Annotated in this window: 49 protein-coding genes, 1 tRNA gene and 6 pseudogenes (1 of these 56 only partly in view); 23 read left to right on the top strand and 33 right to left on the bottom strand. The window is 64.4% G+C overall.

Translation table 11 applies throughout. From position 1 onward, the window contains the following. Window positions 1–105, bottom strand: partial view of a hypothetical protein gene (locus tag AB3L03_RS37445; RefSeq protein ID WP_198957648.1) — the 5' portion only. Its footprint begins 60 nt before the window's first position; the window shows 105 of its 165 coding nt (coding positions 1–105); its start codon is at window positions 103–105; its stop codon lies off the left edge, out of view. Window positions 106–434: 329 nt separating this feature from the next. Beyond that, complete coding sequence (locus tag AB3L03_RS37440) at window positions 435–770, bottom strand: hypothetical protein (protein WP_018457874.1); 336 nt, start codon at window positions 768–770, stop codon at window positions 435–437. A gap of 629 nt (window positions 771–1,399) precedes the next feature. On the opposite strand from AB3L03_RS37440, the gene AB3L03_RS37435 reads away from it, so the two are divergent. Then, the gene (locus tag AB3L03_RS37435) at window positions 1,400–1,936 is read left to right on the top strand and encodes a hypothetical protein (protein WP_247390698.1); all 537 of its coding nucleotides are present in this window, start codon (window positions 1,400–1,402) and stop codon (window positions 1,934–1,936) included. A 740-nt stretch (window positions 1,937–2,676) separates the two neighbouring features. Here AB3L03_RS37435 and AB3L03_RS37430 read toward each other — a convergent pair. From AB3L03_RS37430 to pncA, 9 genes and pseudogenes are all read right to left on the bottom strand, one after another. Next, window positions 2,677–2,766, bottom strand: a tRNA-Ser gene (locus AB3L03_RS37430). A 237-nt stretch (window positions 2,767–3,003) separates the two neighbouring features. Further along, entirely contained in the window at window positions 3,004–3,327 is a 324-nt protein-coding gene (locus AB3L03_RS37425) for a hypothetical protein (protein WP_085385228.1), read from the bottom strand. A 238-nt stretch (window positions 3,328–3,565) separates the two neighbouring features. Next, complete coding sequence (ilvD, locus tag AB3L03_RS37420; protein ID WP_204511243.1) at window positions 3,566–5,416, bottom strand: dihydroxy-acid dehydratase; 1,851 nt, start codon at window positions 5,414–5,416, stop codon at window positions 3,566–3,568. Between the two features lie 696 nt (window positions 5,417–6,112). Continuing rightward, entirely contained in the window at window positions 6,113–6,241 is a 129-nt protein-coding gene (locus AB3L03_RS37415) for a hypothetical protein (RefSeq protein ID WP_368508024.1), read from the bottom strand. A 2-nt stretch (window positions 6,242–6,243) separates the two neighbouring features. Continuing rightward, a complete protein-coding gene (locus tag AB3L03_RS37410; protein ID WP_368508023.1) occupies window positions 6,244–7,365 on the bottom strand; it encodes a DUF1236 domain-containing protein in 1,122 nt (373 codons plus the stop codon). 92 nt (window positions 7,366–7,457) lie between these two features. Beyond that, window positions 7,458–7,844 (bottom strand): GrlR family regulatory protein, encoded by a 387-nt coding sequence (locus AB3L03_RS37405; RefSeq protein ID WP_204511245.1) that lies wholly within the window; start codon window positions 7,842–7,844, stop codon window positions 7,458–7,460. A 14-nt stretch (window positions 7,845–7,858) separates the two neighbouring features. After that, the gene (locus AB3L03_RS37400; protein ID WP_368508022.1) at window positions 7,859–9,892 is read right to left on the bottom strand and encodes an NAD(+) synthase; all 2,034 of its coding nucleotides are present in this window, start codon (window positions 9,890–9,892) and stop codon (window positions 7,859–7,861) included. Window positions 9,893–10,034: 142 nt separating this feature from the next. Beyond that, window positions 10,035–11,149: pseudogene (locus AB3L03_RS37395) on the bottom strand (alpha/beta fold hydrolase). 16 nt (window positions 11,150–11,165) lie between these two features. Then, on the bottom strand, window positions 11,166–11,804 hold the full coding sequence (gene pncA / locus AB3L03_RS37390; RefSeq protein ID WP_018457894.1) for a bifunctional nicotinamidase/pyrazinamidase: 639 nt from the start codon (window positions 11,802–11,804) through the stop codon (window positions 11,166–11,168). 254 nt (window positions 11,805–12,058) lie between these two features. Between pncA and glk the strand changes: the two genes are divergently transcribed. The 3 genes from glk (at window position 12,059) to AB3L03_RS37375 (ending at window position 13,684) form a co-directional block, all read left to right on the top strand. Next, complete coding sequence (glk, locus tag AB3L03_RS37385) at window positions 12,059–13,030, top strand: glucokinase (RefSeq protein WP_204511248.1); 972 nt, start codon at window positions 12,059–12,061, stop codon at window positions 13,028–13,030. A 143-nt stretch (window positions 13,031–13,173) separates the two neighbouring features. Beyond that, a complete protein-coding gene (locus tag AB3L03_RS37380; protein ID WP_018457896.1) occupies window positions 13,174–13,377 on the top strand; it encodes a hypothetical protein in 204 nt (67 codons plus the stop codon). 142 nt (window positions 13,378–13,519) lie between these two features. Then, window positions 13,520–13,684 (top strand): hypothetical protein, encoded by a 165-nt coding sequence (locus tag AB3L03_RS37375; RefSeq protein ID WP_162847220.1) that lies wholly within the window; start codon window positions 13,520–13,522, stop codon window positions 13,682–13,684. Window positions 13,685–13,746: 62 nt separating this feature from the next. On the opposite strand, the gene AB3L03_RS37370 is transcribed toward AB3L03_RS37375, so the two are convergent. Continuing rightward, a complete protein-coding gene (locus AB3L03_RS37370) occupies window positions 13,747–14,124 on the bottom strand; it encodes a response regulator (RefSeq protein ID WP_026233459.1) in 378 nt (125 codons plus the stop codon). Window positions 14,125–14,235: 111 nt separating this feature from the next. Beyond that, window positions 14,236–15,027 carry a Spy/CpxP family protein refolding chaperone gene (locus AB3L03_RS37365; protein WP_018457899.1) on the bottom strand — a complete coding sequence of 264 codons (792 nt, stop codon included), beginning with the start codon at window positions 15,025–15,027 and terminating at the stop codon, window positions 14,236–14,238. A 484-nt stretch (window positions 15,028–15,511) separates the two neighbouring features. Between AB3L03_RS37365 and AB3L03_RS37360 the strand changes: the two genes are divergently transcribed. The 6 genes from AB3L03_RS37360 to AB3L03_RS37335 all read left to right on the top strand — a co-directional run bounded on the left by AB3L03_RS37360 (window position 15,512) and on the right by AB3L03_RS37335 (window position 21,662). Next, on the top strand, window positions 15,512–16,852 hold the full coding sequence (locus AB3L03_RS37360) for an ABC transporter substrate-binding protein (protein WP_026233460.1): 1,341 nt from the start codon (window positions 15,512–15,514) through the stop codon (window positions 16,850–16,852). A 147-nt stretch (window positions 16,853–16,999) separates the two neighbouring features. Next, a complete protein-coding gene (locus AB3L03_RS37355) occupies window positions 17,000–17,938 on the top strand; it encodes a carbohydrate ABC transporter permease (protein WP_007590928.1) in 939 nt (312 codons plus the stop codon). Next, window positions 17,938–18,849 carry a carbohydrate ABC transporter permease gene (locus tag AB3L03_RS37350; protein WP_018457902.1) on the top strand — a complete coding sequence of 304 codons (912 nt, stop codon included), beginning with the start codon at window positions 17,938–17,940 and terminating at the stop codon, window positions 18,847–18,849. Before AB3L03_RS37355 ends, AB3L03_RS37350 begins: the two co-directional genes overlap by 1 nt. Window positions 18,850–18,855: 6 nt before the next feature. Next, on the top strand, window positions 18,856–19,956 hold the full coding sequence (locus AB3L03_RS37345) for an ABC transporter ATP-binding protein (RefSeq protein WP_247336700.1): 1,101 nt from the start codon (window positions 18,856–18,858) through the stop codon (window positions 19,954–19,956). Window positions 19,957–19,989: 33 nt separating this feature from the next. Further along, window positions 19,990–20,979: a hydroxyacid dehydrogenase gene (locus AB3L03_RS37340; protein WP_368508021.1), complete on the top strand. Its 990-nt coding sequence runs from the start codon at window positions 19,990–19,992 to the stop codon at window positions 20,977–20,979. Window positions 20,980–21,164: 185 nt separating this feature from the next. Further along, window positions 21,165–21,662, top strand: coding sequence for a hypothetical protein (locus AB3L03_RS37335; protein WP_085385225.1), 498 nt, complete (start codon window positions 21,165–21,167; stop codon window positions 21,660–21,662). A 33-nt stretch (window positions 21,663–21,695) separates the two neighbouring features. Here AB3L03_RS37335 and AB3L03_RS37330 read toward each other — a convergent pair whose 3' ends face one another. Beyond that, window positions 21,696–22,193, bottom strand: a complete 498-nt coding sequence (locus AB3L03_RS37330; protein WP_018457906.1) for a DUF1993 family protein — start codon at window positions 22,191–22,193, stop codon at window positions 21,696–21,698. Window positions 22,194–22,331: 138 nt separating this feature from the next. Between AB3L03_RS37330 and AB3L03_RS37325 the strand changes: the two genes are divergently transcribed. The 3 genes from AB3L03_RS37325 to AB3L03_RS37315 all read left to right on the top strand — a co-directional run bounded on the left by AB3L03_RS37325 (window position 22,332) and on the right by AB3L03_RS37315 (window position 24,678). Then, the gene (locus tag AB3L03_RS37325) at window positions 22,332–23,114 is read left to right on the top strand and encodes a transporter substrate-binding domain-containing protein (protein ID WP_018457907.1); all 783 of its coding nucleotides are present in this window, start codon (window positions 22,332–22,334) and stop codon (window positions 23,112–23,114) included. Window positions 23,115–23,286: 172 nt separating this feature from the next. Beyond that, window positions 23,287–24,150: a DUF2147 domain-containing protein gene (locus AB3L03_RS37320; RefSeq protein WP_368508020.1), complete on the top strand. Its 864-nt coding sequence runs from the start codon at window positions 23,287–23,289 to the stop codon at window positions 24,148–24,150. A gap of 177 nt (window positions 24,151–24,327) precedes the next feature. After that, entirely contained in the window at window positions 24,328–24,678 is a 351-nt protein-coding gene (locus AB3L03_RS37315) for a hypothetical protein (protein ID WP_007590916.1), read from the top strand. Window positions 24,679–24,821: 143 nt separating this feature from the next. Here the strand turns inward: AB3L03_RS37315 and AB3L03_RS37310 are convergent, their stop codons facing one another. Both AB3L03_RS37310 and AB3L03_RS37305 read right to left on the bottom strand, forming a co-directional pair. Next, the gene (locus AB3L03_RS37310) at window positions 24,822–25,226 is read right to left on the bottom strand and encodes a cupin domain-containing protein (RefSeq protein ID WP_018457909.1); all 405 of its coding nucleotides are present in this window, start codon (window positions 25,224–25,226) and stop codon (window positions 24,822–24,824) included. Between the two features lie 25 nt (window positions 25,227–25,251). After that, complete coding sequence (locus AB3L03_RS37305) at window positions 25,252–25,950, bottom strand: ribonuclease activity regulator RraA (RefSeq protein WP_018457910.1); 699 nt, start codon at window positions 25,948–25,950, stop codon at window positions 25,252–25,254. 247 nt (window positions 25,951–26,197) lie between these two features. Between AB3L03_RS37305 and pxpB the strand changes: the two genes are divergently transcribed. From pxpB to AB3L03_RS37290, 3 genes are read left to right on the top strand one after another with little or no spacing between them, the layout of a single operon-like run. After that, complete coding sequence (gene pxpB / locus AB3L03_RS37300) at window positions 26,198–26,929, top strand: 5-oxoprolinase subunit PxpB (protein ID WP_085353084.1); 732 nt, start codon at window positions 26,198–26,200, stop codon at window positions 26,927–26,929. Next, complete coding sequence (locus tag AB3L03_RS37295) at window positions 26,926–27,963, top strand: biotin-dependent carboxyltransferase family protein (protein WP_368508019.1); 1,038 nt, start codon at window positions 26,926–26,928, stop codon at window positions 27,961–27,963. Before pxpB ends, AB3L03_RS37295 begins: the two co-directional genes overlap by 4 nt. A gap of 32 nt (window positions 27,964–27,995) precedes the next feature. After that, window positions 27,996–28,766, top strand: a complete 771-nt coding sequence (locus tag AB3L03_RS37290; RefSeq protein ID WP_018457913.1) for a LamB/YcsF family protein — start codon at window positions 27,996–27,998, stop codon at window positions 28,764–28,766. Here AB3L03_RS37290 and AB3L03_RS37285 read toward each other — a convergent pair whose 3' ends face one another. The 5 genes from AB3L03_RS37285 to AB3L03_RS37265 all read right to left on the bottom strand — a co-directional run bounded on the left by AB3L03_RS37285 (window position 28,767) and on the right by AB3L03_RS37265 (window position 34,587). Continuing rightward, window positions 28,767–28,919 (bottom strand): hypothetical protein, encoded by a 153-nt coding sequence (locus AB3L03_RS37285; protein ID WP_007590908.1) that lies wholly within the window; start codon window positions 28,917–28,919, stop codon window positions 28,767–28,769. It lies immediately after the preceding gene. A 200-nt stretch (window positions 28,920–29,119) separates the two neighbouring features. Further along, complete coding sequence (locus AB3L03_RS37280) at window positions 29,120–30,727, bottom strand: sulfite reductase subunit alpha (protein ID WP_018457914.1); 1,608 nt, start codon at window positions 30,725–30,727, stop codon at window positions 29,120–29,122. Beyond that, window positions 30,724–32,505 (bottom strand): NirA family protein, encoded by a 1,782-nt coding sequence (locus tag AB3L03_RS37275; RefSeq protein ID WP_018457915.1) that lies wholly within the window; start codon window positions 32,503–32,505, stop codon window positions 30,724–30,726. The genes AB3L03_RS37280 and AB3L03_RS37275 overlap by 4 nt, the downstream gene beginning before the upstream one ends. A 331-nt stretch (window positions 32,506–32,836) precedes the next feature. Beyond that, window positions 32,837–34,000 carry a CmpA/NrtA family ABC transporter substrate-binding protein gene (locus AB3L03_RS37270; protein ID WP_368508018.1) on the bottom strand — a complete coding sequence of 388 codons (1,164 nt, stop codon included), beginning with the start codon at window positions 33,998–34,000 and terminating at the stop codon, window positions 32,837–32,839. Continuing rightward, on the bottom strand, window positions 33,997–34,587 hold the full coding sequence (locus tag AB3L03_RS37265; protein ID WP_007590901.1) for an ANTAR domain-containing response regulator: 591 nt from the start codon (window positions 34,585–34,587) through the stop codon (window positions 33,997–33,999). The genes AB3L03_RS37270 and AB3L03_RS37265 overlap by 4 nt, the downstream gene beginning before the upstream one ends. 111 nt (window positions 34,588–34,698) lie before the next feature. Here AB3L03_RS37265 and rimO point away from each other — a divergent pair. Beyond that, window positions 34,699–36,023, top strand: a pseudogene (rimO, locus tag AB3L03_RS37260) (30S ribosomal protein S12 methylthiotransferase RimO). A 90-nt stretch (window positions 36,024–36,113) separates the two neighbouring features. On the opposite strand, the gene AB3L03_RS37255 reads toward rimO, so the two are convergent. The 4 genes and pseudogenes from AB3L03_RS37255 to AB3L03_RS37240 form a co-directional block, all read right to left on the bottom strand. Continuing rightward, complete coding sequence (locus AB3L03_RS37255) at window positions 36,114–36,533, bottom strand: carboxymuconolactone decarboxylase family protein (RefSeq protein ID WP_026233462.1); 420 nt, start codon at window positions 36,531–36,533, stop codon at window positions 36,114–36,116. Further along, window positions 36,466–36,896, bottom strand: a pseudogene (locus AB3L03_RS37250) (MerR family transcriptional regulator). The gene AB3L03_RS37255 and the pseudogene AB3L03_RS37250 overlap by 68 nt, the downstream one beginning before the upstream one ends. A gap of 155 nt (window positions 36,897–37,051) precedes the next feature. After that, window positions 37,052–37,216 carry a hypothetical protein gene (locus AB3L03_RS37245; protein ID WP_368508017.1) on the bottom strand — a complete coding sequence of 55 codons (165 nt, stop codon included), beginning with the start codon at window positions 37,214–37,216 and terminating at the stop codon, window positions 37,052–37,054. Next, window positions 37,213–37,998 carry a hypothetical protein gene (locus AB3L03_RS37240; RefSeq protein WP_368508016.1) on the bottom strand — a complete coding sequence of 262 codons (786 nt, stop codon included), beginning with the start codon at window positions 37,996–37,998 and terminating at the stop codon, window positions 37,213–37,215. The genes AB3L03_RS37245 and AB3L03_RS37240 overlap by 4 nt, the downstream gene beginning before the upstream one ends. 403 nt (window positions 37,999–38,401) lie before the next feature. Between AB3L03_RS37240 and AB3L03_RS37235 the strand changes: the two genes are divergently transcribed. Next, complete coding sequence (locus AB3L03_RS37235) at window positions 38,402–39,598, top strand: acetylornithine transaminase (protein WP_085384082.1); 1,197 nt, start codon at window positions 38,402–38,404, stop codon at window positions 39,596–39,598. Window positions 39,599–39,715: 117 nt separating this feature from the next. Here AB3L03_RS37235 and AB3L03_RS37230 read toward each other — a convergent pair. The 3 genes and pseudogenes from AB3L03_RS37230 to pcsA form a co-directional block, all read right to left on the bottom strand. Then, window positions 39,716–40,691: pseudogene (locus AB3L03_RS37230) on the bottom strand (quinone oxidoreductase). 75 nt (window positions 40,692–40,766) lie between these two features. Next, window positions 40,767–41,501 carry a TerC family protein gene (locus tag AB3L03_RS37225; RefSeq protein WP_018457923.1) on the bottom strand — a complete coding sequence of 245 codons (735 nt, stop codon included), beginning with the start codon at window positions 41,499–41,501 and terminating at the stop codon, window positions 40,767–40,769. After that, window positions 41,498–42,265: a phosphatidylcholine synthase gene (pcsA, locus tag AB3L03_RS37220; protein WP_085353096.1), complete on the bottom strand. Its 768-nt coding sequence runs from the start codon at window positions 42,263–42,265 to the stop codon at window positions 41,498–41,500. The genes AB3L03_RS37225 and pcsA overlap by 4 nt, the downstream gene beginning before the upstream one ends. 87 nt (window positions 42,266–42,352) lie before the next feature. Here pcsA and AB3L03_RS37215 point away from each other — a divergent pair, with 87 nt between their 5' ends. Continuing rightward, window positions 42,353–43,537, top strand: coding sequence for a UbiH/UbiF family hydroxylase (locus tag AB3L03_RS37215; protein WP_368508015.1), 1,185 nt, complete (start codon window positions 42,353–42,355; stop codon window positions 43,535–43,537). Between the two features lie 7 nt (window positions 43,538–43,544). On the opposite strand, the gene AB3L03_RS37210 is transcribed toward AB3L03_RS37215, so the two are convergent. Further along, complete coding sequence (locus AB3L03_RS37210; protein WP_204511255.1) at window positions 43,545–44,498, bottom strand: AEC family transporter; 954 nt, start codon at window positions 44,496–44,498, stop codon at window positions 43,545–43,547. Window positions 44,499–44,604: 106 nt separating this feature from the next. Here AB3L03_RS37210 and hspQ point away from each other — a divergent pair, with 106 nt between their 5' ends. Then, window positions 44,605–44,934: a heat shock protein HspQ gene (hspQ, locus tag AB3L03_RS37205; RefSeq protein ID WP_018457927.1), complete on the top strand. Its 330-nt coding sequence runs from the start codon at window positions 44,605–44,607 to the stop codon at window positions 44,932–44,934. Between the two features lie 77 nt (window positions 44,935–45,011). Here the strand turns inward: hspQ and AB3L03_RS37200 are convergent, their stop codons facing one another. Then, complete coding sequence (locus AB3L03_RS37200) at window positions 45,012–45,836, bottom strand: invasion associated locus B family protein (protein ID WP_018457928.1); 825 nt, start codon at window positions 45,834–45,836, stop codon at window positions 45,012–45,014. A 260-nt stretch (window positions 45,837–46,096) separates the two neighbouring features. Here AB3L03_RS37200 and AB3L03_RS37195 point away from each other — a divergent pair, with 260 nt between their 5' ends. The 3 genes and pseudogenes from AB3L03_RS37195 (at window position 46,097) to AB3L03_RS37185 (ending at window position 50,781) form a co-directional block, all read left to right on the top strand. Next, complete coding sequence (locus AB3L03_RS37195) at window positions 46,097–47,965, top strand: extracellular solute-binding protein (protein ID WP_368508014.1); 1,869 nt, start codon at window positions 46,097–46,099, stop codon at window positions 47,963–47,965. 4 nt (window positions 47,966–47,969) lie between these two features. Next, window positions 47,970–49,471 (top strand): annotated as a pseudogene (locus AB3L03_RS37190) (AMP-binding protein). An 85-nt stretch (window positions 49,472–49,556) separates the two neighbouring features. Beyond that, a pseudogene (locus tag AB3L03_RS37185) lies at window positions 49,557–50,781 on the top strand (GGDEF domain-containing protein). 202 nt (window positions 50,782–50,983) lie between these two features. Here the strand turns inward: AB3L03_RS37185 and AB3L03_RS37180 are convergent. From AB3L03_RS37180 to AB3L03_RS37170, 3 genes are all read right to left on the bottom strand, one after another. Then, window positions 50,984–51,193 carry a cold-shock protein gene (locus AB3L03_RS37180; protein WP_018457932.1) on the bottom strand — a complete coding sequence of 70 codons (210 nt, stop codon included), beginning with the start codon at window positions 51,191–51,193 and terminating at the stop codon, window positions 50,984–50,986. Between the two features lie 237 nt (window positions 51,194–51,430). Beyond that, entirely contained in the window at window positions 51,431–54,949 is a 3,519-nt protein-coding gene (gene mfd / locus AB3L03_RS37175; protein WP_018457933.1) for a transcription-repair coupling factor, read from the bottom strand. Beyond that, window positions 54,946–55,236, bottom strand: coding sequence for a succinate dehydrogenase assembly factor 2 (locus AB3L03_RS37170; RefSeq protein WP_018457934.1), 291 nt, complete (start codon window positions 55,234–55,236; stop codon window positions 54,946–54,948). Before AB3L03_RS37170 ends, mfd begins: the two co-directional genes overlap by 4 nt. Between the last annotated feature and the right edge of the window lie 168 nt (window positions 55,237–55,404).

Below are 55,404 nucleotides of genomic sequence, written 5' to 3'. Positions count from 1 at the left end.
CAGGTTCTCGACGATCTCCATGCAATCGGAAGGTCCCAACGATTGCACGCCGCGCGCCGCTAGCTCGCGCTCCAACATGGCGGCTATAATGATTTGAATGCTCACGAATTCTCCGCCGACTTCGCCTCCGAGACGGTACGGCTCAACTTAGAAATGGGTTTCGCTAAAGCGAAAGGCCGCAGGGTGGTTCCAGCCCCCACTGCGGCCATCCCGGGCAAATTAGAAACTGGTACTTAAATCTCGCCGGTGTTCTCACAGTAGAACACCGTGTTCCGAAAAAGGATTCCGTACGACTACCGGAATTCGGGGTGGCCCGGATTGTCACTCGGGTGTGGAAATGGCACCGCTTCCTTACTAGGGCCCATGCTCATTGCGGATGAGAGCGCCGGGAGCGACGCTGGGCTGGTACGTAGACTTCCCAGATTCGGAGGTCGCTACCGCCACAGCCGGCGCGTGACGTTGAACAACGCCGCAAGCGGGACGCCTACCAACACACCCAGCATGCCGTACGATGTGACCAGCAGCGCAGCGCTAAGCGGCCCTGCGCTTGTCGCAAATCCGTAAGCTGCGCCTAAGCCTCCCAGCGTCACGGCAAAGACGACCATGTTGCGGTCGTTGCGCGCCTCGATGTTATAGACCGGGGGCCTTTTGCGGTGAAGAACGGGAGGACCGAACGGCACCTTCGAGCCGCAATTTGGACAGGCCGACGCACTCGGTGAAACCGGGTGGTCACAGTCGTGGCAATCGATCAGCTTTTTGGTCTGTCCCATGCCGCAAATCGTAGCGGCGGAGCGGCCAGTCCACAAGTTCGGCAGCTACTCCCAGCACACCGTCCTGCATGACCACAGCAGGGCCGCTCTGATCCTCCAGCATTCTCCGCGCTTGACGGCTTGAAAACCTGCGCGCCGCGCGGAAGGTTGACCAGCTCGGGACCTTTCTCGCCCACCATGGCGAGTACACCCGGGGCCGAACTGGTGCCGCTTGCGAACATGGGAATGGAGAGGCCGCCCGCTCCGGCGCCGAGAGCGGCACCAGACCACGTGGGCACGCTGCTGGAGCCCGCGCTGCCACCAAACCCAAGCAACGAACCCAACCGTTTTAGATCAAGCGCTTCTTCGAAACAGAAAGACGGATTGGGCACTATTGGACTAGGAGGTGGCGGAAGGGGTGCCCGCTCAACCTCGCTGAATCGCTCGTCTTTTCCACCTGCGCCGAGAACAATCTACGGTCCTATCCACGGTTAGTCTCGCAACCTCACGGCCGAAGTTTTCGGCCATCTTAAGCAGCGCGCCGGCCTCGCCTGTCACCCTGCTCTCCTCCACCAGGTCGCGGCACAGTCGCTCCATTGCCGGGAGTTCGTCGGTGTCGTGCTGATCTCGCCCCATGCGGGCGATCAATCATGAACGTATTCGTCGGCGCAGCAGCAGCCTCCGTAGCCAGCATGCCTCTAGAAGCGCTGGCCTCGTCGCTTCCAGCCAGCGTGCCAAAGCTTGCCTTCGATGGCTCCCAATGCGGCGACGCAATGCGCGAGGCCTATTACAAGCTCGATGAAGCGAACGAGGCCTTGAAGCTGACGGCTGCGGACTTCCAAAGGGTATGGAAGGCTTGCGGCGAATGGCAAAAAGCCAATCCGCAGCCGGGCGCCCACCGCGCTCACAAGAAGTATTGCCGGCGCTACGATAAGCACATGGACGAGATCAACTATGATGCGGTCTTCGATGCGCATCAGAAGGCGCGCGACGCCTTCAAGGCCGCACAACTTGCCTTGGCGAACGTCAAGGTCCGCGACCTTGCCGAATTGTGCCTCAAAGCTTGCATGATCTATGTCTTTGAGGACGTCAGGCAGCCGCACCTACGCCATGTCGATCCGGTGATTTCAGTTTCCGTCGCGATGGATCTGGCCGCAATGGCTGCCCCGACGAAGGGCGAAGCCTGAGCCTCCAGGCCCGCCGGTTCACGGCGGGCCCGTTGTTCTCCGGGCGAGAACAGATTGCGCTAATAATAAATCTTCGTTTGTTCCTTGCGCGTGTATTTATAAGCGGAACACGTAGAAGTACGTTGCCTTAGTTGGCGGCCGTATGCGCCGGTTCACGCTGGCGGGCCTTTGCGAACCCATCGTTACGTTGGCTTTCGCAAGCTCGTGGAGCTCAGCCATTGCTGAATATGCAGCGCGTTCTCACTGAGCTGCGAGGCCTTCAAAAGAGCTTCCCGCTTTGGCCCCGGAGGCGTTGCTTCGGCCCGGGTTCGAGCGGCGCTCGCCATTTGAGTTAGGCGTTCAGTGAGAGAAGGGATGAGCTTGACCATAGATGGCTCCGCGTATTTGGCGGGAGCACGTGGCTCTCAGTCACCGATATATGCCGTGATGGGCCGGTGATGGAATTACTAGGCGCCGGTTCCGCAAGAATAGATAGTCAATTCGCCGTAGGTTCTCGGCCCTTCAGAGGACCCCTGTTGCCTCACCTGGCGGCCCTTCGCGCCGCCTCAACATGGCGGGGCTTTCCTGTAGTTGCCGGCGATCTCCAGCAGCGCCGCGCGCTCTACCGGATCGTCAGTCTGGGCCGCCAACGTGCGGCAGATTGACTCAATGTCGGGCTCGCGATAGCGCGCGCTGATTGTACGTTCGATTGTGCGCTGGAGCCAATCTACAAGTCTAAGTAGCTGATTTTGCTGGTGTTTTGGCGGAAGGGGTGGGATTCGAACCCACGGTACCCTTGCGGGCACGCCGGTTTTCAAGACCGGTGCCTTAAACCACTCGGCCACCCTTCCAAGTTCGGAATTGCTGTCGCTTAACGCAGTCGACGGCGCATGGCAACGCGAAGTTGGCGCCCGCCCCTTCCCCGGCATCGGATCTGTCAGGCGAGCGTCAGCCTGTTCCCTTACCCTATGCCCTCTCGGCGGTCCCGGACACTGGCGACATCTCCCAGGGCGTCGCCGGTTGCGAGGCCCGGCTTGGAGTCGCCTCCGTTGGGAGCGCCGCTTGAATTCTTCGTAAGCTAGCTTGGCTCAGTACCCGCAGGAGGCACAGTTCATCTGCACCGGGGCGTAATAGGAATAGCCCGGCTGGACCATCTCGACGCGCTGGCGCGTGGCGTATTGCGGCGGGATGCGCTCGTACTGGACGCTCGGCGGCGCCACCATCACGGTCTGCGGCACCATCACGGTGCGGTACTGCGCCGGTGCGCGGTGCGCCACGACGGAGCCGGGCGACACCATCACGGTCTCGTCGACGGTGCGGTATTGCGGCTGCACGTATTGCTGCTGGTAGCAGGTCGTGCACGGCGGCGGCGTGTAGCAATTGTAGCAGCCGGCGGAAGCCGCGCCGGTCATTGAAATCGCAGCGACGACTGTTGAGAAAACGACAGCGAGAGTGCGAGACATTATTGTGGTGCCCCAATTGCCCGAAACGGATTTGCGAAGATCGATGGCAGTATACGCCGCAAAATTCTGAGCTGCCGAAGTTCATCGGGGCATCCTTAATGCAAACGGCCGGCTTGCGCCGGCCGTTCAGAACTTGTTGACCATGCGCGATGCGTGATGCTTGCGATCACACCCGCACGTGACGCACTTACTTCGAGCGCCGCTTCACCTCGCGCACCGCGCCGCGCGCGGCGCTGGTGGTGAGCGCGGCGTAGGCCTGAAGCGCGGTCGAGACGTTGCGCTTGCGGCCGATCGCCTGCCATGCGGCATCGCCCTTCGCCTCTTCCACGGCGCGGCGCCTGGCGAGCTCCTCGTCGAAGACCTCCAGCGTGATGCTGCGGTTCGGGATGTCGATGGCGATGCGATCGCCGGTCCTGACCAGACCGATGTTGCCGCCTTCGGCCGCTTCCGGCGACAGATGGCCGATCGACAGGCCCGACGAGCCGCCCGAGAAGCGTCCGTCGGTGACGAGCGCGCAGGCTTTGCCGAGGCCCATCGATTTCAGATAGCTGGTCGGATACAGCATCTCCTGCATGCCGGGACCGCCGCGCGGGCCTTCATAGATGATCACCACGACCTCGCCGGCAACGACCTTGCCGCCCAGAATGCCTTCCACGGCGGCGTCCTGGCTTTCGAATACGCGGGCGGGGCCGGAGAATTTCAGGATCGAGGCGTCGACGCCGGCGGTCTTCACAATGCAGCCGTCCTGCGCGAGATTGCCGTAGAGCACGGCGAGGCCGCCGTCCTTGCTGAAGGCGTGCTCGAGGTTGCGGACCACGCCCTTCTCGCGGTCGGTATCGAGCTCGTCGTAGCGGCGCTCCTGGCTGAAGGCGACCTGGGTCGGGATGCCGCCGGGCGACGCCCGGAAGAAGGTGCGGACAGACTCGCTCCTGGAGCGCTTGATGTCCCAGCGCTCCAGCGCGTCGCTCATGGTCGGCGCGTGCACGGTCGAGACCGACGTGTCGATCAGGCCGGCGCGGTCGAGCTCGCCCAGGATGCCCATGATGCCGCCGGCACGATGCACGTCCTCGACATGCACGTCGGCAACCGACGGCGCGACCTTGCAAAGGACAGGCACGCGGCGCGACAGCCGGTCGATATCCTGCATGGTGAACTTGACCTCGCCTTCATGGGCGGCGGCGAGCAGATGCAGCACCGTGTTGGTCGAACCGCCCATCGCGATGTCGAGCGTCATCGCGTTCTCGAACGCCTTGAAGTTCGCGACATTGCGCGGCAGCACGCTAGCGTCGTCCTGCTCGTAGTGGCGGCGCACGATATCGACGATGGTGTGGCCGGCCTCGACGAACAAGCGTTTGCGATCGGCGTGGGTTGCGACCACCGTGCCGTTGCCGGGGAGCGCAAGGCCAAGGGCTTCAGTGAGGCAGTTCATCGAATTGGCCGTGAACATGCCCGAGCACGAGCCGCAGGTCGGGCACGCCGAGCGCTCGATCACCTTGACGTCCTCGTCGCTGACCTTGGAGTCGGCGGCTGCGACCATGGCATCGATCAGGTCGACCGCCTTGGTCTTGCCCTGCAGCGTGACCTTGCCGGCCTCCATCGGTCCGCCCGAGACGAACACGGCGGGGATGTTGAGCCGCAGCGCCGCCATCAGCATGCCGGGGGTGATCTTGTCGCAGTTCGAAATGCAGACCATGCCGTCGGCGCAATGGGCATTGACCATGTACTCGACGCTGTCGGCGATCAGCTCGCGCGACGGCAGGCTGTAGAGCATGCCGTCATGGCCCATGGCGATGCCGTCGTCGACCGCGATGGTGTTGAACTCCTTCGCCACGCCGCCGGCCTGCTCGATCTCGCGGGCGACGAGCTGGCCGAGGTCCTTGAGATGGACGTGGCCGGGCACGAACTGGGTGAAGGAATTGACCACCGCGATGATCGGCTTGCCGAAATCGCCGTCCTTCATGCCGGTCGCGCGCCAGAGGCCGCGGGCGCCCGCCATGTTGCGGCCGTGGGTGGTGGTGCGGGAGCGATAGGCTGGCATGGCGGTTTCCGTCCTCGGGTTTGGCTGGCCGGGCGCGGCAAAATTTCGAAGCCGCCTCAGGCCTTTCCGGCCGGATAGCGCACGGGGGGAACGCGCGCAACGGGAACTTGGGCCGGACAGGGCTCCCCTGCTCCCGGCGCGTGGGCACCGGCGGATCTGCGCCGTCATGCCCGGGCTTGTCCCGGGCATCCACGTTCTTGATGCGGAAAGGTCGTGGATGGCCGGGACAAGCCCGGCCATGACGGAATTATTGCAGTTCGGGATCGAGCCGGTCGGCGATCACGGAGACCGGCAGCGTGGTCACGACGATGGTGGTCGCCGGTGCCGGCATGATGAGGGCCACATGCGCTCGCGCGCTTGCATTGGTTTCAGGCAACCGCGCGTGCAGGCGCATGCGCCGCGAAAATTCAAGCGCGATGAAATCCGTAGTGATCCGGAATGGAATCCTATTCCGATGTCGCGTACATCGCGGTACATCGATCGGCGGCCTTCCAAGGGCATCACCCTCTGATCGCGCACCACGGGGTTGGGGGACCACATGGGGCGGGGGGATCAAAGGCTGGGGCAAGGTTACGAGGTCCGGACTCCTAGGCACTCCGGACCTCGGGACTTTCTAGTTTGAACGTGATTTCGCGCCGCCGGTTTGATCAGCCGTGCGGCGCGAAGTCGTTTTGGCGTCGTTATGCCGACACGGCGCTAGCGTGTCTGCGGCTCGATCGTCACCGTGCAGTCGCCCTGCCCTTGCGTCGCGACCACGATGTTGCCCGCGGGAGCGCCGAGGGCGATCGGCGCGGATGAGCCGCCGCCGGGCATCTGGACAGTCACGCTCAGGAGTCCGTTCGCGCGGTCGAGCCCACGGTCGAGGGTTCTGCCTGGGCCACATTACCCGAGGCGTCACGCCGCATGATCTGGCAGTTCACATTGCTGCCCCCGGCGGCCGCCATGCTCGATGAGGTGCCGCCGCTCATCTGGGCGCGGGCTCGTGAGGGATCGCGGGGCACCTGGCTGACGATGCGATGCGTCCGCGGCTCCACAATGACGACGTCGTCGCCCGTCGAAAAATATTCGTAGTCCCGATACTCGGGCTCGATCGCGACGATCTCGGGCGGAAGCCTGTGGAGGCGCACGCGCGAGGGAATGGTTTCACCGACCCGGATCGAGATGTTCAGATTACGCTCCGGCTCCGCCAGGCGTGCGCGGCTCACCGTTTCGGAGATCCGCACCTGCTTCTCGGACGTCACCTGGGTCTGCTGATTGGCCTGCGTGTTGGTCTGGGGCGTCTGATTGGCTTGATTGGTCTGCGTGCCTGAAGTGGCAGGCGCGGTCTGCGCATTGTTGGTCGGGGCCGTCCGGTTCGTGTCGGTCGCTGTGGCCGGTCGGTTGTTCTGTTGCGCCGGCTGCTGCTGCTCGGCCGCGTTGCGCGGCGGCTGGGTCTGGTTGCGCTCGTTCTGGTTGGCCGCAGCTCCCGTGCGCTCGTTCTGCTGGCCAGACGTGCCGGACTTGGACTTCTCGGACTCGGCCGTTGATTTCTGCGGCGCGGACTTGTCCTGCTTCGTCTCGGCGCTGTTCTTGCCGTCGCGTCCCGGTTTCGGGCTCTCCGCCTCACGGTTGCGATCGCGCGAAGGCTCACGAGATTCCTGGGCCTGATCCTTCGACTTCGGCTGGCTGCGCTCGGCAGAACTGGCCGGCTGGCGCTTGTCGTCACTCGCGTCCTGCTTGGCAGCGCCGCCCTTCTCCTCGCGGCCCGCACCCTGCAATCGCTCCTGGGCGCCCTGCGCGCGCTCTTGAACCCGTTCTTGGGCGCCGCCGCGTTGCGGCCCGGCACCTTTCGCCGGCTCCTCGGTCCGTCTCGGCTCGTCCCTTCGCTCACCGGGCGCCTGGGCGTAGGCGAAGCCGGAAGCAAGCATCAGTCCGATAGCCGCGGTCGATAACATCAAGTGCTTGCGCATGGTCCCTCTCCTGGAAAATTCGCAACGACAGACGCGAACGTTCTGTGGGTGCGAAGGTTCCTGATCAGGAACGAGGGCTGATCACGCGGGTCTCACATCGGGTCCTTCAGCGTGAGCCGCGCCGTGAATGTCACGCTGGTCTTGCCAACCAGCGCCATGCCTTCGACTTCGGCGCCGTCGGCGGAATAGTCGCCGGAAAAGCCGCAGGTCACTTCCCTGCCGCCGAACGCGAGCGGCTTGCCGACGGCCTCGGTGTGCTGATTGACGGTCATGTCGCCGCGCCATTTCCCGTTCCGGAAGGTGTAGCTGCCGGTGTAGTAGAAATAGCTGTCGCCGCCCATGATGCGGCCATCGCAGAGCACGACGACGCCTTTGGCCTGGCCGCGCTTGCCGTCGCGCATCTCGATCTCAAAGATGTAGAGGCCGTTGAGGACCTTCTGTGGGTTGCCGCCCTGCTCGGGCCCATCGCCGGCCGACATCGCTCATCTCCCGTTCAAACCGGCACATTCCGCTCGAGATCTTCAAGCCACGCCGCAGCGCTCGAATCCGACGGCGCACGCCAGTCGCCGCGCGGCGACAACGAGCCGCCGGCCGAAACCTTGGGTCCGTTCGGCATCGCCGAGCGCTTGAACTGGCTGAAAGCGAAGAAGCGGCGCAAGAACACCTCCAGCCAGCGGCGTATTTCCTTGAGATCGTAGGCCTTGCGCTTGTCGGTCGGAAATGCCGGCGGCCACTCGCCCTGGGCAACGTCTTTCCAGGCCTGCAGCGCCATAAAGGCGATCTTGGACGGCCGCATGCCGAACCGCAGCGTGTAGAACAGGTTGAAATCCTGGAGCTCGTAGGGGCCGACCGAAGCTTCCGTGCTCTGCGGCTTCTCGCCCGGCTCAGCCGGAACCAGCTCCGGCGAGATTTCGGCCGACAGGATCGATCCAAGCGTTTGGTTGACGTCGTCGCTGAACTGCTTGGAAGCAATCACCCAGCGGATCAGATGCTGGATCAGCGTCTTCGGCACTCCGGCATTGACGTTATAGTGCGCCATCTGATCGCCGACGCCGTAGGTGCACCAGCCCAGTGCGAGCTCGGAAAGATCGCCGGTGCCGATCACGAGGCCACCATGATGGTTGGCGAGCCGGAACAGATAGTCCGTGCGCAGACCCGCCTGCACATTCTCGAATGTGACGTCGTAGACCTTCTCGCCCTTGCCGAAGGGATGGCCGATGTCCTTCAACATCTGCGTCGCCGTGGTGCGAATGTCGAGCTCCTGCCAACTCGTCTGCAACGCCTTCATCAGCGCCAGCGCATTGGTCTTGCTGTCGCTGCCGGTGGCAAAGCCCGGCATGGTGTAGGCGAGAATGTTTTCGCGCGGCAGGCCGAGCAAATCGACGGCCTTGGCGGCGACGATCAAAGCATGGGTGGAATCGAGTCCGCCCGAGACGCCGATAACGACGCGCTTGGTACCGGTCGCATGCATGCGCTGGACGAGGCCCGCGACCTGAATGTTGTAGGCCTCATAGCAGTCCTGCTCGAGCAGGCTCTCGTCGCTCGGCACGAACGGAAAGCGCTCGACCTTGCGCAGGAAGCCGATATCGGCGGCCGGCGCCTTCAGGGCGAAGCCGACTTTTCGGAAGAAGGCTTCGCGCTGCCGGCGATTGTCGTCGAACGTACCCATCAGCGCGCGTTCCTGCCTGAGCAGGTCGAGATCGACGTCGGCCAGCGTGATCTGGCCGCTCTGGCGGAACCGCTCGCCCTCGGCCAGCAGCACGCCGTTCTCGTAGATCGAGGTCTGGCCGTCCCAGGCCAAATCCGTGGTCGATTCTCCTGCCCCGGCCGCGGAATAGACGTAAGCCGCGAGGCAGCGGGCCGACGTCGATTGGCACAAGAGCGCGCGCGAGCGGGCGCGGCCGATCGTGATCGGGCTGCCCGAGAGATTGATCAGCACGCTCGCGCCCGCAAGCGCGAGCTCGGAGGCCGGCGTTACCGGGATCCACATGTCCTCGCAGATCTCGACGCCGATGGTCAGGCCCGGAACGTCCTCGGCTGCGAACAGGAGGTCGACGCCGAACGGGGCATGCAGCCCGCCAAAGGCGACCATCTCTCCGACGATGCCGGCGCCGGAGGCGAAATGCCGCCCCTCGTAGAATTCGCGATAGGTCGGCAGGTAGCTCTTGGGCACCACGCCGAGGATCTTGCCGCGATGGATGACGACCGCGCAATTGTAGATCCGATTGCCAAAGCGCAGCGGCGCGCCAACGATCAGGACGGTCATCAGGGACGAGGATGCCTCGACGATGGCCACAAGCCCGCGCTCGACCGCATCGAGCAGCGGATCCTGCTTCACGAGATCTTCGATTGCATAGCCGGACAGGCAGAGCTCGGGGAACACGGCAACCGCCACCGACTGCGCGTGGCAGTCCTTCGCCGCCGCCAGAACCGCAGCTGCGTTGGCCGTGGGATCAGCCACATGAGAGGTGGTGACGCAGGCCGCCACGCGCGCAAATCCGTGGGCATAGATCGAGTGGAAACTCATCGAGCACAGTCCCTTTGTCTCGTCGCGACCGGCCTCCGCCGGCTCTGGACTCCATTTAACCCATCGACATGGCCCCGTGCAGGCCATTCAACGGCATGCATAACGGATTTGCAGCTTCGCTGCCCGGCCCCTTGAGGCAGTCTCAGGCTCTGCGCGCCAGCATGCCGGGCAGATCGTCGCGCAGCCACTCGGCGATCCGGGGCCAGGCATGGGCGTGGGTCCGCGCGCCCATGAACAGGCCAAGATGGTTGCTGGGCTGGGAGGCCGCCGCAATGAACGCCGGCGGTGTGCCGAGCAAGCCGGCGGTGGCGAGCGCCTGCGCAGCCGGCACGACGTCGTCATCGAGTCCGGCCAAAAGGAAGACCGGCGCCTTGACGTCCTTCAGATCAATCCCGCGGCCGAGTGCCGTGAACTGGCCGCGCGCGATCCGGTTCTCCCGGAAAATCCAGTTGACGATCTCGAGATAATAGGTGCCGGGCAGATTGAGGGGCTCGGCATTCCAGCGCTCGAAGCGTGCCAGCAGCGCCGCACCGTCCTCGCCGGAGAGGTCGCTCTGCAGCGCCGTCGCGATGTCGTCGCGGCTCGGTGCCTTCGACCAGAGCCGCAGCATCTCTTCGCCGCTGACATTGCCGCCGCCGCGGGCGACGAGCTGGTCGTAGACCATCTCCGGCGCGTTGCGGGCGAGCTGCGACAACCTGGAGTCAATGGAGAGGTCGACGGGCGCGCCAGCCAGTACCAGCCGCCGCACCTTGGCGGGAAAGCGCGCCGCATAGAGCAGCGAGAGCCAGCCACCCTGGCACAGGCCGACGAGATCGACCGGCGCGCCGATTTCGTCGATGGCGACGTTGAGATCACCGAGATAGCTGTCGATCGAGAGATAGCGCATGTCGGGTGCGGCCGAGCGCCAGTCGGTGAGATAGACCCGGTCGATGCCGCCATTTTGCAGGGACTGCACAACGCTGTGGCCGGGCGCGAAGTCGGCGATCAGGGCCCGGTGCAGCGCATAGGGCGCGCAGACCAGTGCCGGCTGGCCGGCCCCGTCCGCGCGCAATTACGCAGGCGCATGGTCGCAAGCTCCAGCGCGACGGAGTTGGGCGTGGTCCAAGGCAGGCTGCTGTCGGCCAGCTCCGACGGGCCGCGCTCGAGCCATCCAAAGCAGGCGTCCATGGCAATCCGCGCCGCAGCGAACGGCCACAGCAGCGGGTCATCCGGGACCGGCTCCGGTGCGCGCAGCTGTTTGCCGGTCTTCTCCGCCATGGCTATCCCACGGTCCTCACAGGAAGGCCTCGAAGCTGACGAGCGAAATACCGCGCTCGCGAAAACTCTGATGGGTCGCGGCCACCGAGCCGTCGAGATCGATGCCGCGGCAGGCGTCCTCGATGACGGCGACCTCGAACCCGGCCTTGCGGGCATCGTCCGCCGAGAAGCGAACGCAGAAGTCGAACGCGAGGCCGGCGACGAAGACGGTGTTCAACTCGCGTTCGCGCAAATATCCGAGCAGGCCGGTCGGCGTTGTCCTGTCGTTCTCGAACAGCGCCGAATAGGAATCGATGCCGCGCCGAAATCCCTTCCGCACCACCAGATTTGCGCGGGTGACGTCGAGATCGCGATGAAATTCGGCGCCTGCGGTGCCCTGCACGCAATGGCTCGGCCACAGCACCTGGACGCCGTAGTCGAGCACGATGGTCTGGAACGGCTGTTTGCCCGCATGGTTCGGCGCAAAGGAGACATGATCGCGGGGATGCCAGTCCTGGGTCAGCACCACATTGGCGAATTTTTGGGCGATCCGATTGATGGCGGGGACGACCTTCTCGCCGCCGGGCACGGCGAGCGCCCCGCCCGTGCAAAAATCGTTCTGCACGTCGATGACCAGCAGCACGTCGCGGTCGGAAATCTTCATCGCAAGGTCCATTCCAGGCCATCCGCGCGAGCGGCGCCGAAGGCACGTCTGCAGTGTCGATCTTCCCGGGCTGCTTCGCAACCAACGAGAAGGTGCGGCGATCTGCGCGAATGCGCCCCGTCGGTCCCGGGATGCAACGGTTTGGGCTGATGCGTGTTGACTAGATCCACCCGGGGACGGATTCTGACAGCCGTTCGCGTCTTGCGATCGGATAGAGCGGAGGAAGCGGTTCCCGCAGCCGGAAAGGCTGCGGCAGCCATACGCACATGACCATCGGCAAGACAGGACAGATTCTTCTCGCCGATATCGGCGGCACCAATGCGCGCTTCGCGCTCAGTCAGGGCGATCAGACCGGACCGATCGACTACGTCAAAGTGGCAGACTTCCCGACCGTCCGGGAAGCCATTGCCGATGTTCTCGCGCGTCGCTGCCACGGCCAACCGCCCCCAAGGGCCGTGCTGGCCGTCGCAGGACCGGTGACCAACAACCGCTGCGTCATGACCAACAGCCCATGGGTCATCGACGGCAACGAGCTTCAGCCGGCCCTCGGCTTCGACAGCGTCCATGTTCTTAACGATTTCGAGGTGGTGGCCTGGTCCCTGCCCGCCCTGCAGCCCGCCGACCTGATCCCGCTCGGCGGACAGGATGGCCTTCCCGGAGAGCCGTTGCTGGTGGTCGGACCCGGAACCGGCTTTGGCGTGTCCTGCCTGGTCGAGCGCCACGGCTCACGGCTGGCCGTCGTCACCGAGGCGGGCCACGCGACCCTGCCGGCGGAGGACGAGCGCGAGGAACGCGTGATCGCGTGCTTGCGCCGACGCCTCGGCCATGTCTCCATCGAGCGCGGCGCGTTGTCCGGTTCCGGCCTGCAAAGCCTGTACGAGGCGCTGGCCGAGGTGGAAGGCGCTCAGGTGCCGCATCGCGATGCTGCTGCCATCACGAAGGCCGCCCTGGAAGGCAGTTGCGAGCTCAGCCGCAAGACGCTGGAGATGTTTTGCGCCATCCTCGGCTCGGTCGCGGGCAATCTCGCGGTGACCTTCGGCGCACGCGGCGGCGTTTATATCGCCGGCGGAATCGTGCCGCGCTTTCCCGACTTCCTTGCAGCCTCCGCATTCCGGGCGCGCTTCGAAGCCAAGGGACGCTTCCAGGACTATCTGCGCGACATCCCGACCAGACTGGTCACGAAACCTGATGCGAGTTTCCTCGGCCTGACGATGTTCGCGGAGCACAACCAGCCTTAAACGGCGCGCGCCTCCGTCCGCGCGTTCCAGTCATGCACAGCTGATTGCGCGGCACGCGCGCGCGACGCGGGATCGTGCTTGCGCGCACGTCCCGGATGAGAAACAATCCTAGCTTGTGTGTGGCGTAGTTGCGGGGGCGTAACATGCGTAAGCAGGATCTGGGTTTCGACTATCACCGCTATCACCGCCTGCTGCTCGAGGCGGACGACGAGGGCAAGCGGCTGGCCCTGATCGAGCTCTTGATCGAGGAAAAGGCGCGTGACCGCCTCGCAGCCCAGCGCGCTTCGGACCGCGCCGCCATGACGGCCCACACCATCGCCACGGTGCTGAAGAACGGGCGCCACTGAAACGCGTGATCGCACTTCAGTGCCCGAAAATGCGGTATCGATTGCGATTTCGTTAACGATCCCTCGAAAGCTCGCGTCAAACTTTTTGCTCTAGGAGTTCCCCACCTGATCCAATTCAGGGGCAACAAAGGGGGGAATGAACATGAGCATGATTTCGATCGCCGCGATGCCGGCCACCAGCGAAACGCGTTTGGCTGATTCTTCGTTTTCTTCGTTCAAGACCATCTTGCTGTTTTGCTGCACGGGCCTGGTCGCCTCGTTCGGCCTAATGGCGCGCGGCATCGATCTCGGCGCCGGCCTGATGTGAAGCCGCGACGAATTCCGTCGCGAAATGGCCGCCCCTGATGGGCGGCCATTTTCATTTTGGTCTCAGTTCGGCGTCTTCGCTGCCGCTTCCGGAAACATCGAATCGATCATCGCCTTGAGCTGATCGATCGAAATCGGCTTGCGCAGGATCGGCCGGCGCCTGAGCAAGGACGGCAGCAGCTCCGGACCGTAGCCCGTGGCGAACAAAAACGGCTTCCCGCGACGCTCGATCAGATCGGCGACCGGATCGACGTAGAGGCCCTTGAGATTGATGTCGAGGATCGCAAGATCGTACTGCGCGGTCATGGCGAAAGCGCTGGCGTCCCGAACATTATCCGCTTCCGCGATGACGTGGTGGCCGAGTTCCTCCACCATGTCCGTCATCATCATCCGGATCAACGTCTCGTCTTCGACCAGGAAAACGGAGAGTCCGTCCGCCATATCAACCCCGCCCATCAGCTTCCCAAGCTAATCATAACCGAATTGCGAAGAGCATTCACGAATTCGTGGCGGGGTCCGTTAATTCGACGCGCCCGATCCGATTCCACTTGATCAATCCAATCCTCGTTCGTGGCTGAGCCGCACCATCTCCTGCACGAACACCTGCTTTTGTTTGTCATCGAGGCTCGAATAGAGGGGCTCGGCGGCGTCGGCGACATTGCGCTGGTCGGCAGCGCGGTCGATCAGGAATTGGGCCTCGTTGCGCATCTGCTCGACGATGTCGTCGGGAGGATCCCGCTTGGCGCGCGCAACCCGCAGGTTGAGCCGCTCGGCACCGTTATGCCCGAGGTAGTGCATGGCGCTCGAGAAACCGTACCAGTGCTTCTCCTGCTCGGGCGTGAGGTTCAGCTCGGTCTTGATCCGCTCGATATAGGAGTCGCTGTTGGTGACGATCTGGTCGGCGGTCAATTGCGGCGCGCCGGTCTGGGTGAGGACCGTGACATCCTTGTCCTGCGGCGCGTTCTTCGCCTCCTTGCTCGCCTTGGCGCCCTTGCCCGCCTTGGCGCTCTTGGCATCTTTGTCCTTGCCGGCGCCCTGCTTGGCGTCCTTGGCCGCATCCTTGCTTGCATCCTTGCTCGGATCTCTGGCGGCAGGCGCCTGATTGCCATTATTGCCAACGCCGAGCACGCCGGTGAACACACCGACCACACCGCCGATCGCGCCGCCGAGCACACCGCCGACCGGACCCGCCGCCTTGTTCCCGGCCGCCGCTCCTTCCTGAACCCCTTTGACCAGGCCTTGAGCGTTCGCCACCGCGGCTGCGCCGAGCAGCAACACGAAAACGGACCCCAGCGCGAACCATCGTCGCAGGTAAAGCCGCGCGGGCGGCGCCGGGTTGATCATTCTGGTCTCCATCTCGATCTGATTAGGCTCGTGGGGATGAGAACCACCCGCCAGCTGCAACTCTATCGTTTTCACCGCTTCGAGGTCTAGGCGCCGACAAATGCTATCCACGCCCGAAAAGTGTTTGCCGCGAGGTGCTTATGCAGGCTCCTTGGAAACTGCGGCGTAATTGCGCACATGTCGGTCGGGTGCGCCAGCGCCAAGTGTGCGTCGCAAAACAACCGGCCGTGGTTCATGGTCCGCGCATGAGGTCGAGGGCGCTGCCGCGTTCCCGGACACAACGTTAGTTCTAGGCGCAAGCCGTTCGGTTTTTCTCGACAGACGCAATCAATCATGATCTGATCGCGCTACCAATTTGCCTTCGAAGCCGACGGCATCAACAAGAAACGTCGAACAAGAAACTTTCGAAAAGAAAATCAAAAGCAGAACTCGGAAGAGTTCAGAGGAACGCCAGAACAATAAAACACCCAAGCGAGGAAACGAGATGTCACGCAAGACACTGACGCGACGTCAATTTGTGGCTGCCACTGCAATGTCCTCCGCGGCGCTGATCACGGCGCCCTATGTCCGAGGCGCTTACGCCGCCGGCAAGCTCTCGATCGGCTTCTGGGACCACTGGGTGCCCGGCGCCAACGATGCCTCCACCGCGCTCGTCAAGGAATGGGGCGAGAAGGAGAAGGTCGAAGTCTCGATCGACTACATCACCAGCAACAACAAGAAGATCGAGCTGACGGCAGCGGCCGAAGCCCAGGCCAAGTCCGGTCACGACATTCTCCAGATGCCGAGCTGGTGGCCGCACGCCTATTCCGAGAATCTCGAACCGCTCAACGACGTCATGGAGCCGCTCATCAAGCAGAACGGCGAGGTGAACGACACCGTCAAATATCTCGGGCGGTCGGGCGGCAAATGGCTCGCAGTGCCCGCGACGCCGGGAAGCCAGATCAAGGGCCCCTGCTCCCGCATAGATCTCATGAAGAAACACGCCGGCATCGACGTGCAGGAGATGTATCCAGTCGGCGCTCCGCCAAAAGCAGACAACTGGACCATGGAGACGTTCCTGAAGGCGGCCGAGGCCTGCCACAAGGCCGGCTTCCCCTTCGGCATCGGTCTCGGCGAGACCACCGACAGCGTCGACACCGCCGGCGCGATCTTCCAGTCGTTCGGCGCCGAGCTCGTCAACGCCAAGGGCGATATCACCGTCAAGACCGATGCAGTGCGGCAGGCGCTCGAATTCTACAAGAAGCTGATCGCCGTCCTGCCCACCGACGCGCCGTCCTGGGACGATGCCTCCAACAACAAATGGCTGATCTCGGGCCGCGGGGCGATGATCCTGAATCCGCCGAGTGCCTGGGCGGTCGCCAAGCGCGACGCACCGCAAGTCGCCGAACAGTGCTGGACGCACGGCTTCCCGTCCGGTCCGAAGGGACGTTTTGCGCCCTTCCTGCCGTACTTCTGGGGCGTCTGGGCCTTTGGCAAAAACAAGGAAGCGGCCAAGAGCTTGCTTGTTCACCTGTCCTCGCCGGCGGCGATCGAGAAGTTCGTCGCGGCGAGCGGCGGGTACGATCTGCCGGCCTACGCGAACATGACGAAGTTCAAGACCTGGGCCGAGGAAGGGCCGCCGAAGGGCACGCTCTTCCACTATCCGGATCCGTACAAGCAGCAGACGATGTCGATCGCCGCGTCTCCGGCGCCGCCGAAGATCGCCCAGCAGATCTACTTCCAGGCGACGCTGACCAAGATGGCGCTGCGCTTTGCGCAAGGAGAGAAGTTGGAAACCGCGCTCGCCTGGGCCGAAGGCGAGTGCGAAGGCTTCATGCGAACCTGAGCCGGGTATGTGCCATGGCGGTTCACGCTTCGCGCGTGAGCCGCCGAGGCACACTCGCTCGATCCGCTTGCCGAATGAAGCCGACGGCTGCGCCGGCTTCGCCGTCCTACATGTCCTGCTACGTGTCCTGCAAAAGAGGCTAACGTCATGGCCGATGTCGTCGTTGAGCAAGGCCGTCCCGCTCGAGCTGCGAGCCCGCGCAAACGGGCGAGCCTGCGCAATGCAATGGGACGGAAATCGACCGTCGCGTTCTTCCTGACGCTGCCGCTGATCCTCCTGATCGCCCTGCTCGTGCTCTATCCCGCCTTCTATTCGGTCTACCTGGCGACGCTGAACAAGGCGATGACGAAGTTCGTCGGTCTCAGCAACTTCACCTTCCTGTTCAAGCGCGAAACGTTCTGGATGGTGGTGAGACAGTCCTGCATTTTTGCGATTACCGCCGTGGTCTTCAAGGCGCTGATCGGCTTCATCGTCGCGCATTTCGTCCACAACATTCCCGGCAAGAAGCAACGTAAATGGCGCGGCATGCTGCTGGTGCCTTGGGTGATCCCACCGGCGATGAGCACGCTGGCATGGCTGTGGCTGTTCGATCCCTCCTACAGCGCCTTCAACTATACGCTGTCGTTCTTCGGCATCGGTCCGATCCCGTGGCTCGGTGACACCTTCTGGGCGCGCTTCTCCGTCATCCTGGTCAACGTCTGGTATGGCGCGCCGTTCTTCCTGATCATGTACCTGGCCGCGCTGAAATCCGTACCCGACCAGCTCTACGAAGCCGCAGCGATCGACGGCGCCAATTGGTGGCAGAAGATCTGGCACATCACCTTGCCGATGATGCGCAACATCATCGCCATCACCACGCTGTTCTCGCTGATCGTCACTTTCGCCAATTTCGACATCGTGCGCATCCTCACCTCCGGCGGTCCGCTGGACCGGACGCATTTGTTCGCCACCTGGGCGTTCCAGGTCGGCATCCAGAGCAGCGACATTCCGCTCGGCGCCTGCGTCTCGCTGTTCATGGTGCCGATCCTCGCCGTCGCAGCGGTCTTCATCCTGCGCGATGTCAACAAACGTGGGAACGAAGCCTGATGAGCACGCTCGCAATCGACAAGGCGGGACCGACACGCAAGGTCAAGCTTCGAAGCATGAGCCGCGACCGCACCTGGGCGCTGCGCTGGTCCTACTTTTTCCTGGTGCTATTTGCGATCTTCTTCCTGATCCCGCCGATCTACATGCTGATCACTTCGCTCAAAAGCAGCGCGGAGATCTCGGCCGCCACCAATCCGTGGTGGGTATTTCATCCGACCCTCTCGAACTATGTCGAGCTACTGACCTCGAACCAGTTCCTGCGATTCTTCTGGAATTCGTCAATGATCTCGATCGTGGTCGTGATCGTGACGATGCTGATCAGCATTCCGGCGGCGTTTGCATTGGCGCGGATGAAGTTCTGGGGCTCGGCGACGCTCGCGACCGGCGTCTTTCTCACCTATCTGATCCCGGACAGCCTCCTGTTCATTCCCTTGTTCAAGATGCTCGCGGTGGTCCAGGACGTCACCGGCATCACCCTTCTCAACCGCTGGTACGTGCTGGTGTTCATCTATCCGACGCTGACCGTGCCGTTCTGCACCTGGATCATGATCGGTTATTTCGCCTCGATCCCGAAGGAGCTGGACGAGGCGGCTCTCATCGACGGCGCCTCCTGGCTCCAGACCCTGACGCGGATTTTCATTCCCGTTGCCCTTCCTGGCCTGATCGCAGCGACCATCTTCGCCTTCACCGTGTCCTGGGCGCAGTTCCTCTATCCGCTGGTGTTCACGACATCCATCGACCAGCTCGTGCTGCCGGTCGGCATCACCACCACGCTGATCAAGGGCGACGTCTTCAACTGGGGGCAGATCATGACCGGCGCGCTGCTTGGCGCTGCCCCGCCGCTGGTCATCTACGCCTTCCTGATGGACTATTACATTGCCGGCCTGACCGCCGGCGCCACAAAGGGTTGATGTCTTATGGCTGAGGTTGCGTTGCGGAAGGTGGTCAAGCGTTACGACGACGTCGAGGCGGTGCGCGGCATCGATCTCGACATCTCAGACCATGAGTTCATCGTGCTCGTCGGCCCCTCCGGCTGCGGCAAGTCGACGACCTTGCGGATGATCGCGGGACTCGAGGACATCACCGACGGCGACATCATGATCGGCGGGGACGTCGTCAACGACGTGCCGCCGAAGGATCGCGACATCGCGATGGTGTTCCAGAACTACGCGCTCTACCCGCATATGACGGTCGCGGAGAACATGTCGTTCGGGCTGCGGCTCAAGCACTATCCCAAGGCCGAGATCAAGGCGCGGGTGACGGAAGCCGCCCGCCTCCTCGACATCACCGACCTGATCGACCGCAAGCCGAAGCAGCTCTCCGGCGGCCAGCGCCAGCGCGTCGCCATGGGGCGGGCCATCGTGCGCAACCCAAAGGTCTTCCTGTTCGACGAACCGCTGTCCAATCTCGACGCCAAGCTGCGCGTGCAGATGCGGATCGAGATCAAGAAGGTGCACCAGAAAGTGCGCACCACGACGGTCTACGTCACCCACGACCAGGTCGAGGCGATGACGCTGGCTGATCGCGTCGTGGTGATGAACAAGGGTCGGATCGAGCAGATCGGCACCCCGAACGAGCTCTACCACAAGCCGGCGACGCGCTTCGTCGCGGGCTTCATTGGCTCGCCGGCGATGAACTTCATTCCGTGCCGTCTCGAGGACGTTGGCGGCAAGCTCAACGTCCGCCTGACGGATCGCATCTCATTCCCGTTGCCGCCGGCCCGCGCCGCCCGTTACAGCGCGCTGCCCCGATCTGAAAACCTGTTGCTCGGCATCCGTCCCGAACATCTCACGGAATCGCATGCGCATCTCGAGCCGGGTGTCGAGACCTTCGACACCGTGCTTGATGTCACCGAGCCGATGGGAATGGAGACGCTGGTCTATTTCGGACTGGAAGGCACGCCCGTCTGCGGCCGTGTCGATCCCAATGCGGGCGCCAAGGACGGAGCACCCATGCGTTTGGCGATGGACCTCAACAATATGCACCTGCTAAACGAGGCGACCGGCGCCGTATTGTGACGGCCGGCCAAGAAACTCGCGCAGGTAGGGACGATGTCGACCAACAAGAAGAAGATTTTTGTCACGCAAACTTTGTCGCAAGGGGCGCGCGCCCTCCTCACCCAGCGAGATGATATCGAGCTCATCGAGTTTCCGAACCTGATCTCCGCCAGGGATTTCGAGGCCTTGCTGAAGAGCCACGCGCCGGTCCATGGCGTGGCGCTCGGCGCCACCGCTTTCGGCGAGACCGAGCTCGAAGCCTCGAAGGACATGAAGGTGGTGACCCGGATCGGCGTCGGTTACGACGCCGTCGACGTCCCCGCCCTCTCCCGCCGCAAGGTGCCGCTGATGGTCGCCGGCAGCGCGAACTCGCCCTCGGTCGCCGAACAGGCGCTGTTCATGATGCTGACACTGGCAAAACGCGCGCAGGAGATGCACGCCTGCGTGAAAGACGGCAAATGGGCGGACCGTCTCGGCATGTTGCCGTTCGATCTCTACGGCAAGACCGTCCTCATCATCGGCTTCGGCCGCATCGGCACCCGCACCGCCAAGCGCTGCCTGGCGATGGACATGAATGTGCAGGTCTATGATCCCTACAAGGCAGCCGCAGAGATCAAGGCAGCAGGCTGCGAGCCGGTCGCCGATCTCGATGCCGCGCTGCCTCACGCCGATTTCGTCACCATCCACTGCCCGAAGACGCCGGAGACAGTCGGCCTGTTCGATGCGGCGCGGATCGGCCGGATGAAGCCGAAATCCCACCTCATCAACACCGCACGCGGCGGCATCGTGAAGGAGGCGGCGCTGTACGACGCGCTGGTCTCGGGCAAGCTCGCCGGTGCCGGCATCGACGTGTTCGAGGTGGAGCCGCCACCGGTCAGCAACGCGCTGTTCGCGCTGCCCAACGTCATCATGGCTCCCCACGTCGCCGGCGTGACGGTCGAGGCGGTGAGCCGGATGAGCGAGCAGACCGCGCGCAACATCCTGAGTGTGCTGGACGGCGATCCTATCCGGCAGAACATCATCAATCAGGATGTTCTGGGCTGAGCGCATCTCCGGGCTAGTCGGTTCTCCTGGGCGGGCGGCTGCCCCCCGCCTTCGGAACGCCAGAATGAGTCCCATTTTGGTGCAGATCGAGCCCTCACTCAGCCTTAATCAAACCCGCGTAATAGGTCCGGCCGCGGCGGCAGTGGGACAGACTTGCCGGCCGCGTCGAGCTGGAGGATGGACCCTTGTCAGAGATCGACCCGACCGACCACGCGTTGGCGACCATCGCCAGCATCCTGGAGCATCCTGAACCCGTCCTCGTCGTGCGCGAGACCGAGACTGTGCGCGAGACCGAGACTGTCACCGTGACTGAAATGGTGGTTGCTGGTGAGCATGGGGTCGCGGACGAGCACCCGATGGTCGACGAGCATCCGGTGGTCGAGGAGCAGCCGCTGGTGCCGGAGCACGCCGACGCCGACGGCTACAGCAAGGTCGGCCCCGGGCCGATGGTGGCGATCCGTCTGAAATGGACGGTCCATCGCGGCGATGACGGCCAGTTCTACGTCCACGAGACCATCGGCGAGCAGTCCGTGCCCGTGGTCAGCGGCCCGATGACCGGCGAAGCCGCGGTGCATTTCGTCGACGCGCATGAGGACGAGGCGCATCGGCGCTTCGAAGAGCTGCGCAGCGAGATCGCCGGCCGCAGCTCGCTCGCCGATTACGAGCGCAAGGGCGAAGCCTAGCGCGCTCTCGCGCGAAGTGGATGCCGGTTCGGCTTATCGTCGTCCGAGATAATCCTTCTTCACGAGCTCGACGCCTGCGTGCCGCAACAGGTCGTAGGCGGTCGTGACGTGAAAGAAGAACTGCGGAACGCTGAAGGTCAGCAGCAGCGTCCGCCCGGTGAAGGGCAACTCGGTCCCGTTCTTCAGCCTGAAGAAGACATTCCGCTCCGCCGCAGCATTGATCTCTGCGCGCGGCAGGCTTTCGATGAACTCGATTGACGTCGCGATGCGGGCCTGGAGCCCGGCCATGTCGTGCTCCAGCACCGGCAGCGCCACCGGCTCGCGGTCGGCGAGCAAGGCCGCGGCGACCGTGGCGTGGCGACAGGCCTCGCCGATCTGTTGCGCCAGATCGTACATGTCGGGCGCCATGCGCATGCCGAGCAGGACGGCCGGGTTGAACTTCCGGGCCTCGGCATAGGCAACGCCCTTGTCGAGCAGTGCGGAGAGGTTGCGCAGATACGGCACGAAGAGTCCGACCGAGGCGTCATACATTGAGATCGTCACTTCAAAATTCCCTTCAATTCCGCCTCGCCAGAGACGGGCATCTGGTCTAAATCCAGGCCTCAAGACAGGCCTCGAGAGCTGCACAATGACAGCTTGGACATGGGTGGAAAAGAGATGATCGTTCGAATGACCATTCGAATTCTGGCGACTTTGGCCGTGGTCCTGCTGGCAAACCTTTCGGCCCACGCACAGCAGACGGCGCCGTCCCGCCTCGACGAGATAGTCAAGCGCGGCACTTTGCGCGTCGGCATGACCGGCGACTACAAGCCCTTCACCTATCTCGACAAGACGACGCAGCAATTCAGTGGCTTCGATGTCGACATGGCGGAGGCACTCGGCAAGGCGCTCGGCGTCAAGGTCGAATTCGTGCCGACGGCCTGGCCGAAGCTGATGAAGGATTTCGAGGCCGATCAGTTCGACATCGCCATGGGCGGCGTCTCGGTCACGCTCGACCGGCAGAAGAAGGGCTTCTTCTCCACGCCGATCATGCGCGAGGGCAAGACGCCGATCGCGCGCTGTGCCGATGTCGGCAAATACCAGAGCATCACCGACATCGACAAGAAGGGCACCCGCGTGATCGTCAATCCCGGCGGCACCAACGAGCGCTTCGCGCGTGCCAACATCAAGGACGCCGACATCACCGTCTTCCCGGACAATACCGTGATCTTCGACGAGATCGCCAAGGGCAATGCCGACCTGATGATGACCGACGCCTCGGAGACGCGCTACCAGCAGAAGCAGCATCAAGGCGTGCTCTGCGCGGTGCATCCCGACAAGCCGTTCGATTTTTCCGAGAAGGCCTATTGGCTCCAGCGCGACATGGCGCTGAAGGCCTTCGTCGATCAATGGCTGCATATTTCGATGCAGGACGGCAGCTACAAGAAGATCTACGCCGCCTGGTTCGATTAGGGCCGCGTCCTCCTGTCGCTTGTGCCGGCCAAACTTTGGACCGGCTCCGGTGTTATTGAACCCGAAACGCAGAAGCCACGACTCATACGGTGACAGTGATCTAGATCACTTTTTGCGATCGAACCGGGGCGTAAGCGTCGGTGCGGGGACCACCTGTTTCAGGAGATGCGAAATGAGGAAGCTGTTGGCCACGGCCGCATTCCTTTTGGCGAGCACCGCTGCGCAGGCGCAGTACACCTTCGACTATGGCGGGCGCACCATCCGCATTGATCCCGACCGCGGCACGGTGCAAATCCCCGGCGTCTACGACAACACCGGCCAGGGCAAGGCGAAGAAAGCCAAGAACGATGCCAAGGGGGCTCCCAAAGCGGACCCGCAGGCACCGCAACAGGCCAAGGCTGATCCGCAGCCGCCTGCCGATCCGGCGCCGGCCCCAACACCTGTCACGGCGCCGCCGGCGGCCGAGCAGGCCCCTGTCCAAGCTCCCGTCCAAGCCCCCGTGGCCGTGGCGCCTCCTGCCCCGCCAGCGCCTCCGGCCACCACGGCTAACAAGGCTCCGGCCGAAGAGGCGCTTGTGCCGCCGCCTCAGCCGACCCCAAGTGCTGCCCCGATGGTCGCAGTCGCGCCGCCGGCGCCATCTCCGCCTCCCGTCCCGGCGCCTGCTCCCGTTCAGTCGGCCGCCGTCGCGCCGCCGGCTCCCGCAACCGCGGCCACGCGCGACCTCAATTCACCGCTCGGCGTCTGGCTCACCGAGGAGAAGGAAGGCAAGGTCCGCATCGAGCAATGCGGCAGCAATCTCTGCGGCTACTCGGTCGATTCGAAATCGAACCAGAATGGCGAGCAGGTTCTGATCAATATGAAGCCCGGCAAGGACCAGAACAAGGACCCAAAATGGTCCGGCCGGATCCTCGATCCGAACTCCGGCTCGACCTACGATTCAACCATCGCGCTGAAGGGCACCGATCGCCTGCGCGTGCAGGGCTGCGCCTTCGGCGGCATGTTCTGCGGCGGCCAGACCTGGACGCGGGTGAACTGACTTCCCGCGACACTCTGACCGAGACAAAGGGCCCGCAATGCGGGCCCTTTTGCTTTTGCCCCTCGATTTCCGGGATGTGCGCGACATCACAGAGCCCGTCGCGCGCGTGACAGCCCTCACATCGCCGGTTCCGCGTCCGTGACACGATCCCCGCATGATCAACCCTAGGGGCGTGTCATGAACGGATTTCGCAAGGCTCTCTTCGCCACAATCATAGTCATCGCGTTGCCGGCCGCGCAGGCCAGCGCCAGCACATTCGACGGCGCATGGAATGTCCGCATCTCGTCATCGAGCGAGACCTGCGGCAACGGCTCGACCGTCGCCATCGGCATCAACAACGGTCAGATCGCCTCGAGCAGCGCAATGGTGACGGCGTCGGGCCGCGTCGCGGATGCCGGCAGCATCAATGTCACCTTGAGCACGGGCATCAAGCGCGCCGTCGGCTTCGGCCGCCTCAGCGGCACCTCCGGCTCCGGCACGTGGCGCGGCAGCATGTGCACGGGAACGTGGACCGCCGAGCGGATGTAAGGTGTCGTGCCCCGGACAAGCAGCGACGAGAAGCGTTGCTGCGCAGAGCCGGGACTCAGCAGTCCTGATGCCGTCAAAAGTTTTGGGCCCCGGATCGGCGACGCATCGCCGCGGGGCGATGCGTCTTGTCCGGGGCACGAGAGCTAGCCCAACGCGGCCCCATACTCCGCGTCGCTCACCGGCTCCAGCCACGTCGAGTAGACGCCGTCGAGCGCTTCTTGCATGGCGATATGGCACATGCCGTTGGTCGGCGATCCGCCGTGCCAGTGCACCTCACCCGGCGGAATCCAGACGGTGTCGCCGGGACGGATCTCCCTGACGGGCCCGCCTTTGGTCTGAACGCGGCCGACACCGGAGATGACGTAGAGGGTCTGCCCGAGCGGATGATGATGCCAGTTGGTGCGTGCGCCAGGCTCGAACGAGACACGCGAGCAGTTCAGCCGTGCCGGCGCGGGCGCCATGATCACCGGGTCCTGCCAGACGGTGCCGGTGAAATTTTCCTTGGGCGCGCGGCGGGTCAGCCGCGTGCCTGCAACAGTGATCTCCATTGGGATTACCTCGCTTCTTTCCCGATTACTTCTTGCTTGCTGCGTAGCGCGCCTTGGTCTCGGCGTTCATGGGATAGAGGCCCGGGAGCACCGCGCCATTGTTCACCTCGTTGACGATCCAAGCTTCCATCCGCTCCTGCTCGACACCCTCGTTGAGCACTTGTTCGAGCATCGCCTGCGGGATCAGCACGCAGCCGTCCTGGTCGGCAACAACGATGTCGTTCGGGAACACCGCAACGCCGCCGCAGCCGATCGGCTCGCCCCAGCCGACGAAGGTCAGACCGGCGACTGACGGCGGCGCGGCATAGCCGTCGCACCAGACCGGCAGGTTGGTGCCGAGCACGCCCTCGACGTCACGCACGACACCGTCGGTGACGAGTGCGGTGACGCCGCGCTTCATCATGCGCGCGCATAGGATGTCGCCAAAGATGCCGGCGTCGGTGATGCCCATGGCGTCGACCACGGCGATGCAGCCCTCCGGCATTGCCTCGATCGCGGTGCGGGTCGAGATCGGCGACGACCATGACTCCGGCGTCGCCAGATCCTCCCGCGCCGGCACGAAGCGCAGCGTGAAGGCCGGTCCCACCAGGCGCGGCAGACCCGGACGCAGCGGACGCGCGCCGCGCATCCAGATGTTGCGCAGGCCCTTCTTCAGCAGGACCGTGGTGATGGTGGCAGTGGTGATGCCGGCGAGGGTCTTGCGGGCTTCGGGGGACAGCGACATGGAAACAGACGAGCTCCGGATGGGCGGGAAAGAACGCGCGCATCTTGCGGGGTGCGGGCCTTGCGTCAAGGGCCAATAGGATACCAATCATGCAGGGCCGCAGCGCAGTTATGCGTCGCGATAACAAGGGTTTATCGCCTCCCCCTGCATTAATTTATTGGACTTGCGGGCGCATTTACGCGAAGCAGGGACAAGCGGAGCTCAAGGCCGAGCCCGCGTATCTCCAGAAGCCCGATTTCGACAGCCCATGTCCGCGACGCTTCCCCCGCCCCGCCTGCTGCCCAGTGGCGACAGCGCCGTCACGGTCGAGTTCAGCCGTACCATCGACGACGACGCCAACCAGCGCGTGCTGGCGCTCGACAAGGCGCTCGCTGCGAGTCCGATCGATGGCATCACCGAGTCCGTGCCGACCTATCGCTCGCTGCTGGTGCATTACGATCCCGGCAAGATCGGCTTTGATGAACTTGGCGAAAAGCTGCTCGCGCTCGCCAGCCAGCCGCTGCCGCCGGCCACCAAGGCCCGCCGATGGCGAATTCCCGTCGCCTATGGCGGCGAGCACGGCATCGACCTCGAGGACGTCGCGAAGGCGCTGAACACCACACCCGACGACATCGTCGCGCGCCACGTCGCCGGCGACTACAAGGTTGCCATGATCGGCTTCACGCCGGGCTGGTCCTATCTCAGCGGCCTCGACAAATCCCTGCAGATGTCGCGGCGGCAGAATCCACGGCTGCTGACGCCTGCCGGCACGATCTCGATCGGCGGCATCCAGGCCGGAATCCAGTGCCTGGCGGCCCCGAGCGGCTGGCACCTGCTCGGCCGCACGCCGGTGCGGACCTATCAGCTCCACCGCAATCCGACCTTCCTCACCGAACCCGGCGATCGCGTGACGTTTTTCGCGATCGACCACAAGACATTCGAGGAACAGGACCGCGCTGCCGAGGCCGGCGAGATCATTGCCGAGCAGGTGGTGGCATGAGCCGGCTCGTGATCGCCAGCATCGGGCCGGCAAGCTCGGTCCAGGACGGCGGACGCCATGGCGCGCAACGCTATGGCCTGACGGTCAGCGGAGCGATGGACCGCCTGTCGCTCGCGGCGGCGAACACGCTTGTCGGCAACGAACCGTTCGCAGCCGCTGTCGAGGTCGGCCCGTTCGGCGCCGCGTTCACCGCGCGCGACGGTGCCGTGCGCGTCGCGATCTCAGGCGCGCCGCGCAATGCGGACATCGCCGGCAGTCCGGTCGCCACGGACACATCGGTGACGTTGAAAGACGGCGAGACGCTGACGCTGGGTTTTGCTCGCGGCGGTGCGTTCACCTATCTGGCGATCGAAGGCGGGATCAAGGGCGAGCCGGTGTTCGGCAGTCTCGCAGTCAACGCCCGTGCCGGTCTCGGCAGCCCCTACCCGCGCCCGCTGCAGGCCGACGACGAATTCAGCGTCGATGCCGCAAGCGGTGCACCGGAACAGCGCATCGAACTCCCGAAGCCGTCGAGCGGTCCGATCCGCGTCCTGCTGGGTCCGCAGGACGACGAGTTCGACGACGCCAAAAAGGCGCTGTTCCTCGACAGCGAGTGGAAGATCTCGGCGACCTCCGATCGCATGGGCTACCGGCTGGAAGGTCCCGCGATCAAGCATCTGCACGGCCACAACATCGTCTCCGACGGCACGGTCAACGGCAGCATCCAGGTGCCCGGCAACGGCGCGCCGATCGCGCTGATGATGGATCGCGGCACCTCCGGCGGCTACCCGAAGATCGCGACCGTGATCACGGCCGACGTCGGCCGTCTCGCGCAGACCTCAGCGGGAACGGCGTTCCGCTTCAAGGCGGTCAGCATGGCCGAGGCGCAGGACGAGGCGAAGAAATTTGCGCAGCTGATCCGCAACCTGCCCGATCGCCTGCGTTCTGCCGACACCGTGGCGCTCAACATCGAAGCGCTCAGCGATGCCAACGTCGCGGGCTATGCTGTCAGTGCCGTCGACGCCGGGACCTGGCAGGTCGCGGCCGAGCCGTAAACGACAAGACGACCAGAGACGGAGAGCAACCCATGAAGACGATCGATCTGAATTGCGATCTCGGCGAAGGTTTTGGCGCTTGGGAGATGGGCAATGATGCCGCCATGATCGAGCTGGCGAGCTCGGTCAACGTCGCCTGCGGCTTCCACGCGGGCGACCCCGACATCATGCGCCGAACGGTCGAGCTGGCGAAGGCGCGCGGCGTCTCGGTCGGCGCGCATCCTGGCTATCGCGACCTGCACGGCTTCGGCCGCCATCCGATCGCGGGCCTGAAGGCCTCCGAGATCGAGAACCTCGTCGCCTACCAGATCGGCGCGCTGCAGGCGATCGCGACCGCGGCCGGCCACAAGGTAACGCATGTGAAGGCGCATGGCGCGCTCTCCAACGTCGCCTGCGAGGACGACATGACGGCGAAGGCGATCGCCGCCGGCATCAAGGCGGTCGACCCGAGCCTGATTTTCGTCGTGCTCGCCAATTCCAAGCTGGTGAAGGCCGGCGAAGCCGCCAATCTGCCGATGGTGCACGAGGTGTTCGCCGACCGCGCCTATGAGGACGACGGCAATCTCGTCTCGCGCAAGAAGCCCGGTGCAGTGCTGCATGACGCCAAGGCCATCGCCGACCGCGTGGTGCGCATGGTGCAGGACGGCGCGGTGGTCTCGGTCACCGGCAAGGTCATCAAGATGCGCACCGACACGGTCTGCATCCACGGCGATACGCCGGGCGCCGTCGACATCGCGCGCGGTCTGCGGCAGGCTTTGAAGGATGCAGGGATCGAGGTCGCGCCGTTCAAGCGCGGAGCGTGATCAGAACGGGTGTACCGACAGCGTGCCGAACACGATCGCGGCGATGACGGCGAAGGCGCTGTACATTGCGGCATGATGCACGCTCGCACCGGTCCGCCGCGAGAGCGAGCGCGCGTAGAAGTGCAGCCTGGCTTCCGCCGATAGTTCGCGCATGGTCGATCTCCAACGCCCCATTCGGACGATTATGAAGGATCAACCGGGGTGGCGGGCAAGAGACCGGCGGAAATAGCGATGCGGGTTCTCTGAAAACCCCGCATCGCAGGAGCAAATTCTCCTCGCCCGCCACTTCCGAGAATCTTATTCGCTCAAATCCGAGCCAGTTGGAACCGGCTCGGATGACCGTGGGATGACATCTAGTAGACGTCAGCCTGGAAGCGGCCCGTCTTCTTGAGTTCTGCGACAAAACTGACGGCTTCGTCGGTCGAACGCGCCCCGAATTGGGCGACGATATCGACCAGTGCACGCTCGACGTCCTTGGCCATGCGTTTGGCATCGCCGCAGATGTAGAAATGCGCCCCCTCGGCGAGCCACGTCCACACCTCGCGGCCGACCTCGCGCATGCGGTCCTGCACATAGAACTTCTTCTCGCCGTCGCGCGACCAGGCCAGCGACATACGCGTGAGCAGGCCCGAGGTCTTCATCGCGTTGAGCTCCTCCTGGTAGAAGAAGTCGCAATCGCTGCGCTGATGGCCGAAGAACAGCCAGTTCTTGCCAGGCGCACCGGTCGCCTTGCGGTCGAACAGGAAGGCGCGGAACGGCGCAATGCCGGTGCCGGGGCCGATCATGATGATCGGCGTCTTCGGATCCTGCGGCAGGCCGAAATTGTGCGCCTTCTGCACATAGACCTTGAGCTTCTCGCCCTCAGCGATGCGCTCGCCGAGGAAGGTCGAGGCAACGCCGATGCGCTTGCGTTTGCCGATCACGTAGCGCACGGAATCGACCGTCAGCGACAGCTTTCCAGGCGTCGCATTGTGCGAGGACGAGATCGAATAGAGCCGCGGCTGCAGCGGCTCGAGCGCCTCCACGAAGGCTTCGGGATGCGGCCGCGTGCCCGAGAACTTCTGCAGCGCCGCCATGACGTCGAGCGTTGCGGCATCGCCATCGGGATCCTCGCCCTGTGCCAGCGCCCGCGCCTTCTCGCGCTGCGCGCCGCCGGTGATGAAGGAGAGCAGTTCGAATAGCGTGTCGGGCGCCGGCGACAACGAGACGTCGTCGATCAGCACCTCGCGCAGCGTCTTGCCGTTGACCTTCGTGGTGTGGGAGGCACCGAGCAACGCGATGACCTGGTCGACGAGGCCGAGCTCGTTCCGCGCGAACACGCCAAAACTGTCACCGACGACGTAGTCGAGTTTGCTCTCGGAGAGATCGAACTCGACGTGATAGGTTTCCTTCTCGGACTTTCCCTTGTTGAGAAGACGGCGCGACAGGAAGGTCGCCGCAACGGGGTTGTCCCGCGAGCGGCCGGGCTCGGCGATCGTCACGGTCACGGCGGGGGCCGCCACCGCGTCTTGCTTGTCAGCCGGCTTTGCCGCCGGCGCCTTGTCCAGCTCTTCGTGCAACGACTTCAGCATCCGTGCGGTTTCCTTGCCACCGGGGACGCAGAGGTTGAGGCGCGCTTCACTGCGGCTCGCGATCGCCTCCGAATAGTCGTGGCAATTGTAGCCGCACTGCCCGCAATCCTGCTGCGCCATCGCCGCCATCATCTTGCGCCGCACGGGACGGCCTTCGGCGAGCTTCATCCGATCGGCGATCGGCATGGTCTGGTCGTGCCACGGCGCTTCACCGTCGTCACCGTCACCAGCCTGCATGACCGCGGCGCCCTGCTCCGCCGACAGCGGCGTGGCCGCCTCAGGCGACAGCAGCCCGGCAAAGAAGCCGTTCAGCCAGGAGCGTTGCGCGTCGGAGAACGGGGCGCTCGTGGGAATAATGTCGAGTTTGGGTGGAGGGCTGATCTGGTTCATGAGGACACCTCGGCATCGGCAAGCTTGCGCAGCGTCTCGCCGTCGTGGCGGCGCGCAAAGGACAGGAAGGTTTCGTCAGGAGACGAGCGATGGGCGATATAGGCCTTGAGCAGCCCTTCGACCGTCTTCGGCGCGTCCTCGGCCTTGAGGTCGTGATAGACCTCCTGACCGACGTCGGCGTCAGGACCGAACCCGCCGCCGGTGAAGAGATGATAGCCCTCCACCGTGTCCTCCTCGTTGACAGGCACGCGCGCCCCGATCAGACCGATGTCGCTGATGTAGTGCTGGGCACAGGAATGGTGGCAGCCGGTGACGTGGATGTTGACCGGCTTGTCCATCTCGACGCGCGGCTCGCACCATTCGCCGATCTCGGCGGCGTGACGCTTGGTGTTGGAGGCGGCAAAGCGGCAACCGGCATTGCCGGTGCAGGCGATCAGGCCGGCGCGGATGTGCGAGGCCTCGGCCGCGAGCCCGATCTGCTTGATCGCCGCAACGGCAAGCTCGACATTCTCGTCACGCACCCCTGATATCAGCAGGTTCTGCCAGACGGTCAGACGGATCTCGCCGTCACCGAGGTCCAGCGCCACCTTGGCGAGACCCCGCATCTGATCGCAGCTGATCTTGCCGAGCGTCAGCGACACGCCGATCCAGTTCAAGCCGTCCTGCTTCTGCTTGTGCACGCCGATATGCGCCATGCGATCCGCGGCCGGCCGCGGCGCAAACGCCTCTTCCGTCACGCGCGTGAACGGCGTCTTCAGCCGCTCTTCGACCAGCTTGAGAAAGCCGTCATGGCCCATGGCGTCGAGCACGTATTTCAACCGCGCCTTGTTGCGGTTGGTGCGGTCGCCGTGCTCGATGAAGACGCGCACGATGGCGTCGGCAACGGCGGTAGCGTCTTCAGGCTTGACGACGATGCCGGAATATTTCGCAAAGTCCTTGTGGCCGGTGATGCCGCCGAGGCCGAGGCGGAACCAGATCCCGGGTTCGACGCCGAACCCATCCTTCACCTCATACGCCGTGAAGGCGATGTCGTTGGTCTCCTCGAGCACCGCGATCTTGCCGGCGCCGTCGAAGGCGACGTTGAACTTGCGCGGCAAGCCATACAACGAGCGATCGTTCAGGATGTGATAATGCCACTCACGCGCATAAGGCCGCGTGTCGATCAGCTCCTGCGGATCGATTCCCGCCGTCGGCGTTCCCGTCACGTTGCGGATGTTGTCGGCGCCGGAGCCGCGCGAGCACAGCCCGAGATCCTGTATGCCCTCGATCAGCTTCACGGCGTTCTTCGGCGGGATCTCGCGAAGCTGGAGATTGGCACGCGTCGTGACGTGGCTGTAGGGCCCGCAGGTTTCATCGGCGAGGTCGGCAAGGCCGGACAGTTGCCAGTGCTTCATGATGCCGTTCGGAATGCGCAGACGGCACATGTAGGAGTCCTGCGTCGGCGCGACGTAGAAGATGCCGTAATAGCGCCAGCGGAAATTGTCCGCCGGGCTTGGCGGCGTATTATCGAGCGCCTGCTGGCGGAGACGCGGATAGGCATCGAAGGGATGCTCGTCGCGCTTGACCTTCTCCTGGTCGGCGAGCTTCTTGCCCGCGGCGATCACCTTGTCCTGCGCCTTGATGTGCACGGCATCGGGACCGGTCGGCTCGGCGTTCGCCTTGCCGGCGCCGCCGCCGAGACCGCGACCGACGCGACTGATCTGCAGACCGGTCGTGAAGCCTTCAAGGTAGCGTTTCTGGTCGTCGGTAAAGTCGACTGAGACGGTGTCGAGTTTCATGGTCAGTAACGAAGCTCCTGCGGCCACCTGGGTGGTATCGACGGAAAGTGCACGACCCGCGAGGAGCTCGGCTGGCTCGAGAGCCGGCTGCGCACCCAGCGGTCCGAACAGCTTCGTTGCTGGGGACTGGCGCAGCAGGCATCTGTGACAGGCTGGCCGCACTGCAACATTCAAGTTGCGTGCCAGCTTCGATGAAATGAAAATGTGTGAAATATCAGGTAATTAAGAGCGCGCCAGGGAACTCTGGGCTCCGGAACTCTTATGAAATTCGAGCAGTCGGCCTAAAATTTGAACTCGGATCTCCAGCGCTCAAAAACGATGCAGACCCGAATCACACCTTCCAGCGGCCCACCTCGAAGGCCTCGAGATGCCCCCGAATATTGGCGGGATCGAAGGCGGGGCCGGCGAATGCGCCGAATGCCGCGGGGGCTTGGGCGGGTGGCCGGCGCCCGAGGGCGCCGTCGTAGAGATCGGGCCTGAACACGGCCATCGCCGTCTTGACGCCGTCGGGCGTCAGCGTCGTCTGCCCCCAGCGCACCATCTGCGCATAGAGCCAGGCGGCCTGGACCGGATCGGGGCGCCCTGCTTCCTCGCGTCCCACCAGGAGGTAGCTGCCGCTCTCGCGAAAGGTGCCGTCCGGCGAAATCTTGAGGCGCCCCGTGAGGGTGCGCTGGATGACTTCGGCATCGACGCCGATCCGCTCCGGCTGCGCCAGGATCTGCGCCGCTTCGGTCCGGTTTTCGGGATGCTCGATGAACTCGGCGGCTTTCACCGCCGCGCGCACCAGTCTGGCTACCACGTCGGGATTCTTGTCGGCCCAGACCTGGCGGAGCGCCAGCACCTTCTCCGCCGCATGGGCCAGGATGTCGGAGACGAAATGCAGGATGTAGCCGATCCCGAGATCGACCGCGATCGAATTCCAGGGCGCACCGACGCAGAACGCATCGACATGCCCATTGGCAAGACTGTCGACCATATAGGGCGGCGGCAGCACGACCAGCCGCACGTCGTCGTCGGGATCGACGCCGGCCGCCGCCATCCAGAACCGCAATTGATAATTGTGGGTCGAGAACGGGAAGGTCATGCCGAAGGTCAACGGATCGGCCCCAGCCTTGCGCCGCTTGGTGACCACGCGCGCCAACGCTTTTGCCGTGGCGAGCGGATCGAAGCGGTCGCCGTCGATCTCCTCCATCAGCGCGGTATGAAGCGCCGGCGAGACCGTGATCGCGTTGCCGTTGATGCCGAGATTGAAGGGCGCCGCGATCGGCACCTTGACGTGGCCGAGCCCGAGCGAGGACGCAATCGCGACGGGAGCGAGCAGATGCGCGGCGTCGAACAAGCCGATATTGAGCTTGTCGCGGACGTTGGACCAGGAGACCTCGCGGACCAGTTCGACCTCGAGCCCTTCAGCCGCGGCAAATCCCTTGTCGACGGCAACGATCAGCGCTGCGGCATCGACCAGCGGAATGAACCCGATGCGGAGGGGAGCGGTCATTTCAGCATCTCCGACGCGGTGATGATCGACTGGGCGATCTCGCCGATTTTCTTCTTCTCGCGCATCGCAGTGGAGCGCAGCAGCACATAGGCCTCGTCCTCGGTGAGGCCTTTCACCTTCATCAGGATGCCCTTGGCCTTCTCGATGACCTTGCGATCCTCGAGCTGCGACTTGGTACGCTCCAGTTCCTCCTGGAGTTTTGCGAAGGCATTGAAGCGCGACACGCAGAGGTCGAGGATCGGCTTGATGCGCTCCTTCCTCAGCCCGTCGACGATATAGGCGGAGACCCCCGCCTCGACCGAGGCCTGGATCGAGGATGAATCGCTCTGGTCGACGAACATCGCGATCGGCCGCTTCACGGCGCGGCTGACCTGGAACATCGCTTCCAGCACGTCGCGGCTGGGGTTTTCCAGATCGATCAGGATGATGTCGGGATCGACCGCATAAATCCGGGCGAGCAGGCTCTGCATCTCGCGGATATGGACGATCTGCGTAAATCCGGCCTCCCGCAACCCTTCTTCGAGGATCGCAGCCCGGATCGGGCTTTCGTCGACGATCACGATTTTGGGCGACTGTTCGGCGCTCATTGCTCACTCACCACCAGTGATTCATCCATAGCATGCCCGCGAGCCATGCAAAGGGTTGTAATTATGGGCAATTGGGACTAGCTCAACCTTGTCAATCAGGCAGATTTGGATATGGATCAGACGGCTGCGCCGAAGGTCAGCTTCGTGTCGCTCGGGTGCCCCAAGGCTTTGGTGGATTCCGAGCGCATCATCACGCGTCTGCGCGCCGAGGGCTACGAGCTCGCCCGCAAGCATGACGGGGCCGACATCGTCATCGTCAACACCTGCGGCTTCCTCGACAGCGCCAAGCAGGAATCGCTCTCGGCGATCGGCGAGGCCATGGCCGAGAACGGCAAGGTGATCGTGACCGGTTGCATGGGGGCGGAACCCGAGCAGATCGAGCAGGCCTATCCCGGCGTGCTCTCCATCACCGGCCCGCAGCAATATGAGAGCGTGCTGGACGCCGTGCATCGCGCGCTGCCGCCCGCCCATAATCCGCATCTCGATCTGGTGCCGCCGCAAGGCATCAAGCTGACGCCGCGGCACTACGCCTATCTGAAAATCTCCGAGGGCTGCAACAACCGCTGCACCTTCTGCATCATCCCGAAGCTGCGCGGCGACCTGGTCTCGCGACCGGCCAACGACGTGCTGCGCGAGGCCGAGCGACTGGTCGGCGCCGGCGTCAAGGAGCTGCTGGTGATCTCGCAGGACACTTCGGCCTATGGCGTCGATCTGAAATACGCCGAGAGCCCGTGGAAGGATCGCCAGGTCCGCGCCAAATTCATCGACCTCGCGCGCGAGCTCGGCGAGCTCGGCGCCTGGGTCCGGCTGCAATATGTCTACCCCTACCCGCATGTCGACGAGGTCATCGCGCTGATGAACGAGGGCAAGGTGCTGCCCTATCTCGACATCCCGTTCCAGCATGCGAGCCCCGAAGTACTGAAGGCCATGAAGCGCCCGGCGGCGCAGGACAAGACGCTGGCGCGCATCAAGCGCTGGCGCGAGCAATGTCCTGATCTCGCTTTGCGCTCGACCTTCATCGTCGGCTTCCCCGGCGAGACCGATGCGGACTTTGCCTATCTCCTCGACTGGCTGGACGAAGCCGAGATCGATCGGCTCGGCTGCTTCAAGTACGAGCCGGTCGCCGGCGCCACGGCGAATGCGATCGAGAACCCCGTGCCGGAAGAGATCAAGCAGGAGCGCTACAATGCACTGATGGCGCGCCAGCAGAAAATCTCTGCGCGCAGGCTGAAGCGCAAGGTCGGCACGCGCCAGCAGATCATCATCGACGAGGTCGGCCCGACCGTCGCAAGGGGCCGCTCAAGGCCGATGCGCCCGAGATCGACGGCGCCGTCTACCTGTCGAGCCGCCGCCCCTTGCGCGTCGGCGAGATCGTCACCGCCAAGATCGAGCGCGCGGACCAGTACGACCTCCACGGCAGCGTCGCGGGATTCTGAGATTCCGGTCGCGGCACGCCGGCAAGACCGGCGCGCCTTAGGCATTTTCCACCAGCCGGCGTTCAGGCTGGGCGTGCCCGAACTACGAGGTCATGTCGCTTCTCCCGACGCCTGCTGTTCGTCGCGTGCGGCGAACACTTCCTTGGCTGCGAACAGCCCGTTCAGCGCCGCCGGGAAGCCCGCATAGACGGCCATCTGCATCATGATCTCCACGATCTCGTCGCGAGACAGGCCGACGTTCAGACCCGCCTCGAGATGCACTTTGAGCTGAGGCGCGGCATTTCCGAGCGCCGTCAGCGCGGCGATCGTGGCGATCTCTCGATCGCGCAGGCCGAGGTCCGGGCGGCAGTAAATGTCGCCGAACGGAAACTCGATCACGTATCGTGCGAAATCCGGAGCTATGTCGGCGAGTGAGGCGACGACCTTTTCGCCGGCACTGCCGTCAATGCGCGACAGGGCCCGCTGGCCGCGATCGAAGCGGCTTTCGTCTTGTGTTTGGGCGTGCGTCATTTTCCTTCGTCCTCTGTTCGTCGCTGGCATAGCCGGCGATCTTGGTATCAAGGACGAGCAGGCATTCCTGGAGTTCGGCAATTTGCGTGCGCACCTGTTCCCGGTGGACTTCCAGCATCTGCCGCCGGGCTGGCCCGGTGGCTTCGCCTTCATCCCGAAGCGCCGCATAACGCAACATGCCCCGGATCGGCATTCCCGTGGTCTTGAGCCGACCGAGAAATTCGATCCATGTGAGGATCGATGCGTCAAAGTCGCGCTGGCCGGAGCGATCCCGGTCGGCGTATGGCAGCAGCCCGATGCGCTCATAGTAGCGCAGCGTGTGTGCGACAGGCCGGTCCGTTTTGCGAGGTCGCCGATCTTCATGTGTGCCCGTTCTCGTACTGACGCACGTACAGATACCCCTTCGAGCGCGCTCTAAGTCAAGGGGGATCGAAGGTGCCGTTCCGGCGAGGTCATGATGACGCGACAGCGGAAGATTTCGGCGCCGGCTGGGCGGCGGCATCGCTGGATGCCCAGCTTCAAGATTCCGCCAGCCATTTCGGCACCCAGCGCTCCGGGCGCGGGGCGCGGGCAAGATCGGCTTGCGCCTCCGACAGCTTCGCGGGCTCGCCCTCGATGGTCGGGCGCACATCATATTCGAAGTTCGGCATGACGCGGCCGTCGGCATAGAGATCGAATTTCATGGCGTACCACAGCCCGAGCTCGGGCTGTGCGCGGCGCATCTCCTCACGCAGATCGCGCAGCAGGGATCGATCGAGGCGGCTTCCTCGAACGGCTGCGGCCCGCGCGAGAGGACGCGCGCCTCGTACTGCTTGCCGACGATCGCGACCTCGAAATGCGTCTTGTCCCAGGCGTTCTTGCCCTTGGGGAGATGCGCGGCCAGGCGCCAGCCGAGCTCGGCCATCAGGCGATGATTGGCCCAATAGTCTTCGCGACCCCGGCTCCATCTTTCCATGAAGCCGCGAAAGTCGGGCAGCTCCGACGGATCGTCATCGGACGCCGCCATATCCCTGCCCAGCCGTCCGGTGAGCCATTGCGCGAGCTCGACCGTCTGACATTCGACTTCGTCGTGCGGCTTCAGATCGCTCCAAGCGTTGTCGAATTGTTGCGACGTCAGTTTCGCGAGCAGGCCATCGAGGCTCGGCGCCAGCAGCTCGTAATCGCCCTCGGAGCCAAGCCCCACGATCGGCGGATTGTCGCGGTCAAGACCCGCGCCGTACCAGCCGCCAACAGCCGAGCCATCCGGCAGCCGCATGAACAGCGAAAACCTGTCGCGCAAGGGACTGCCGTCAACAATAGGCGCCTGATCCGAAAACTGGCCCTGCAGCGAGAAACACCCGACACTGCCCCAGGGCCGTCCCTTCAGCCAGCCGGCAAAATCCAGTAACAGCGGCGGCGCCTCCATGCCTGGCGGAAACGCGCCGCGAATGCTGTCGAGGTCGATCGAATAAGGCGTGTCGGACAAGGCTTAAAACTATCTGGTTGGTCCCGCCCCTCTTGGTCCGAACCGTCAGGCGTTCGGTTCGAGCCAATTCGCGTTCGCTGATCACAAACGCGCTAGAAACGTAATGGTTTCCCGGCGCGCATCTCTCTCCTGCCCCATGCACGCTGGGCGTGTGGTCTGCAAGGCGGCGCTTGACAAGCCCGGCCATTCGCATGTATTGCCGCGCCCCATGATCAACGCTCGGACCCATCAGCGCACCGAAATGCTCCGCCGTCGCTTCCGCGACGATGAGAGGGTGCGCCATGTCCGACGACGCCGCTGAAGCACTGAATTCAGCGTAGGTTTTCGAGAAGGCCGCACCCGCAAGGTGCGGCCTTCTTGCTTTTCGCGCCCCCTTTTCCACCCGCCTCCAGAGGAGTTCGACATGACCACCGCCACCCATCCGTATGACGCGTTGATGGACATCACCGCTCGGCCCAAGGCCGTGTTCGTTCGCGGCGCCGGCTCCTACCTCTGGGACGACAGCCGCAAGCGCTATCTCGATTTCGTACAGGGCTGGGCGGTCAACTGCCTCGGCCACTCCCCGCCCGCGATCGCCAACGCGCTTGCCGTGCAGGCCAAGCGGCTGCTGACGCCAAGCCCCGCCTTCTACAACGAGCCAAGCCTGAAGCTCGCGCAGGCGCTGGTTGCAGACAGCGCGTTCGACCAGGTGTTCTTTGCCAATTCCGGCGCGGAAGCCAACGAGGGCGCGATCAAGCTCGCGCGCAAATATGGCAGCCTGCATCGAGGTGGCGCGTACGAGATCATCAGCTTCGAAGGCGGCTTTCACGGCCGCACCTTGGCGACGATGTCGGCCTCGGGCAAGAAGGCCTTTGAGCCGCTGTTCGAGCCAAAGGTCGCCGGCTTCAAGAAGGCGAAGCTCAACGACATCGCCTCGGTCGAAAAGCTGATCAACGACAACTCCGTCGCTGTGATGATCGAGCCGATCCAGGGGGAATCAGGCGTATGGCCGGCGACCGATCAGTTCTTGCAGGAGTTGCGCGCCCTCACCGACGCGCACGGCCTCCTCCTGATCTTCGACGAGATCCAGACCGGGATGGGCCGGACCGGCAAGCTCTTCCACTACGAGCACACCGGCATCGCGCCCGACATCATGACGCTCGGCAAGGGCATCGGCGGCGGCGTGCCGCTCGCGGCGCTGCTCGCGACCGAACGCGCGGCCTGCTTCGAGCACGGCGACCAGGGCGGCACGTTCAACGGCAACCCGATCATGTGCGCGGCGGGGCTTGCGGTGCTCGACGAGGTCAGCAAGCCGGAGTTCCTGAAGACGGCGACCGAAACCGGGCTGCTGCTCGAAAGCGAGCTGCAGAAGGTCTCGGCGCGGCATGGGCTCGGGGAAGTGCGAGGTCGCGGGCTCCTGCTCGCGCTCGACCTCAAGCTGCCGATCGCGCCCGGCATCGTCGCGCAGGCGTTCGAGGCCGGCGTCCTCCTCAACGCGCCGCAGGTGGACACGTTGCGCTTCATGCCGGCGCTGAACGTCACGCGGGCCGAGATCGCCGAGATGATCGATTGTCTCGACGGTATCTTGACCAGAGCCGGCGCGGCACGGCGAGTGGCGTAGACGGCTCGCTCTCCGTCATGGCCGGGCTTGTCCCGGCCATGTACGCCTTGAGGCGCGGCACGAAGAACGTGGATGCCCGGGAAAAGCCCGGGCATGACGACTTCGGCAAGACGTTCTCTACGGCTTCAAGATCGACGCGCCCGTGGTCTTGCGACTCTCGAGATCGATATGCGCCTTGGCGGCGTCTTTGAGCGCGTAGGCATGGTTGATCGGCACGTGCAGCTTGCCGTTAATGACGGCGGCGAACAGCGTGTCAGCGCCTTCCAGCAACTCCTTGCGCGTTCCGATATAGTCGTTGAGCTTGGGCCGGGTCGCAAACAGCGAGCCGTGGGTGTTGAGCTCGGCGATCGAGAACGGCGGCACCGGGCCTGAGGCATTACCGAAGGAGACGAACATCCCGCGCGGCTTCAGGCAGGACAGCGAGCCTGGGAACGTCGCCTTGCCGACACCGTCATAAACCACGTCGCAGCCCTCGTTGCGGCTGATCTGTTTGACGCGCGCAACGAAGTCTTCCTCGTTGTAGAGGATCACATGGTCGCAGCCATTGGCCTCGGCAAGCGCAGCCTTCTCGCGCGAGCCGACGGTGCCGATGACGTGGGCACCCATTGCCCTCGCCCATTGGCAGGCAAGCAGGCCGATGCCGCCGGCCGCGGCGTGGATCAGCACGCGATGATGCGGCTCGACCTTGAAGGTCTTGTGCAGGAGATACCACACCGTCAGCCCCTTCAGCATCAGCACGGCGCCCTGCTCGTGGGTGATGTGGTCGGGCAGCTTGACCAGCCGCTCCCAGGGGGATGTTGCGCTCGCCGGTATAGGCGCCGAGATTGTGGTAGTAGGCGACGCGGTCGCCGGGATGGAAATTCGTCACGCCCGGCCCGACCGCGACGACCTCGCCCGAGGCCTCGTTGCCGGCGATGAAGGGCAGCCCCGGCGCCTTGTAGAGGCCGGTGCGGTAATAGACGTCGATGAAGTTCAGGCCGACGGCATGCTGGACGATGCGCACCTCGCCGGGCCCGGGCGCCGGAACATCGACGCTCTCATAGACCAGGGCTTCGGGGCCTCCGACCTTGTGCACACGGACGGCTTTGGTCATCACCTGACCTCCTTTTCTCGCGGGCCAGCGAAAGACATCGCGCCCGCCTTGTCAACTCGACGCGGGCTGGAACGCCTAGACCGACGGCTTGCCGGTCTTCCTGCGGTTGCGTTTCGCTAGCACGTTGAAAAACTCGACCGCTGCCGAGAACGCAATCGCGAAATAGATGTAGCCGCGCGGGATGTGGAATTGGAATCCGTCCGCAACCAGCGCGACGCCGATCAGCACCAGGAAGGCCAGAGCCAGCATTTTCGTGGTCGGATGCTCCGCGACGAACCGCGACACCGGTCCGGCCGAAATGTACATGATGAGACAGGCGATCACGACGGCCGCGATCATGATTTCGAGGTCCTGCGCCATGCCGATCGCCGTGATGATCGAGTCCAGCGAGAACACGATGTCGATGATCACGATCTGGACGATGACCCAGAAGAAAGCGTTACGAGGTGACTTCTCGCCGCCCTCGCCGTCATCGGCTTCGACCTCGCCATGAATCTCGTGCGTCGCCTTCGCAATCAGGAACAGACCGCCGCCGATCAGGATGAGGTCGCGCCAGGAGAAGCCGTAACCGGAAAACGAAAACACCGGCGCGGTCAGGCCGATCAGCCAGACCAGGAGGCTGAGCAGGATGATGCGGAAGATCAGCGCCAGCGCGAGCCCGATCTGGCGGGCGCGGTGCGCCTGCTTCTCGGGAATGCGCGAGACGATCACCGACAGGAAGATGACGTTGTCGATGCCGAGCACGATCTCGAGCGCGGTCAAGGTGAGGAGCGCGGCCCAGGCTTCGGGGCTGGTCAACAGGTGCATCATGCGAAGGATCTTGTCAGCCGTATCAATGCGTCGCTGAAGCTGATCCAGAGCGCGATCGCGCAGAGCGCGACAGTCACACCGGTGCCGACGCGAAAGTCCATCTGCAGCGTGTAGAAGGAGAGCAGAGCCCAGATGGCGATCAGCGACATCGTCAGCCAGCGCAGCCGCACGACGCGCACCGGATGCAGCACGTGGAACGGCACGAAGGTCAGCACCACCAGGGCCGCTACTAGCAGCGTCGAGAGCAGCGGCGGCCAGTGCAGCAGAAACAGATAGAACGCCGCCGCATTCCACAGCGCCGGAAAACCGCGGAAATGATTGTCGTCCGCTTTCATGCGCAGATCGGCGAAATATAATGCGCTGGTGACGATGATGGCGACGCCGAGCAGGGGAGCTGCGACCGGCAGCAGCAAGCCGCTGGCCACGATCGCATAGGCCGGCACGAAGACGTAAGTGACGAAATCGACCACGAGGTCGAGCACGTCGCCCGACCAGTTCGGCTGCACGTCCTTGACGTTGAGCCGGCGCGCGATCGGCCCATCGATCGCGTCGATGATGAGGGCGACGCCCAGCCATTGAAACATCGCCGCCCAGTGCTCACGCACGGCCTCAAGCATCGCCAGCAGCGCGATCGCCGCACCGAACGCGGTGAAGATGTGCACCGAGAAGGCAGCGGCGCGGATCGCGGGCCTGGGCTTCAGGGAATCCTCTTGGCTGTCCATGACTTCTGCTATCAGAATGACACCGGTTTGCACATAAGCCATTGCGGCGCCTGGTCGCACAATTCGTCATAAAATCAGGGAAATATGAGTGGGCTTGAATTTGCCGCGGGGCATGTCCAATGTCGTTCCATGACAGATGCATCGACACTCTTTGACGCGGCCGTGATCGGCGGCGGACCGGCGGGACTGAGCGCCGCCATCGCATTGGCGCGGGCGGGCGCACGGACCGCGCTGGTGGCGCGTCGCATGCCTTATGCCGACAATCGAACCACGGCGCTACTCGGTGCCTCCGTCGATCTGCTGGAGAGCCTCGACGTCTGGCCGCGCTGCAAGGACAAGGCGGCCGCGCTCGAAATCATGCGGCTCGTCGACGACACCGGCCGGCTGTTTCGTGCGCCGGAGGTCCGGTTCTCCTGCCACGAAATCGGCCTCGATGCCTTCGGCTACAACATCGACAACCGCTCGCTGATGCTGGCGCTGGAAGCGCGCGCGGCCGAACTGCCCGATGTCGTCCGTTTCGACGACGAGGCCGAAACTGTCGTCATCGAAGCCGATGACGTCGCGATCCGCACGGCCGCTGCGCAATTTCTCTCGGCCCGCCTCGTGGTCGGGGCCGACGGCCGGCATTCGCTGTGCCGCGAAGCCTCCGGCATCGCGGTGACGCGGCGCGAGCTGACCCAGACGGCACTGACTTTCAACGTCGGGCACGCGCGGCCCCACCGCAACGTCTCGACCGAGTTCCACACCCCGCATGGTCCTTGCGTGTTCGTGCCCCTGCCCGGCGATCGTTCCAGCGTCGTCTGGGTCTCGGCGCCTGCGGACGCCGAGCGGCTTCGCGGCCTGAGCGATGAGGAATTGTCCGCCGCGATCGAGAAGCAGTCGCATTCGATCCTCGGGCGCATGACGGTGGAGCCGGGCCGCCATCTGTTCCCGCTGGCGATCGAACGTCCCAAATCCTTCGGCGGCGACCGCATTGCGCTGGTCGGCGAAGCCGCCCATGTGGTTCCCCCGATCGGCGCCCAGGGTCTCAATCTCGGCCTCCGCGATGCCGCCGACATTGCGAGGCTTGCAGGCGAGGCCATCGCATCAGGCCAAGATCCCGGCGCAGCAGACGTGCTCAAGCGTTATGACCGGGCGCGGCGTCCGGACATCCTGAGCCGGACCTTTGCGATCGACATCGCCAACCGCTCGCTGCTCAACGATTTCCTGCCACTCCAGCCCGTCCGCGCGGTCGGCATGCACCTGCTCGGCGCGATCGGCCCGCTCCGGCGTTTTGCGATGCGCGAGGGGCTCACGCCGACTTGGCGGAAGTAACCGCCGCTCAAGGAAACGCCAGCCGGCCAGTCTGGATCGCCCACATCACGCTGGTCAGCGTGACCACGGACGCAAACGTCCCGAGCAGCACCGCGACGGAGGCAGACTCGATCCAGGCGTCGTTCTGCCGGGCGATGACGAACACGTTTAGCGCCGGCGGCAGCGAGGCCATCAGCACGGCGGTCGCGGCCCAGGGCTGCGCAAACGGGCCGAGCGCCAGCATCAGGCCGAAAGCTGCAAGCGGATGGATCAGGAGCTTGATCGCGATCACGCCCGGCACTTCCCACGGGACCCGATCGAACGGGCGGAGCGCCACGGTCACCCCGAGCACGAACAGCGCGGTCGGAGCGGCTGCGTTCTGGAGGAAGGTGATGGTGCGATCGAGTGCGACGGGCATCTCGATATGCAGCGATGCGAAGGCCGCGCCAAAGCAGGCCGACATGATCAGCGGGTTGAGCACGATCTGCTTCAGCACGACGCCGAAGGCATGCACGATCGAGGGATGATCGCGGTCGGAGAGCTCGATCAGCAACGGCACGATCGTGAACAGGAAGATGCTGTCGCAGCAGAAGATCAGCGCAGTCGGCGCGGAGGCCTTCGGCCCGAGCACGGCGAGCGCCAGCCCCGGTCCCATGTAGCCGATATTGCCGTAGCCGCCGGAGAGCCCGGCGAGCGTCGCCTCGCGCAGCGTCAGCCCGCCCAAAACCTTGCCGACGACCAGCGCGAGTGTGAACGCCGCAACGGTCGACAGGGTGGTCGCGACCAGGAACGGCGGGTTGTTCAATTCCGAAAACGGCGTCTTCGACATGATCGCAAACAGCAGCGCCGGCAGCGACACATAGAGCAGGAAGAAGTTCATCCAGGCGAGGCCCGATTCCGGCAGGGATTTGACCTTGCCACAGGCGAATCCAACGAAGATCAAGCCGAAATATGGTAGAGCCAGATTGAGGATATCGACCATTGATGAAGTGTTTTCTGAAGATTGGGGGCCTATCTGCCCCGCAACCGCGGGTTAATTCCAGATCAGGGCACTAGCATCGGCCACAATCCTGGTCTATCGACGGGGAATGATTAAAGCGCGGACCGCCAAATTCCAGATCGGACAGGTCGTGCGCCACCGGATCTTCTCGTTCCGGGGCGTGATCTTCGACATCGATCCGGAATTCAACAACACCGAAGAGTGGTGGCTGTCGATCCCCGAGGAGGTGCGGCCCCACAAGGACCAGCCGTTCTATCACCTGCTCGCGGAGAACTCGGAGTCGGAATACGTCGCCTATGTCTCCGAGCAGAATCTCGTGCCGGACGATTCCGGCGAGCCGGTCCGGCATTCCCAGGTCGCCGAGATCTTCGTCAAGGACAAGACCGGCTATCGCCCGCGCAATCCTTCGCTGAACTGAGTTTCGAAGCCATCAACTGGCCAGCAAAAAAGGCGCTCGAACCGAGCGCCTTTTTCATATGCGGGATTGATCCCTGATTACTTCTGTCCGGCCGGAGCGGCGCCAGGCGCTTGCTGCTGCTTCTTCTGCAGCTCTTCAGCCTTCTTCTGGAGCTCTTCCTGCAGCTTCCTCTGGGTTTCCTCGAACACCTTCGGATCGGTCGGCGGGCCGTCATAGGCCTTCTGGAATTCGCCGGCGAGCGGCAGCGGCAGCGTCAGCGGTGCGCCGTTGGCATTGATCGCCTGAACAACGAGGTTCTGGCCCTTCTTCATGTTGTTGATGAACTCGGGCGTGGCTTCGTAGTCGGACATGCAGCCGTTCTGGAAGCAGATCACATACGGGCTCTGCAACGGCGGATTGTTGTCCACGATGATGCGGGTGCCGTGCACCAACTGCATGCCGAGCGGCAGCGTCACGCGCAGGATCTTTTTCGGCTCGCCTTCCGGCTCGATGATGACGGCCGCGATGACCGGCTGGCCCGACTCGATACGGCCGTCCTTGCCGGTGAAGCAGACCTGCTTGGCATTGGCGTCCTGGCCCTTGAGGCAGAACTTGGTCCAGGGGGCGTAGATCAGCTGGATTTGCTGATCGGCCGGCTGGGCCGCGCCCTGCTGCGCTGGAGCGCCCTGCGCCGGAGCGCCCTGGGCGGGTGCCGGCTGGGCCGGTGCCTGAGCGGCCGGCGCCGGAGCCTTGGGGGCAGCCTTCGGAGCGGCCTTCGGGGTCGCCTTGGGCGCGGGCGTGCCCGGAGCTGGCGCGGGAGCCTGGGCCTCGGCGGCAAACGGGACGGCCAACGCCGTCGCCGTCAACAAGGCGAGAAGTCGCCCGCGCGGCCGGACGGACGCGGCCAAGTAACGGAAATTCATTGCGGAAAACCCTTTCTGAACGGGAAGTGCCCGAACCGCTTCGACGCACCGAGCCTGGCCGCGTTGGGCGCGGCTCTCTCCCCGTCAAATGAGGCAGATAAGTGACGGGCTCGGCGCTCTTGCGCGATTGCGTGCCTTCTTAACGTGGCCGACGAAAAGATCAATGCCGACAAGCGCCTTTGACCGCGCGTCGGCGTGCGCCCCCGGGAAAATCCCTGTGATAGGATTCAGGCCTGCGGTCCTCGAATCAACGTGTCCACATGTTCATGTTCCAGCGCCTTCTCGAGGGCCGTCCTGAAGGTCTTTGCGTCCGCCTCTGTGTCCTGGCTTTCGCCTTGGGGCTCCCGTTTTCCTTGGGGCTTCCGGCCAGCGGCGCAGAGGCCGAGGAAGCCCACGCCATCGCCATGCACGGCAAGCCGGCGATGCCTGCCGGTTTCACCCACATGCCTTACGTCAACCCTGACGCCCCCAAGGGCGGCCGGCTGACCTGGGGCGTTCTCGGCACCTTCGACAGCCTCAATCCCTTCATCGTCAAGGGACTGGCCGTGCAGCCGGTCCGGAACTACGTGGTCGAGAGCCTGCTCGCGCGCGGCAATGACGAGCCGTTCACGCTCTACGGACTGCTCGCCAGATCGGTCGAGACCGATGACGAGCGCAGCTTTGTCACGTTCCACATCGATCCCTGCGCGCGCTTCTCCGACGGCAAGCCGGTCCGCGCCGAGGACGTGCTGTTCTCCTGGCAGTTGCTGCGCGACCACGGCCGCCCCAACCACCGGCAATATTACGGCAAGGTGGCAAGGGCCGAGGCGCCGGATCCCCTCACCGTCCGCTTCGACCTTGCGGGAGCCAATGACCGCGAACTGCCGCTGATCCTCGGCCTGATGCCGATCCTGCCGAAACATGCGGTCGACGTCGCGGCTTTCGAGGAGACGACGCTGTCGGGCCCGGTCGGCTCCGGCCCCTATCGCGTCACCGCCGTGAGGCCCGGTGCCAGCGTGACGCTCACCCGCAATCCCGACTATTGGGGCCGTGACCTCGCCATCAATCGCGGGCTCTACAATTTCGAGGAGATCAGGCTCGACTATTTTCGCGAAGCCAACGGCCAGTTCGAAGCTTTCAAGCGCGGCCTCTATGATTTCCGCATCGAGCACGAGCCGCTGCGCTGGCACGACGGCTACGACTTTCCCGCGGCGAAGAATGGCGACGTGATCCGCGACACCTTCAAGCCGGGCGTGCCGCAACCTTCCGAATTTCTGGTGTTCAACACGAGGCGTCCCATATTCGCCGACATCCGCGTGCGCCAGGCCTTGACGCTGCTGTTCGATTTCGAGCTGGTGAACCGCAACTACTTCTTCAACCTCTACTCGCGCGTCGCCGGCTATTTTGCCGGCTCGGACCTCTCAGCGTATGGCAAGCCTGCGGATGCGCGCGAGCGCGAGTTGCTCAAGCCGTTCGCCGCGCAGATCCCGCCTGACATCATGGACGGCAGCTACCGCCTGCCGGTGACCGACGGTTCGGGCCGCGACCGGACCACGCTGCGCGCGGCGCTGAAGCTGTTGTCGGAGGCCGGCTACGATCTCGACGGCACCGTGCTGCGCAACCGTGCGACCAAGGCGCCCTTCACCTTCGAGATCCTGGTCACGACCCGCGACCAGGAACGCGTCGCGCTTGCCTTTCAGCGCGACCTCAGGCGCGCCGGCATCGAGCCCAGCGTGCGATCGGTCGATCCCGTGCAGTTCGACCAGCGCCGGCTCGCCTACGAATTCGACATGATCCAGAACCGCTGGGACCAGTCCCTGTCGCCCGGCAACGAGCAATATTTCTACTGGGGGAGCGCTGCCGCCGACAGTTCGGGCACCCGCAACTACATGGGGGCCCGGGATCCCGCGGTCGATGCGATGATCGCCGCACTGCTGGAAGCCCGTGAACACACGGATTTCGTATCCGCGGTGCGGGCGCTCGACCGCGCTTTGATCTCCGGTTTCTATACAATCCCCCTGTTTAACGTATCCGAGCAATGGATCGCGCGCTGGAATCGGATAGAACGGCCAGAGGCCACCTCGCTGTCCGGCTATTTGCCGGAGACCTGGTGGTCGAAGGGGCAGCCGCAAGCTCATCAAGCAAAGTGACGCCGTGAACCAGCCAGCCGTATCGCCGACGCTCGACACACTGTTTCAGCGCACGCTGATGCGGCAGCCGCACGCGACCGCTCTGCTCGACCCCTGAACAAGTTCCGCGTGACCGGGCACGAGCCGCGGCGGATGAGCTATGCCGAGGCTGACACCGCCATCGAGGCGCTGTCCGCCTATTTCGTCGAATCAGGCCTGCCGGCCAATTCCGTCATCGCCATCCAACTGCCGAATACGGTCGAGTTCGTGCTCACCGTTCTCGCCGCCCATCGCGCCGGTCTTGTCGTCGCCGTGCTGCCGCTGCTCTGGCGCCATGCCGAACTGACCGCCGCTCTCAATCGTACCGCGGCGCGCGCCATCGTCACCATGAGCACGGTCGACGGCGTCAGCTATGCCGATCTCGCCATGCACGCGGCCGCGGAAGCCTTCTCGATTCGCCATGTCTGCGGCTTCGGCACCAACCTGCCCGAAGGCATGGCCTCGCTCGACGACGTGCAGGCCCGTCCGCCCGGCACAGCGCGCGCCGTGATTCAGGATGGCCGAAAGGCGGCGATGATCTCCTTCGACGTCACCGCGGAAGGCTTTCGTCCCGTGCCGCGGCCGCATTTCAGCCTGATCGCCGGGGGGCTCGCGATGTCGCTGGAAGCCGACATCAGGCAAGGCGCAACCGTGATGGCGGCGTTCACGCCGATGTCGTTCGCAGGGCTCGCCTCCTCGCTCGCGGTGTGGCTGCTGTGCGGCGGCACGCTGGCGCTGCATCACCCCTTCGAGAACGACGTGCTGGAGCAGCAGATCAATGCGCACGAATGCGACGTGCTGATCGCACCGGCACAGTTCGCCCAGCGGCTCGGCGATTCCGAGCTGGCGGCGCGGATGCCGAGCTTGCGCAACGTCATCGGCCTGTGGCGCGCCCCCGAGCAGGTGTCGGCGAGCGAGGCATGGATTGCGCCGCATGCGCCTTTCACGGACGTCTATCTGTTCGGCGAGGCCGGATTGTTCGGCGCCCGGCGTGGCGAGGACGGCATGCCGGTGCCGGTGATGCCGGGACCGCACGGCGCGCCGCGCGAGCAGTCGGGTTCGTCGATCGCCGGCGAGATTCTGCTGACGCCGAAGGGCACGCTCGGGCTGCGCGGCCCGATGGTGCCGATCGCGGCCTACGCCCCGCCGCCGCCGGTCGGCGACACCCTGATCGCGCAACCGCCACGCGACTATGTCGATACCGGCTACGCCGCGCGGCTCGACCGTCCCAGCGGCGCGATCTGCATCACCGCGCCGCCCTCCGGGATCATGGCCGTCGGCGGCTACCGCTTCCTCTCCAACGACCTGCAGGAATGGGCGCGCCGGCTCGGCCAGGGCGCCCTGCTGACCGCGCTGCCTGACCGGCTCTCCGGTCACCGGCTCGCGGGCCGGGCTCAGGACAATGCCCGCGCCCGCGAGGCGCTCAGCGAACTCGGGCTTAACCCCCTGATGGTCGAAGCTTTTCGCGACCGTTCCGGGCCGGTCTAAGCGGAGTTTCGACCGTTCCATTGACGCTGCATTAAGGCGGCCGGACTAGATTGCGCAGCACCTGTTGCGTGACCAGAGTTTCTCGATGTCCCAGGCCGGCCCGATCCTGTTTGTGTCCAATGGCGAGCGGCCGACCTTCCTTGCGGCGCTGGACGAGGCGCGATCTTTCCCGTGATCGACACCGGCTGGGCCGGCGCTGCGCGCGCGGTCGAAGAGGTACAGCCGGCCGCGGTTCTCGCCGCGATGCATGCCGGGCACGAGCCGCATCTGGCGCCGCTCGCCAGCAAGATCGCAGAGCAATCCCCTTACCTTCCCTTCGTGGCATTGGATGCGGCGGGCGCGCTCCCGCACAACGTCCTGCCCTTCTCTTCCTCGCGCGCCGGCCATTCGGAACGCCTGATCGCGCGGCTTCGCGCCGCTCTACGGATTCGTACCCTTCACGCCACGGTGCTGCGCCGGCTGCCCGAGGTCAAAGTCGCGCTGCCGGAGGCTGATCCCGTTCGCGATGCCACGGTGCTTCTGATCGGCCGCGGCGCGGCTTACCCCGCGCTTTCCGTCGCGCTCGGCGAGCGCGTCGGCGTCATCGGGGCGCTCTCGATCGAGGCAGCGGCCAAGCATCTCAACACCCGCGACCTCGACGGCGTCGTGCTCGCCGAAGGTTTTACCCCCGCGTGACCGATGCCTTTCTCACGGTGCTCGCCGAGGACACCCGCTTCCGCAGCCTGCCCGTGGTCGTCACTGCGCATCAGTTGACGCAGACTTACGACCTGCCCAATCTCGAACTGATCCCCGGCGAGTCAGCGAAGGTCGCCGCCAACGCGCTGCCCCTGATCCGCCAGCACGCCATGGAAGCCCAGCTGAGCCGTACGCTGCGCTCGATCGATGCCGGCGGGTGGCTCGACCCGCGCAGCGGCCTGCTCACGGCGGAAGCTTTTGCGCGTGATTTTGCCAAGGCGGTCGAGCAGACGCTGGCTCGCGGCGGCGGCCTCTCGGTCGCACGCTTCGCCTTCGATCCCGGCAATTCCCGCGCCCAGCTCGATGCCGCGCGCATTCTCAGCCGGCTGATGCGGCAGATGGATTTTGGCGTGGCGCAGAAGGACGGCTCGGTCGTCGTCGTGTTCGCGGAGACCGACTTCCGCACTGCGCACATGATCGCCCGCCGCCTCTCCGCGGTGATGCGGCACACGTCGAACGGCAAGCACGAGATGCGCAGCGATCCCGTCGTTTCGGTGGATTCGCTGTCGCCCTCGGATACGGCAAGGTCGCTGCTTGGGCGGCTGTCGGCCGAGGCATCGCGGGCGGCGTCGTAATCATCCGCGAGCGCTCGCTGCCGTCGGAGCTCGACTGCTCACATGTGGAAGCTTTACGCGAAACGCACCGTTCGCATTCTCATTCGCGAGGGCCGGCCGCTGGCGCAAAAAACCCGCGGCCGGTAAACGGTCGCGGGTCAAAAAATCAGAAGCTCTGCCAGTACATCCGTGGTCAAAGCAACGTCATTGGGATTGCGACAGCCTATGCGGCGCGCAGATCTTCAGCAGCAGACTTGCCGGTCTTGCGATCTGCAACGATTTCAAAAGAAACCTTCTGCCCTTCGTTGAGGGTATTCATGCCGGCGCGTTCAACGGCGCTGATGTGAACGAAGACATCCTGGCTGCCCTCGTCCGGCTGAATGAATCCGAAGCCCTTTTGGCTGTTAAACCACTTCACAGTTCCCGTCGTCATGGGGATCGTCCTTTAAGATAGATAAACGTTTAGCCGCGCTCAGAAGCGCGGTGGGTGTCGTCGAGATCTGGAGGGAGGGTCGTCAGTCAGGCGCGCTTTTCAGCGGCGAGGCCAAGTCGTTCGGCCGAAACTCGATAGACCGAACCTAGCAACTGTTCGATCATTGCGCAAGTGATCATATGTCGCTGTTCCGAGATCCGAGTGCGGCGCGTCGTTTCGCGCCGCCTCCGGAAACCTCTACGCCGCCTTCTTGCTCTGCGCGAGCTGCGCCAGCTGGCGCATGATCTCGGTGGTGCCGGCCAGACGCTCTTCCGGCGTCTCCCAGTCCTGCAGGAACACCACCTTCATGTCGGGCCGCACCTTCGCGGCCTGGCCGTGGCTGCGGATGAAGCTCACCAGCCGGTCGGGATGGGCGAAGGAATTGTCGCGGAAGGCGATGACGGCGCCCTTCGGACCGGCGTCGATCTTGCCGACATTGGCTTGGCGGCAGAACGCCTTGATCGCGGCGACCTTGAACAAATAGCGCACCTCGTCCGGCAACACGCCGAACCGGTCGCGCATCTCGGCGCCGAAGTTCTCGATCTCCTCCTCGCTGTCGAGGTCGGCGAGCCGGCGGTAGAGTGACAGCCGCACCGAGAGATCGCCGACATAATCCTCCGGAATCAGCACGGGCATGCCGATGGTGATCGTCGGCGACCAGCGGTCGGCCGCGGGCTCGGACACGCCAGCCTTGAGGTTGACGATCGCCTCCTCCAGCATCGATTGATAGAGCTCGAAGCCGACCTCCTTGATATGGCCGGACTGCTGCTCGCCCAGGATATTGCCCGCGCCGCGGATGTCGAGATCGTGCGAGGCGAGCTGGAAACCCGCGCCCAGCGTCTCCAGCGATTGCAGCACGGTGAGCCGGCGCTCGGCCTGCGCCGTGATCTTCTGCTGCGCCGGCAGCGTGAACAGCGCATAGGCCCGCAGCTTGGACCGGCCGACGCGGCCGCGGAGCTGATACAGTTGGGCAAGGCCGAACATGTCGGCGCGATGCACGATCAGCGTGTTGGCGTTGGGGATGTCGAGGCCGGATTCCACGATCGTGGTCGACAGCAGGATATCGAACTTGCCGTCGTAGAACGCCGTCATGATATCCTCGATCACGGCGGGCGGCATCTGCCCGTGCGCAACCGCAACCTTCATCTCCGGCACGTTCTTGTCGAGGAAATCCCTGACCTCGGCGAGGTCGTCGATGCGCGGCACCACGTAGAACGCCTGGCCGCCGCGATAGCGCTCGCGCAGCAGCGCCTCGCGGATCATCAAGGGGTCGTGCGGGGCGACGAAGGTGCGGACCGCGAGGCGGTCGACCGGGGGCGATGCGATGATCGAGAGCTCGCGCACGCCGGTGAGCGCCAATTGAAGTGTGCGTGGAATCGGCGTGGCCGACAGCGTCAGCACGTGCACCTCGGCGCGGAGCTGCTTCAGCCGCTCCTTGTGGGTCACGCCGAAATGCTGCTCCTCGTCGACGATCAGCAGGCCGAGATCCCGGAACTTGATCGACTTGCTGAGCAGCGCATGGGTGCCGACGACGATGTCGACCGAGCCGTCGGCGAGGCCCTTCTTGACCAGATTGAGCTGCTTGGCGGGCACCAGCCGGGAGGCCTGCGCGACCTGGACCGGGAAACCCTTGAAACGGTCGGTGAACGTCTTGTGATGCTGACGGGCGAGCAGCGTGGTCGGCACCACGACCGCGACCTGCTTGCCTTCGAGCGCCACCGCGAAGGCGGCGCGCAGCGCCACCTCGGTCTTGCCGAAGCCGACGTCGCCGCAGATCAGCCGGTCCATGGGACGGCCGAGCTCGAGGTCCTTCAGCGTGGACTCGATCGCACCAAGCTGATCCTCGGTCTCGTCATAGGGGAAGCGCGCGCAGAACTCGTCGTAGAGGCCCGGCTGCACCGGCAGCTTCGGCGCCTCATGGAGGTGGCGCTCGGCGGCGATCTTGATCAGCTCGCCCGCGATCTCACGGATGCGGTTCTTGAGTTTGGCCTTGCGCGTCTGCCAGCCCGAACCGCCGAGACGATCAAGTTCGACCGTGGTCTGGTCGGAGCCATAGCGCGACAGCAGCTCGATGTTCTCGACCGGCAGGAACAGCTTGGTCTCGGCGGCATAATGCAGCTCGAGGCAGTCATGGGGCGCGCCGGCGACGTCCAGCGTCTGCAGGCCGATGAAGCGGCCGATGCCGTGATCGACATGGACCACGATATCGCCGGCGGCGAGGCTCGTCACCTCCGAGATGAAATTGTCGAGCTTGCGGCTCGCCTTGCGCGGTCGGACCAGGCGATCGCCAAGGATATCCTGCTCGCTGATGACAGCGATCTCGTCGGTCTCGAATCCGCTTTCGAGGCCGAGCACGGCCAGCATGGTCTCGTTGCGCGGGGTCGCCTGCACCGTGCGCCAGCTGTTGACGCTGGTCACGGGGGTGAGCTTGTGATCGCGCAGCATCGAGGTCATGCGGTCGCGCGAGCCCTCCGTCCAGAGCGCGATGACCACCTTCTTGCGGTTTGTCAGTAGCCCATGCACATGTGCGACGACGGCTTCGAAGACATTGATCTTGTTATCGTTGCGCTCCGGGGCGAAGTCTCGTCCCTTGCGCGCGCCGGCATCGACCACGCTGGTACCATCAGCGGGCACCGAAAACTGGGTGAGCCGCACCAACGGCATCCCGCTCTCACGCTTGCCCCACTCCTCCTCGGTCAGGTAGAGCCTGTCAGGCGGCAGCGGCTTGTAGATGGCACCGCCGCCCGGATGCTCCATGGCGTCGCGGCGGGCCTGGTAATAATCGAGGATCTGCTTGAAACGCTCGCGGATGGCGTCCTCGGCCTGCGGCTCGATCGCGACGCAAGCTCCTTGCAGATAGTCGAACAGCGTGTCCATCCGGTCCTGGAACAGCGGCAGCCAATGCTCCATGCCGGGATGGCGGCGGCCCTCGCTGACGGCCTCGTAGAGCGCATCGTCGCGCTCGGGCGCGCCGAACTCAGCGACGTAGCCCATGCGAAAGCGGCGGATGGTCTCGGTGACGAGCTGGAATTCGGAGATCGGCACGAGATCGAGCGCGCGCATGTCGAGCAGCGTGCGCTGGGTCTCGGCATCGAAGGTGCGGATCGATTCCAGGCTGTCGCCGAAGAAATCGAAACGGACGGGCTGGTCCAGGCCGGCCGGAAACAGGTCCAGAATGCCGCCGCGCACCGCGTATTCGCCGGGCTCGCGCACGGTCGAGGAGCGGTTGTAGCCGTTGTGCTCGAGCCAGGCGATGATGGTATCCATCGGCACGACGTTGCCGGGGGCGACCGACAGCGCCTGCGCCGCGACGAGCTCGCGCGCCGGCACGCGCTGTACCACGGCGTTCACCGTGGTCAGCACGATCAGCGGCTTGTCGCTACCGGTCAGTGACGCCAGCCGCGCCAGCGTCGTCAGGCGCTGCGCGAGGACGCCACCATGCGGCGAGACGCGGTCATAGGGCTGGCAGTCCCAGGCCGGGAAGGTCAGCACGGGCAAATCGGGCGCGAAGAATTGCAGAGCACGTTCGAGCTGCTGCATCCGCGGCCCGTCGCGACAGATCACCGCGAGGCTGACAGCCGGCTTCTTCGGCCGCGCCGCGATGGCGCGCGCGAGATCAGAGATGACGAGGCCCTCGGCACCCTCGGCAACATTGGCAAGCGTGAGCGCGCGGCCGGGCGTGAGCAGCTCGGCCGGCGATTTCATCCCCTGCTTCATACGTCGCGGTCCGCGATCGGAAACCCCTTGATGCGCGCAAACAGCGGGCCGATGACGTCGGCGGCAAGCACCTTGTCGCCGGTGATGGCGGCATAGAGGTCGGGATCGGCCTCTTCGAGCAGGGTCTCGAGCTGCGTCAGCTCGTCATCGGACAGATTGCCGATCTCGGCATCCGCGAACCGGCCGAGGATCAGGTCCATCTCGCGCGTGCCGCGGTGCCAGCAGCGGAACAGAAGCCGCTTGCGGCGGTCGTCCAGCCCGTTGCTCGATCGTGTCGTTCCCGTCATGTCTCAATTCCAGTCAAACGCCAAAAGCCCGGACGTGCCGGGCCGGGGTGATATAGCCACTCGGGCGGGCCCTGTCAGCCCTCGATTTGTCATGGCCCGCTGCCCCGCAAGGGCACGAAAAACACGTGGATGCCGGGCATAAAGCCGGGCATGACGAGCGAAAACGGT

It is taken from the genome of Bradyrhizobium lupini (assembly GCF_040939785.1).
GTDB lineage: Bacteria > Pseudomonadota > Alphaproteobacteria > Rhizobiales > Xanthobacteraceae > Bradyrhizobium > Bradyrhizobium canariense_D.
Note: the sequence above shows the minus strand (reverse complement) of the source record. Positions and strands in the feature narration are given on the sequence as shown.

What these genes read in the sequence shown, in the direction of transcription:
- AB3L03_RS37225 (WP_018457923.1), bottom strand. Translation starts at nt 41,501, where the DNA reads ATGATGCACCTGTTGACCAGCCCCGAAGCCTGGGCCGCGCTCCTCACC.
- AB3L03_RS37375 (WP_162847220.1), top strand. Translation starts at nt 13,520, where the DNA reads ATGAGCATGATTTCGATCGCCGCGATGCCGGCCACCAGCGAAACGCGT.
- AB3L03_RS37180 (WP_018457932.1), bottom strand. Translation starts at nt 51,193, where the DNA reads ATGACGACGGGAACTGTGAAGTGGTTTAACAGCCAAAAGGGCTTCGGA.
- AB3L03_RS37290 (WP_018457913.1), top strand. Translation starts at nt 27,996, where the DNA reads ATGAAGACGATCGATCTGAATTGCGATCTCGGCGAAGGTTTTGGCGCT.
- hspQ (WP_018457927.1), top strand. Translation starts at nt 44,605, where the DNA reads ATGATTAAAGCGCGGACCGCCAAATTCCAGATCGGACAGGTCGTGCGC.
- AB3L03_RS37340 (WP_368508021.1), top strand. Translation starts at nt 19,990, where the DNA reads ATGTCGACCAACAAGAAGAAGATTTTTGTCACGCAAACTTTGTCGCAA.
- AB3L03_RS37245 (WP_368508017.1), bottom strand. Translation starts at nt 37,216, where the DNA reads ATGAAATTCGATCTCTATGCCGACGGCCGCGTCATGCCGAACTTCGAA.
- AB3L03_RS37425 (WP_085385228.1), bottom strand. Translation starts at nt 3,327, where the DNA reads ATGACCGGCGCGGCTTCCGCCGGCTGCTACAATTGCTACACGCCGCCG.
- AB3L03_RS37265 (WP_007590901.1), bottom strand. Translation starts at nt 34,587, where the DNA reads ATGAGCGCCGAACAGTCGCCCAAAATCGTGATCGTCGACGAAAGCCCG.
- ilvD (WP_204511243.1), bottom strand. Translation starts at nt 5,416, where the DNA reads ATGCCAGCCTATCGCTCCCGCACCACCACCCACGGCCGCAACATGGCG.
- pncA (WP_018457894.1), bottom strand. Translation starts at nt 11,804, where the DNA reads ATGGACCTTGCGATGAAGATTTCCGACCGCGACGTGCTGCTGGTCATC.
- AB3L03_RS37310 (WP_018457909.1), bottom strand. Translation starts at nt 25,226, where the DNA reads ATGGAGATCACTGTTGCAGGCACGCGGCTGACCCGCCGCGCGCCCAAG.
- AB3L03_RS37170 (WP_018457934.1), bottom strand. Translation starts at nt 55,236, where the DNA reads ATGACGGGAACGACACGATCGAGCAACGGGCTGGACGACCGCCGCAAG.
- AB3L03_RS37210 (WP_204511255.1), bottom strand. Translation starts at nt 44,498, where the DNA reads ATGGTCGATATCCTCAATCTGGCTCTACCATATTTCGGCTTGATCTTC.
- AB3L03_RS37355 (WP_007590928.1), top strand. Translation starts at nt 17,000, where the DNA reads ATGGCCGATGTCGTCGTTGAGCAAGGCCGTCCCGCTCGAGCTGCGAGC.
- AB3L03_RS37360 (WP_026233460.1), top strand. Translation starts at nt 15,512, where the DNA reads ATGTCACGCAAGACACTGACGCGACGTCAATTTGTGGCTGCCACTGCA.
- AB3L03_RS37365 (WP_018457899.1), bottom strand. Translation starts at nt 15,027, where the DNA reads ATGATCAACCCGGCGCCGCCCGCGCGGCTTTACCTGCGACGATGGTTC.
- AB3L03_RS37285 (WP_007590908.1), bottom strand. Translation starts at nt 28,919, where the DNA reads ATGCGCGAACTATCGGCGGAAGCCAGGCTGCACTTCTACGCGCGCTCG.
- AB3L03_RS37270 (WP_368508018.1), bottom strand. Translation starts at nt 34,000, where the DNA reads ATGACCGCTCCCCTCCGCATCGGGTTCATTCCGCTGGTCGATGCCGCA.
- AB3L03_RS37405 (WP_204511245.1), bottom strand. Translation starts at nt 7,844, where the DNA reads ATGTCGGCCGGCGATGGGCCCGAGCAGGGCGGCAACCCACAGAAGGTC.
- AB3L03_RS37320 (WP_368508020.1), top strand. Translation starts at nt 23,287, where the DNA reads ATGAGGAAGCTGTTGGCCACGGCCGCATTCCTTTTGGCGAGCACCGCT.
- AB3L03_RS37435 (WP_247390698.1), top strand. Translation starts at nt 1,400, where the DNA reads ATGAACGTATTCGTCGGCGCAGCAGCAGCCTCCGTAGCCAGCATGCCT.
- AB3L03_RS37305 (WP_018457910.1), bottom strand. Translation starts at nt 25,950, where the DNA reads ATGTCGCTGTCCCCCGAAGCCCGCAAGACCCTCGCCGGCATCACCACT.
- AB3L03_RS37325 (WP_018457907.1), top strand. Translation starts at nt 22,332, where the DNA reads ATGACCATTCGAATTCTGGCGACTTTGGCCGTGGTCCTGCTGGCAAAC.
- AB3L03_RS37200 (WP_018457928.1), bottom strand. Translation starts at nt 45,836, where the DNA reads ATGAATTTCCGTTACTTGGCCGCGTCCGTCCGGCCGCGCGGGCGACTT.
- AB3L03_RS37350 (WP_018457902.1), top strand. Translation starts at nt 17,938, where the DNA reads ATGAGCACGCTCGCAATCGACAAGGCGGGACCGACACGCAAGGTCAAG.
- AB3L03_RS37330 (WP_018457906.1), bottom strand. Translation starts at nt 22,193, where the DNA reads ATGTATGACGCCTCGGTCGGACTCTTCGTGCCGTATCTGCGCAACCTC.
- AB3L03_RS37345 (WP_247336700.1), top strand. Translation starts at nt 18,856, where the DNA reads ATGGCTGAGGTTGCGTTGCGGAAGGTGGTCAAGCGTTACGACGACGTC.
- AB3L03_RS37215 (WP_368508015.1), top strand. Translation starts at nt 42,353, where the DNA reads ATGACAGATGCATCGACACTCTTTGACGCGGCCGTGATCGGCGGCGGA.
- AB3L03_RS37280 (WP_018457914.1), bottom strand. Translation starts at nt 30,727, where the DNA reads ATGAACCAGATCAGCCCTCCACCCAAACTCGACATTATTCCCACGAGC.
- AB3L03_RS37440 (WP_018457874.1), bottom strand. Translation starts at nt 770, where the DNA reads ATGGGACAGACCAAAAAGCTGATCGATTGCCACGACTGTGACCACCCG.
- AB3L03_RS37410 (WP_368508023.1), bottom strand. Translation starts at nt 7,365, where the DNA reads ATGCGCAAGCACTTGATGTTATCGACCGCGGCTATCGGACTGATGCTT.
- AB3L03_RS37195 (WP_368508014.1), top strand. Translation starts at nt 46,097, where the DNA reads ATGTTCATGTTCCAGCGCCTTCTCGAGGGCCGTCCTGAAGGTCTTTGC.
- AB3L03_RS37380 (WP_018457896.1), top strand. Translation starts at nt 13,174, where the DNA reads ATGCGTAAGCAGGATCTGGGTTTCGACTATCACCGCTATCACCGCCTG.
- pcsA (WP_085353096.1), bottom strand. Translation starts at nt 42,265, where the DNA reads ATGGCTTATGTGCAAACCGGTGTCATTCTGATAGCAGAAGTCATGGAC.
- glk (WP_204511248.1), top strand. Translation starts at nt 12,059, where the DNA reads ATGACCATCGGCAAGACAGGACAGATTCTTCTCGCCGATATCGGCGGC.
- mfd (WP_018457933.1), bottom strand. Translation starts at nt 54,949, where the DNA reads ATGAAGCAGGGGATGAAATCGCCGGCCGAGCTGCTCACGCCCGGCCGC.
- pxpB (WP_085353084.1), top strand. Translation starts at nt 26,198, where the DNA reads ATGTCCGCGACGCTTCCCCCGCCCCGCCTGCTGCCCAGTGGCGACAGC.
- AB3L03_RS37370 (WP_026233459.1), bottom strand. Translation starts at nt 14,124, where the DNA reads ATGGCGGACGGACTCTCCGTTTTCCTGGTCGAAGACGAGACGTTGATC.
- AB3L03_RS37235 (WP_085384082.1), top strand. Translation starts at nt 38,402, where the DNA reads ATGACCACCGCCACCCATCCGTATGACGCGTTGATGGACATCACCGCT.
- AB3L03_RS37315 (WP_007590916.1), top strand. Translation starts at nt 24,328, where the DNA reads ATGAACGGATTTCGCAAGGCTCTCTTCGCCACAATCATAGTCATCGCG.
- AB3L03_RS37295 (WP_368508019.1), top strand. Translation starts at nt 26,926, where the DNA reads ATGAGCCGGCTCGTGATCGCCAGCATCGGGCCGGCAAGCTCGGTCCAG.
- AB3L03_RS37400 (WP_368508022.1), bottom strand. Translation starts at nt 9,892, where the DNA reads ATGAGTTTCCACTCGATCTATGCCCACGGATTTGCGCGCGTGGCGGCC.
- AB3L03_RS37275 (WP_018457915.1), bottom strand. Translation starts at nt 32,505, where the DNA reads ATGAAACTCGACACCGTCTCAGTCGACTTTACCGACGACCAGAAACGC.
- AB3L03_RS37255 (WP_026233462.1), bottom strand. Translation starts at nt 36,533, where the DNA reads ATGACGCACGCCCAAACACAAGACGAAAGCCGCTTCGATCGCGGCCAG.